We start from the raw sequence: 57,671 nt of genomic DNA, 5'->3' as shown, positions 1-57,671 counted from the left end.
GTGCCGATACCGCCATTCCACAGCAGATCGACCGGTGCGCGCAGGATCGCCGACATCAGCTCGTTCGGGCTGATCGACGTCGCGTCGCCTTCGATGCCCAGCGCGTAACGTGCTTCGGCCGACAGCGGAATCGACTTCGCGCTGCGCGGCCACACGCCGCCGCCCTTGGCGATCAGCGACGTGTCGTAGTCCTCCCAGCTCGACCGCGGAATCGCGAACATGCGCTCGCGCTCGGCGAACGACCGCGCGGCATCGGGATTCGGATCGATGAAGATGTGGCGGTGATCGAACGCGGCGACCAGGCGGATGTGTTCGCTGAGCAGCATGCCGTTGCCGAACACGTCGCCGGACATGTCGCCGACGCCCACGCAGGTGAAGTCCTCGGTCTGCGAGTTGCGGTTCATCGCGCGGAAGTGGCGCTTGACCGATTCCCACGCGCCGCGCGCGGTGATGCCCATGCCCTTGTGGTCGTAACCGACCGAACCACCGGACGCGAACGCATCGTCGAGCCAGAAGCCGTGCTCGCGGGCGATGCCGTTGGCGATGTCGGAGAACGTCGCCGTGCCCTTGTCGGCAGCGACGACGAGATAGGGATCGTTGTCGTCATGGCGCACGACGTCCACCGGCGGCACGATCTCGCCCTCGACGATGTTGTCGGTGATCTGCAGCAGGCCGTTGATGAAGAGCGTGTAGCAGGCGACGCCTTCGGCGAACTGGGCATCGCGATCGCCGCCGGCCGGTGGCCGCTTGACGATGAATCCGCCCTTCGAGCCGACCGGCACGATGACGGTGTTCTTGACCATCTGCGCCTTGACCAGGCCCAGCACTTCGGTGCGGAAGTCTTCGCGGCGATCCGACCAGCGCAGACCGCCACGCGCGACCGGGCCGAAGCGCAGGTGAATGCCCTCCACGCGCGGTCCGTAGACGAAGATCTCGCGATACGGGCGCGGCTTCGGCAGTTCCGGCACGCGCGACGAGTCGAACTTGAAGCTGATCGTGTCCAGCAGTCCGCCGTCGCGTGACTTCTGGTAGTAGCTGGTGCGCAGCGTCGCGTCGACGACGGCGAGATAGCTGCGCAGGATGCGGTCCTCGTCGAGGCTGGACACGCGGTCGAGCAGCCCCTTGAGCGCGGCACGCGATGCGTCGTACTGCGTGTCGCGGTCGCGGCCGCGTGCCTCGAGCAGCGGCTGCAGCGCGGCCAGGGTCGCCTCGTCGTGCCCGGACAGCGCCTGCAACTGGGCGGTGAAGGCGGCGCGGCCGGCGTCGATCTGCGCACGGCTCTCCGAACCCGTTGCCGGGTCGAAGCGCGACTCGAACACCTCGACCAGCAGGCGCGCGAGCAGCGGATAGCGGACCAGCGTGTCCTCGACGTAGGCCTGCGAGAACGGCACGCCGACCTGCAGCAGGTACTTGCAGTAGCCGCGCAGCATCGCGATCTGGCGCCAGTCGAGATCAGCGCCGAGGACGAGCCGGTTGAAGCCGTCGTTCTCGGCATCGCCACGCCACACGCGATCGAAGGCTTCGGTAAAGGCTTGCGCGCGCGCCTCAACGTCGATCGTGCCGGCAGTGGCCTCGACGTAGAAGTCCTGCAGGAACAGCGCGGTGCCGTCGACCTCGATGCGGGTGGGATGCTCGGCGATCACGCGCAGACCGAGGTTCTCCATCACCGGCAGCACGTCCGACAGCGGAATGTGCGCGTCACGGCGGTAGAGCTTGAAGTGCAGCACCGACTCGCCGGTGGTCGGCAGCGGATGGCGGTAGAAGCTGAGTTGCAGCGCGTCGGTCTCGGCGGTCGCCGCCAGCTTTTCGACGTCGGTCGCGGCCGCAGCCGGCGATGCGAACTCGATGTAGGCGGGCGACAGGGCGCGACCGAAACGGCCGGCCAGACGCAGGCCGTCGGCCTCGCCGTGGCGGCGCACCAGTTCGTCGCGCAGGTCGTCCTGCCAGTTGCGCACGATCGCCTGCAGCGCCTGCTCGAGCGCCGGCTGGTCGATGTCGGCAGCCACGCCCGCACGCGGGCGCACGATCAGATGCAGCTGCGCCAGCGGCGATTCGCCCAGCACGACGCTCGCGTCCACGTGGTCGGCCTGCATCACCTCGCGCAGCAGCTGTTCGATCCGGCGGCGCACGTCGGTGTTGAAGCGGTCGCGCGGGATGTAGACCAGCACCGAGTAGAAGCGGCCGTAACGGTCCTTGCGCAGGAACAGACGGCTGCGTACGCGCTCCTGCAGACCGAGGATGCCGGTGCCGAGACGGAACAGTTCGTCGGGCGTGGACTGGAACAGCTCGTCGCGCGGCAGGGTTTCGAGCAGATGCTTGAGCGCCTTGCCGCTGTGGCCGGTCGGCTTGAGGCCGGACTCGGTCATCACGTGTTCGAAGCGCTCGCGCACCAGCGGGATGTCCCACGGACGGCGCGTATACGCGCTTGAGGTGTACAGGCCGAGGAAACGCTGTTCGCTGACGACATTGCCCGCGTCGTCGTAGCCGAGGATGCCGATGTAATCCATGTAGCCGGGACGGTGCACCGTCGAGCGCGCGCTCGTCTTGGTGAGAATCAGCGCGTCGATCAGCCCTTCGCGGCGCAGCGCATCGGCGCCGAGTTCGCTGACCGGACGCGACTTCACCGCGCCCGGCGTGCGCAGCAGACCCATGCCGCTGCCCTGTACCGCTTCGAGGCGGGCGTCGTCGCCCTTGCGACGGACGCTGTACTCGCGATAGCCGAAGAAGGTGAAGTGGTCGTTCGCGGCCCAGCGCAGGAACTCCTGGGCTTCCTCGCGACTGGACTGGGAGACCGGAATCTTGCGCGTGTCCAGATCGCTGGCCATCTGCAGCATCTTCTCGCGCATCTGCGGCCAGTCGGAGACGATGACCCGCACATCGTCGAGCACGCCGCGTACCAGCGCTTCGATGCGCGCGTTCTCCTCGGGCGTCTGCCGGTCGATCTCCAGGTGCATCACCGACTCTGCGTCGCCTTCGCCCACGGCGGTCAGGCGGCCGCCACGGTCACGCGCGATCGACAGCACCGGATGGCCCAGCACGTGCACGCCGATGCCCTGTTCGGCCAGCGCCATCGTCACCGAATCGACCAGGAACGGCATGTCGTCGTTGACGATCTGCAGCACGGTGTGCGGCGACTCCCAGCCGTGGGTCTTCATCACCGGGTTGAACAGGCGCACGTTGGCGCTGCCCGGCTTGCGCTTGCCGGCGAACTCGAACAGGTCCGCAGCGAGCGCGGCCCAGCCGTCGGCGTTGTGCAGGGGCAGTTCGTCCTCGGTCATGCGCCGGTAGAACGCCTGCGCGAACGCGCTGGCATCAGCGTGCGCGGCCTTGCCGGCGCGGCGGCGCACGGCGTCGAAGATCGGGTCGAGCAGTCCGCTGCCGGCGCGGCGCGGCGGCACCGGCAGCACGCCGGCGGCCTTGCGCTTGGCGGGCGACTTGGATTTCGCAGGCGCGGCGGCCGCGGCGGTTTTACCTGTCTTGCGGGATGAGGTCATGACGACAAACGTTCCGATGCAATGAGGCCCGCGTTCTCACGCGGGCCGACGGGAAGGAATCTCTCAAGCCGACGCGGCCGCACGGGCGACCGGGTCGGGAACCACCGCCGCCGCGCGGCCACGGGGGCGGCGCAGGCGACGGACACACGCGATGCTGGCGTGGCGAAGCGGCATGCGGCTCAGCGCAGGCCGGTCTCGTTGCGGGCGATCACCAGACGCTGGATCTCGCTGGTGCCCTCGTAGATCTCGGTGATCTTGGCGTCGCGGAAATAGCGCTCGATCGGCATTTCCTTCGAGTAGCCCATCCCACCGTGGATCTGCAGCGCCTGGTGGGTGATCCACATCGCGGCTTCCGACGCGGTGAGCTTGGCGATCGCGGCTTCGTTGCTGAATCGCTTGCCTTCGCCCTTGAGCCAGGCCGCGCGCAGCGTGAGCAGCAGCGCCGCATCGAGCTTGCACTTCATGTCCGCGATCTTGGCCTGGGTCATCTGGAATGCGCCGATCGGCTGGCCGAAGGCCTTGCGCTCCTTGACGTAGGCGACCGTCGCCTCGTAGGCGGCGCGGGCGATACCGATCGCCTGCGAAGCGATGCCGATGCGACCCGCGTCGAGCACGCTCATCGCGATCTTGAAGCCCTGGCCTTCCTCGCCGAGCACGTCTTCTGCGCGGGCGACGTAGTCCTGGAACTCGATCTCGCACGTCGCCGAGGCGCGGATACCGAGCTTGGGCTCGGTCTTGCCGCGGTGGAAGCCGTCGCGGCTGCCGTCGACGAGGAAGGCGGTGATGCCCCGCGCGCCCTTGTCCGGCTCGGTCACCGCGAACAGCACGAAATACTTGGCAACCGGCCCGGACGTGATCCAGCTCTTCTTGCCGTTGATCACGTAGCTGCCGTCGGCCTGCTTGACCGCGCGGCACTTCATCGCCGTGGCATCGGAGCCCGACTGCGGCTCGGTCAGCGCGAACGCGCCGATCTCGCGGCCTTCGGCGATCGCACGCACGTACTCCTGCTTTTGCGCCTCGGTGCCGTGGGTCAGGATGCCGTTGCAGAACAGCGAGTTGTTGACCGACATGATGGTCGAGTGCGCGGCATCGGCCGCGGCGACCTCGATCATCGCCAGCACGTAGGAGATCGGGTCCATGCCCGCACCGCCGTAGGTATCGGAGACCTCGATGCCCATCAGGCCGTTCTCGCCGAGCACGCGCATGTTCTCGACGGGGAAGTCACCGGTCCGGTCGTGATGCTCGGCACTGGGTGCGATCTTCTCCTGTGCGATCCGGCGCGCGATGTCCTGGATCATCAACTGCTCTTCGCTGAAACCGAACTCCACGGCGTGCAACTCCTGCATGAAAAACAATCCGGCGATTGTAACGTTCCAGCCCGTCAAAACACCCGCGCAACGCATTCCGCATTGCAGCATGAATCGGCCGGAAACACCGTGCGTGGCGTTCGCACCGGATGACGCGGAAAGCGTGTAGGGGATGCCTCCGGCCACGCCGCGACCCATCGCGGGCGGTGGGAAACCTTGACCCGGGCACCGCGCAGACCGACAATTATCTCTATATCGCGATATGGAGATATTGATGGATCTGGAGGCCTGGTCCGCGCGCCTGAAGGTGCTTGCCGACCCCACGCGTGTCCGCCTGCTCGCCCTGCTCGAAGTCGAAGAGCTCACGGTGGCAGAACTGTCCTCGATCACACGCCTCGCGCAGCCGCGCGTGTCCACCCACCTGGCGCGGCTCAAGGAAGCCAATCTGGTCCGCGACCGCCGCGCCGGCGTATCCGCCTACTACCGCTTCGACGACGCCGCGCTCGACCCGGCCCAACGCGCCCTGTGGCAGGCGCTGTCGACTGGCAGCGACGATCCGCTGCTGCGCCAGGACGCCGAGCGCACGCCTGCGGTACTGGCGACACGCGCCGCCGACCAGAGCTGGGCCGACACCGTGGCCGGCGACATGGAGCGGCACTACTCCCCCGGCCGGACCTGGGAAGCGCTCGCGCGCTCGGCCCTGCCACTGCTGGAAACCGGCGACGTGCTCGACATCGCTTCGGGTGACGGCGTGCTCGCCGAACTGCTGGCGCCGCACGCGCACCGGTATGTCTGCCTGGATGCCAGCCGGCGCGTCGTCGCCGCCTCGGCCGAGCGGCTCAAGCGCTTCACCAACGTCGAAGTGCGCGAGGGCGACATGCATGCCCTGCCCTTCGAGGCCGGCAGCTTCGATCTCGTCGTACTGATGCATGCGCTGACCTACGCGACCAAACCCGCGCAGGCCGTGACCGAAGCGGCGCGCGTGCTGCGCCCGGGCGGCCGGCTGCTGCTGTCGAGCCTCGACCGTCACGGCCACGAAACCGCGGTGCAGGCCTACGGCCATGCAAACCTTGGCTTCCCGGACAAGGAACTGCGCCGCTTCGTGACCAAGGCCGGGCTGGAAATCCACAGCGCCGAAACCGTCACCCGCGAAAAGCGTCCACCGCATTTCCAGGTGATCTCGATCATCGCGAGAAAGCCATGAGCCCCTGGCTGCATCCCGAGCGCGTCGCCGCGCTCGATGCCGCGTTGGCGAGTCGCATCCTCGTGCTCGACGGCGCGATGGGCACGATGATCCAGCGCCACGAACTCACCGAAGCCGACTATCGCGGCGAGCGCTTCGCGCAGGGCTACGACGCGCTGCATGCCGCGGAAGGCCACGCGCATGGCGCGGGCTGTGGCTGCGAGAGCCATGACCAGCGCGGCAACAACGACCTGCTCACGCTCACGCGGCCCGACATCATCGAGGGGATCCACGCCGAGTATCTGGCGGCCGGCGCGGACATCGTCGAGACCAACACCTTCAATTCGACCGCGGTCACGCTGGCCGACTACCGCCTGCAGCACCTGGTCCACGAACTCAACGAAGCCGGCGCAGCGCTCGCGCGCGCAGCCTGCGATGCCGCCCAGACGCAGACACCGGACCGCCCGCGCTTCGTCGCCGGCATCCTCGGTCCGACCAGCCGCACCGCGTCGATCAGCCCCGATGTCAACGATCCCGGTTACCGCGCGGTGACCTTCGACGAGCTCGTCGCGATCTACCGCGATGCCGCGCACGGGCTGATCGACGGTGGCGCCGACATCCTGATGGTCGAGACCGTGTTCGACACGCTCAACGCCAAGGCCGCGCTGTACGCGATCGAGACCGTGTTCGACGATCGCGGCGGGCGGCTGCCGGTGATGATCTCCGGCACGATCACCGACGCCTCCGGCCGCACACTGTCCGGCCAGACCGCCGAGGCGTTCTGGTATTCGCTGCAGCACGCGCGGCCGCATGCGGTGGGCCTCAACTGCGCGCTCGGTGCGAAGGACCTGCGTCCGCACGTCGAGACGCTGTCGCAGATCGCGCAGACCTGGGTGTCCTGCCATCCCAATGCGGGCCTGCCGAATGCCTTCGGCGGCTACGACGAGACGCCCGAGGACATGGGCGAGATGCTGCGCGAATTCGCGACAGCCGGTCTGCTCAACATCGTCGGTGGCTGCTGCGGCACGTCGCCCGACCACATCCGCGCGATCGCCGAGGCGGTGCGCGATGTCGCGCCGCGCGCGCCTGTATCGGGAAAGGCCGGATGACCCGCCACATGCGCCTGTCCGGCCTCGAGCCACTCGTCGTCACGCCGGAGCTGCTCTTCATCAACGTCGGCGAGCGCACCAACGTCACCGGCTCGGCGGCGTTCCGCAAGCTCATCAAGGAAAACCGCTACCCCGAGGCCGTCGAGGTCGCCCGTCAGCAGGTCGAAGGCGGCGCGCAGATCCTCGACGTCAACATGGACGAAGGCATGCTCGATTCCGAGCATGCGATGACGACCTTCCTCAACCTGATCGCCGCCGAGCCCGACATCGCGCGCATTCCGGTGATGGTCGACTCCTCGAAGTGGACGGTCATCGAGGCCGGCCTGAAATGCCTCCAGGGCAAGGGCGTGGTCAACTCGATCTCGCTCAAGGAAGGCGAAGCCGCGTTTCTCGAACAGGCGCGCCAGGTGCTGCGCTACGGCGCGGCGGTCGTGGTCATGGCCTTCGACGAGGTCGGCCAGGCCGATACGAAGGCCCGCAAGGTCGAGATCTGCACGCGCGCCTACACGCTGCTGACGCAGGTCGTCGGGTTCCCGCCCGAGGACATCATCTTCGACCCCAACATCTTCGCGATCGCGACCGGCATTCCCGAACACGACAACTACGCGGTCGACTTCATCGAGGCCACGCGCGAGATCAGGGCGACGCTGCCGCACTGCCACGTCTCGGGCGGCGTCTCCAACGTGTCGTTCTCCTTCCGCGGCAACGAGGTCGTGCGCCAGGCGATCCATGCGGTGTTCCTGTTCCATGCGATCGAGGCCGGCATGGATTTCGGCATCGTCAACGCCGGCGCGATGCCGATCGTCGACGACCTGGATCCCGAACTGCGCGCATGCGTCGAGGACGTGGTGCTCAACCGCCGCAGTGATTCGACCGAGCGCCTGCTCGATCTCGCCGAGCGCTACAAGGGCAAGAAGGGCGCGGCGCGGGTCGAGAACACCGCCTGGCGCGAAGCACCGGTGCAGCAGCGGCTCACGCATGCGCTGGTACACGGCATCGACCAGTACGTGGTCGAGGACACCGAGGAGGCGCGGCAGTCGTTCACGCGTCCGCTGGACGTCATCGAAGGCCCGTTGATGGCCGGCATGAACGTCGTCGGCGATCTGTTCGGCGCCGGCAAGATGTTCCTGCCGCAGGTGGTCAAGTCGGCGCGCGTGATGAAGAAGGCGGTGGCGTATCTGCTGCCCTACATCGAAGCCGAAAAGCTGCGCACCGGCGACGCCGGCAAGCACAACGGCCGGGTGCTTATGGCGACGGTCAAGGGCGACGTGCACGACATCGGCAAGAACATCGTCGGCGTGGTGCTGGCCTGCAACAACTTCGAAGTCGTCGATCTGGGCGTCATGGTCGCCACCCAGACCATCCTCGACAAGGCACGCGAGGTGCAGGCGGACGTGATCGGCCTGTCGGGCCTGATCACGCCCTCGCTCGAGGAGATGAGCCACGTCGCCCGCGAGATGAAGCGTCAGGGTTTCGAGACGCCGCTGCTGATCGGCGGTGCGACGACCTCACGCGCGCACACCGCGCTGAAGATCGCGCCGCATTACGCGTCGCCGACGGTCTGGGTCAAGGACGCCTCGCGCGCGGTCGGCGTGGTGCAGTCGCTGATCAGTCCCGAGCTGCGTGGCGCGTTCGTCGCCGCCAACGACGCCGACTACGCCGAGATCCGCCAGCGCCATGCCAATCGCGGCGACGCGAAGCGGCTGGTGTCACTGACCAAGGCCCGCGCCCAGCGCTTCGACGGCGATTGGGGCCAGTACACACCGCCCACGCCCAACAAGCCGGGCGTGCATGTGTTCGACGACTGGCCGCTCGACGATCTGGTCCAGATCATCGACTGGACGCCGTTCTTCAACGCCTGGGAACTGTTCGGCAAGTACCCGGCGATCCTCAGCGACGAGGTCGTTGGCCCGCAGGCGACCGAACTGTTCGACGACGCGAAAGCGATGCTGCGCCGGATCGTCGACGAGAAATGGCTGACCGCGAAAGCCGTGTTCGGCCTGTGGCCGGCGCACAGTGTCGGCGACGACGTGGTGCTGCAACACGCGGACGGCGAGGCCACGCTGCACTTCCTGCGTCAGCAGGTCGACAAGCCGGTCGAACGCCCGGATTTCTGCCTCGCCGATTTCATCGCACCCAGGGACAGCGGCGTCGACGACTGGATCGGCGCGTTCGCGGTCACCGCCGGCATCGGCATCGACCCGCACGTCGCCCGCTTCGAAGCCGCGCACGACGACTACAACGCGATCCTGCTGAAAGCGCTGGCCGACCGTCTGGCCGAGGCCCTGGCCGAGCGGCTGCACCAGCGCGTGCGCACCGAGTACTGGGGCTACGCGACCGACGAAGGGCTCGACAACGATGCGCTGATCGCCGAGAAATATCGCGGTATCCGCCCCGCGCCCGGCTATCCGGCGTGCCCGGAACACAGCGAGAAGGGCCGACTGTTCGAACTGCTCGACGCGCCTTCGAATGCCGGCATGTCCCTGACCGAGAGCTTCGCGATGCTGCCGACCGCAGCCGTGTCGGGCTATTACTTCAGCCATCCGAAGAGCCAGTACTTCGTCGTGGGACGCGTGTCCAAGGAGCAGGCGCAGGACTACGCGCGACGCAAGAATGTGCCGCTCACGCAAGTGGAGCGCTGGCTGGCGTCGAATCTCGACTACGACCCGGACTGAGGGGCCCTGCCCGCACTGGCGCAGCGCACGCGCTGCGTCAGTCGTGCCACGGCGCGTGATGCGTCAGTGCAGCAGCACCGATACCCCGAAGCCACCACGCCAGTCGTCCTCGGCGTCCGCGAAGCCGCGCAGCACGGACACATCCAGCTGCACCGCGGTGGCAACGCGCCAGGTGATGCCGCTGCCCAGCGCGCGCGAGCGCTGCGACCCGGTGCCGACGCCCGCTTCCAGGTAGGCCTCCACGGTGGGCGTCGACAGCCACGTCCAGCTCGGCGAAGCGGTCCAGCCGGTGCCGTCCTCGTCGCGCGTGCCATTGACGTAGAACGCGAGATCACCGGTCGCGATGCTGACGCCGAGATCCTGTTGCGCGCGTCCGGCGCGGATGTCGGACGCGCCGGTCAGCACACCCTGCCGCGCGAGCACGGCCCACTGCGTGGTATCGTTGGAACCCGGAAGCACCCACTTCAGCGCGACACTGCTGTCGCCACCGCCGTGCACGCGCTCGCGTGCATTGGCGCTGCGCGTGCGTTCCCACACCCGGCTGTCGCTGCCGATCTGCAGCTCGAGATCTTCGGCAAGGCCCACGCGCAACAGACTCGCAGCGGCGTAGCGCGTGGTGCGCACGCCGTCGCTGTCGTCATGGCCGATGTCGGGAAGACCCTGCTCCCAGGCGACTTGCCCCGGTGCCAGCACCGACGGCGAGAAACCGATGCCGGGCCGGTCGAACGCGACTTCGGACGCGTCCTGGGCCTGCGCGGCCGCGCAGCCGAATGCAAGCAGACCGACTGCGCCTGCAAGCACCGCGACACGCATGGCCGCGGACGTGATCACCAGACGAGATCGTCCGGCACCTGGTACTTCGGATCGCTGTAGGGATCGTCCGCGGCGGGTGCGTCCGGATCGATCCGCAGCGCCACCGACGGCGCGAAGATCGCACCGGCTTCCGCCAGTACCGCAGCGGTCACCAGCAGGTAGCGGCCGTTGAGCTGCACCACGCCCAGTTCGCCGGCGTTGAGCGCCTTGAGCTGCGCCTCGTCGACGTGGATGCGCTTGATCTTGCCGCCGTATTCGAAGTGGCGGGCGATCTCGGCCTCCTTGATGTTGAGCGACTTGTCGGCCAGGAACACGTCGAGCTTGGCACGCGCCTCGCGGCGCAGCCGGGCCTCTTCCTGTTTCAGGCGTTCGGCCTCGATGCGCTCGTCTTTCTCGCGCTGGGCGCGGATGGCGAAGGCCTTGGCCAAGTCGATGTCCTCGCGCGGCGGGCGCTTGCCCTGGGGCGCGCCGCGTCGATCGTTCGGACGCGGCTTGCCGTCATGGCGCGGCGCGCCGCTGTTGCGGGCCTGCGGCCGCGCGGCGGCATCGCCACGTGGCGCGACAGCCTTGCCGTCGGCGGCACGGCCGCCAGGCCGCGGGTCACGACGGTCGTCCGGACGCGGACGGCGCTCGTCGCGACGGGGCTTGGGCGCGGCGGGCGCCGGCGCCTTGAATCCGAGGCCGAGCAGCTGGTCGCGGAGGGAATCGGTCATCGCTCTCGTACTCAGTAATGCGGGGGTGGCGGTTCTTCCGACGCATCGGGGAACTGCACGGTGCGCGCCTGGCGCAGGTCGTCCATCATCCGGCGCAGCAACCCGGTCTGGGCGCTGAGTTCGAGCCGCGCCTGTGCCAGCGCGTCGTTGAGCTCGCCGATGGTCTGTTCCTGGAACGCGAGCCGCGTTTCCAGTTCGGTGACGCGCGATTCCAGCGCGTCATGTCCGGTGTCGTTCATTGCGTTCTCGATCGACCGGCGCGCCGCACGGGGCGGCGCGCCGGCCAGGGTCTTACTTGACGATGTCCTGCAGCTCGACTTCGAACACCAGCGCCTGGTTCGGACCGATCGGACCCGAGCCCATCTCGCCGTAGCCCAGCGCCGCCGGGATCCACAGCTCGTACTTGCTGCCGACCGGCATCAGCTGCAGGCCTTCCTGCCAGCCCGGCACGACCTGGTTGAGCGCGAACTGCGCCGGCTCGCCGCGATCGATCGAGCTGTCGAAGGTCTCGCCGTTGAGCAGCGTGCCCTTGTAGTGCACGCGCACCGTGTCGTCCGGGCCCGGCTTGGCGCCGGTGCCTTCGGTGATCACGCGGTACTGCAGGCCCGACGCCGTGGTCTGCACGCCTTCACGCTTGCCGTTCTCGGCGAGGAACTTCTCGGCCTCGGCGGCATTGGTCTTGGCCTTTTCCTGCATCTCGGCGACCTGCTTGGCCTGCATGCGCTCGCCGAACTTCTGCATGATGCCCATGGCCTGCTCGTCGGAGATCTCGACGGCCTTGTCGTCCAGCGTTTCGCTGATCGCGCGCTGCAGCGTCTTGATGTCGATCTCGTCCTTGATCTGCTTGAGCTGCTCGCCCATCTGGTTGCCGATGATGTAGCTGATCTGCTCACGCTCGCCGTTGAGGCCGGCAATCTCGCCGCCTTCGGCCGGCGTTTGCGCTGCGGCGCCTTCGACCGGCTTGCCGGTGTCCTTGTCGATCGGCTTGCAGGCGATCATCGCCAGCGGCAGGACGGCGACGAGGCCGACGATGGCGAGGCGCTTGGTGTTCTTCATGCGGTCAAAACTCCGGGATGAGGGATCTAGAACGGACGGCCGCATGCGGCGGCCGGCGGGAGGTGGAGATCGGTCAGGCAAAGCGGATCAGAGGATGTCGATCAGTTCGACATCGAAAACGAGCGTCGAGTTCGCCGGAATGTTCGGCGGGCTGCCGCGCATGCCGTAGGCCAGCTCGCCGGGAATCCAGAACCGGTACTTGCCGCCGATCGGCATCAGCTGCAGGCCCTCGGTCCAGCCGGCGATGACCTGCCCCAGACTGAACTCGGCCGGCTCGCCGCGGCTGTAGGAGCTGTCGAACTCGGTGCCGTCGAGCAGCGTGCCGCGGTAGTGCACGCGGACGCGGTCGCTGGCACGCGGACGCGGACCCTGGCCCTGCTTCTCCACGGTGTACTGGATGCCGGACGCGGTCGCGAACACGCCCGGCTTGGCCCGGTTCGCGGTCATGAAGGCGATGCCGGCCTGGCGGTTGTCGTCGGCGGCGCGCGCGGTGCGCAGCTGGCTGCGCGTGATCATGCCCTGGCGCACCCGGGCGACCTCGTCGGCCGACAGCGACGGCGCCTTGCCGTCGATCGTGTCGCGCAGTCCGCGCATCAGGGGCGCGATCGCGATCTCCTCGCGCATCCCGGCCAGCGATCGGCCGACGTCGGCGCCCAGCATCTGCCCGACCCGGGCGCGGTCCACCGCGGGCGGTTCGCTGCCCGGCGGCATGCCCGGTACCGGGCGGCCGCCGCGCGCAGCGACGCGCTGGGCCAGCGCCTGGCCGATGCGCTGGGTCTCGGCCTGGTCCAGCGCGGGCGGCTGGCCGGCGAGCGCGGCCGTGACCGCCGCCTCGAACGCGGCCAGATCGAGATCCGGCGTGACCTGGGCCAGCTGCGCGGCCATGTCCATGCCGACGACGTAGCTGCTCTTGTCGCGATCGGTGCCTTCGGTGGCCACCGCCACCGTGGCGAGCGGGGCCAGCAGCAACGCGAGGACCACGGCACGCATGTGATTCAACATCCGCAGGAATCTCCAGCCCCGGAGGCGGGGCGATGCAGCCGGCTATTGTCGCGGCCGCGCGGCGGCGGAGCAATCACGCCCGCCGCAGGCTTCAGCGCGCGGCCGGCCTCGGCGCGGCGAGTGCCCGCTCGATCGCCGCCAGGATCTCCGGATCGTCGGGCTTGGTGCGGCTGCCCCACTGGCCCAGCACCCGGCCATCCCGGCCGACCAGATACTTGTGGAAATTCCACTGCGGCGCCTGGCCGGTGGCGGCCGCCAGCTGCTTGTACATGGGGGTGGCCTCGGGGCCGGTCACGTGCACCTTCTGGAACATCGGGAACTTCACGCCATAGGTCAGCGTGCAGAACTCCTGGATGGCCGCCTCGTCCTCGAATTCCTGCTCCCGGAAGTCGCCCGACGGAAAGCCCAGCACCGCGAACCCGCGCGGACGCAGGCGCGCGTGCATGGCCTCGAGGGCCTCGTATTGCGGGGTGAAGCCGCACTTGCTGGCGGTGTTGACGATCAGCACCACGTCGCCGCCGTAGGTGGCGCGCAGGTCCACCGTCTCGCGCACCGCGAGCTGCCGGAACTGGTGATCGAGCACGCCACCCGACGCCGCGGGCGCCTGCGCCCAGGCCGCACCGGCCACCAGCGCGAGTCCCGCCATCAGCGCCATGCGCTGGAACCACCGATTGCGACGCATGTTCGGCTCTCCTGCACGGGCGGTCACCCGTGCCATCAGTTGGGTAGAAATATTTGCGTGGCGCGTTGACACCTGCTGCGGTGGTGTTATAGTCACCTACAACACCTACCCACTAGAGCAGGACGGTCTTCATGAACCGCAGGCTCCACACCCCGATCATCGCATGCACCGCCCTCGCCCTGTTGCTCTCGGCGGGCCTGCTGTTCGCCGGACCGGCGCCGTCGGCCGGTGAGGTCGCGACGCCGCCCGCGTCCGTCGCCGCCAAGGCGCGCGCACAGGCCGAGCGGGCCGCGGCCGCGACCGACATCGACGCGGAGACCCCGCGCCCCCGCGCACGCCGTGCGCGCAGCGGTTTCGCCCTGCCGTACTTCTCGTTCGCGCGGGGCGCTGGTGGAAGGAGCTGAGGCCATGGCCAATATCGAATGGAGCGACGGCGCTCCCATCTACCGCCAGCTCAAGGAACGCGTCATCGCCATGATGCTCGACGGCGTCCTGAAGCCCGGCGATGCGCTGCCCTCGGTGCGCCAGGTGGCCGCCGACTACCAGCTCAACCCGATCACCGTCTCGCGCGCCTACCAGGAGCTCGCCGACGAGGCGCTGGTGGAGAAGCGCCGCGGCCTGGGCATGTTCGTCACCGAGGAAGCCTCGAAGAAGCTGCGCAGCAGCGAACGCGAGCGGTTCCTGACCGACGAATGGCCGCAGGTGGTGGAACGGATCGAACGCCTGGGGCTGTCGACCCGGGACCTGCTGCAGTCCATCGGCAATGGAGCCAACGAATGAACGCCGTCCTCGATACGCCCGTGATCACCGCGCGCAACCTCACCAAGACCTACAAGGGCGCGCGGGCGCTGGACGGCACCAGCTTCCAGATTCCCGCCGGCCGGATCGTCGGCCTGATCGGTCCCAATGGCGCCGGCAAGACGACCGCACTGAAGGCGCTGCTCGGACTGATCCGGTTCGACGGCGAGATGTCGGTGCTCGGACGCGACCCGCGCACCGAACGCGATGCGCTGATGAACGATGTCTGCTTCATCGCCGACGTCGCGGTGCTGCCGCGCTGGATGCGGGTGCGCGACGCGATCGATTTCGTCGAGGGCGTGCATCCCCGCTTCGACCGCGCCCGCTGCGAACGCTTCCTCGCTAACACCAAGCTCGGTCCGAAACAGCGCGTGCGGGAAATGTCCAAGGGCATGATCGTGCAGCTGCACCTGGCGCTGGTGATGGCGATCGACGCCAAGCTGCTGGTGCTCGACGAGCCGACGCTGGGCCTCGACATCCTGTACCGCAAGCAGTTCTACCAGCGCCTGCTGGAGGATTACTTCGACGAGCAGAAGACGATCATCGTCACCACGCATCAGGTCGAGGAGATCGAGCACATCCTCACCGACGTGCTGTTCATCCAGAACGGCAGGATCGTGCTGGACGCGCCGATGGACGATGTCGGCGAGCGCTTCGTCGAAGTGCTGGTCAACGCCGAACACCTCGACGCTGCCCGCGCCCATCGCCCGATCGACGAGCGCGCCCTGCCCTTCGGCAAGACCGTGATGCTGTTCGACAACGTGCCCGTTTCCACCCTGTCGACATACGGCGAAACCCGCACCCCGGGCCTGGCCGACCTGTTCGTGGCCACGATGAAAGGAGCCTACGCATGAATGCCGCCGCCGAATCCGTGGACACTCCGGTGCCGTCCCGGACGTTCGCCCCCACCCATCCGACCCGTCGTTTCCGCCTGCTGCTGCGGCGCGAATACTGGGAGCACCGCGGTGGCATCTTCTGGGCGCCGATGATCGCGGGCGGCGTGTCGCTGCTGCTGTCGGTCGGCCTGCTGATCGCCGGCATCGCGTTCGCCCACAAGGCGGTCGCCGAGGGCAACCTGGTCCAGCACAACGGCGTGACCATCAACGGTCTGGATCTGGGCACGCTCGCCCAGCAGCTGACCAGTGACGATCTCTACCAGCTGTCGGAGGGCCTCACCTACACCCTGGCCCTGTCCGCGACCTGGCCGTTCCTGGTGATGATCTTCGTGGCGTTCTTCTACTGTCTCGGCGCGCTCTACGACGATCGGCGCGACCGCAGCGTGCTGTTCTGGAAATCGCTGCCGATTTCCGACACGTCGACGGTGCTGTCGAAGGTCGTGACCGCGACGCTGGTGATCCCGCTGTTCGCCACCGTATTCGCGATTCTCATCATGTTCGCGTTCCTGGTCGCGCTGAGCATCGCCGCGGCCGCCCATGGGGCCAATCCATTCCCGCTGCTCTGGGGCAATGGCGCGGTCTTCCTGCTGGGTGGTCATTTCCTGGCGGCGATTCCGGTCTACGCGGCGTGGATGTTCCCGACCGTCGGCTGGCTGCTGCTGTGCTCGGCCTGGGCCAAGAGCAAGCCCTTCCTGTGGGCACTGCTGATTCCGCTGGCGCTGGGCGTCGCGACGTCGATGACCGGCCTGCTGCAGGTGATCGGTCTGGACCGTCACTGGCTCTGGGGCAACGTGATCTCGCGGATGCTGCTGGGCACTGTGCCCGTGACCCACCGCGATCTGAGCCTGATGCAGTCCGGCGCCCTGCCGACCAGCGAACTCTTCTCGATCTCGGGTCTCTACAGCAACTTCGCCGCGCCCTCGATGTGGATCGGCCTCATCGCCGGCGCCGTGATGATCGTGATCGCCATCCGCCTGCGCCGCTGGCGCGAGGAAGGCTGAGCCCGCCCTTCGCTTCCCGCCATCGCCTGATTCCGGAGACCCTCCATGAACGCTGCAGCCGTCACCGCATTCGCCCTTGCCCTGTGTCTGCCGATGGCTGCATGGCCGGCGCCGCCGGAGTCCGGCGGCGTGCGCGAGGAGATCCGCCGGGATCTGGAAGATGCCAGGCGCGACATCCGCACCGATCTCGCCAGGGCGCGCGCCGAACTCGAAACCGACAATCTCGATGTGACCCACAGCCTGCAGGCCAATGGCGATGCGCGCCGCGACCGCAAGGCGAAGACGGCCCCGGCGCTGCCGAAGGCCGAGATCACCCCGCGCGGCGATTTCCTCATCGACGGCGAGGCCGTCGCCATCGACAGCGCCCAGCGGCGCCAGTTGCTCGCCTACCGCGGCATGGTCATCGAGGTCGCGAAGGCCGGCATCGACATCGGCGAGGTCAGCGCGCTGGCGGCCGTGGATTCGGTCGACCGCGGTGTGTTCTCACTGATGGTCGGCGCGATGACCGGCAGCCTGGAGCGGCGCATCGAGCGGACCGTCCGCGACACCGTCGGCCCCGGCGTGATGCTGATCTGCGACCGCATGCCCGCGCTGCGCGAGGCGCAGCAGCAACTGGCGAGCGACCTGCCGGCATTCCGCCCCTACGCGCGCCTGGAAGCGCAGGACGCGGACAGCTGCCGCAACGAGGTCCGCCGCGAGTTCGCCGGGCGCTGAGGCCGGTCGCGTCCGACGGCTCGCGCAGGAGCCTCGATTCAGGTTAGCGTCAGCCACCACGCACACGCCCGGCCTCTGCAATGCCGCAGACCGGACACCTCGCCAGGGAGTCTCCGCCATGACGCACGCTGTTTCCGCTCGTCCGCTGCTCGCCACGCTCATTGCCGCCACGCTCGCATGGCCGCTCGCGGCGCAGGCCGAAGACGGCCCGCAGTGCCGCCACAGCCAGCCGCGCGATCTGGCCCTGCAGCTCGACGGCGTGCGGACGGTGCGGTTCGAGATCGGCAACAGCCGGTTGCGCATCGAAGGTGCCGAGCGTCCCGACGCGACCCTGCGTGGTCGTGCCTGCGCATCGAGCGACGCCATGCTCGCCTCGCTGGTTCTCGAGCAGGCGCGCGAGGGGGAGACGCTGACCGTCACCCTGCGCCGCACGTCGAATTCGACCGGCTGGATGGGCAACCAGTACGCCTACCTGGACCTTTCCGGCCAGGTGCCCGCGAACGCCCTGGTCCAGACCGTCGTCGGTTCCGGCGATGCCTGGGTGACCGGCGTGTCCGCCGCGAGCGCCGACGTCGGCTCCGGCGATGCCGAACTGCGCCGCATCCAGGGCCGCGCCACCGCCAAGGTCGGCTCGGGCGACATCACGGTCGAAGACGCCGGTGAGCTGAAGGTGCTCTCGATCGGCTCGGGCGACGTCGAGGCCCGCGGCATCCGCGGCCCCGTCGAAGTCGGCAGCATCGGCTCGGGCGACTTCAAGCTCGCCGGCGCCGGCGGCGACGTCCGCATCGGCAGCCTCGGCTCGGGCGACATCGACCTGCGCGACGTGCAGGGCAACGTGCGTGTCGGCTCGATCGGCTCGGGCGATGTCGATGTCCGCGCGATCGGCGGCGATTTCGAAGTGGCCGCCAAGGGCAGCGGCGAGGTCTCGCACCGCGACGTGCGCGGCGCCGTCAGCGTGCCCAGCCGGCGTTGAATCCTCTACAGATCCGGAGTCCGACCATGAAGATCCTGCCCTCCCGTGCCCGCCCCCCGGTCCTGCTGCTCGCCTGCGCCGGGGCGCTGACCGCCTGTGGTCGCGACGATGCGCCGCCTGCGTCCGCAGACCGCGATGCCACGACAGCACCGGCCGAGGAAGGTTTCGTGGCCCGCACCACCCGGCGCGCACTGGAAACCGCGCGCCGGGATCTGGCCGAGAACAACATCAGCATCGGCGGCACCGGTGCCAGCGGCCTGAACATCAACGGGTTCCGCTTCGGCGGCGACGACAGCCGCACGTCCGGGCTACCGAAGGCCGAGATCAGCCCGGCGGGCGATTTACTGGTCGATGGCAAGACGATCGAGATCGACGGCGCGCAACGCGAGCTGCTGCTGGCGCATCGCAGCAACATCATTGCGATCGCGGACGCCGGCATCACGATCGGCATCCAAGGCGCACAGCTCGGCGCGGAAGCCGCCAAGGGTGCGATCGCCAGCGCGCTGTCGGGCAAGTCCGCGGAGTTCGAGCAGCGCATGGAAGCCGAGGGCGCGAAGATCGAAGCCGAGGCAGACAAGCTGTGCGACCGCCTGCCGGCCCTGCTCGCCTCGCAACAGGCGCTCGCGGCTGCGCTGCCCGCCTTCGAACCCTACGCAAGGATGGACGCGACCGACGTCGAGAACTGCCGCAAGGACACCGTCGTCCATCGCGACGATGCAGCTGCGGAAGCGGATGCGGCAGCGGCGCCGGCCTCGAACTGACGCTGGCACTCGACGCCCGCTGCATCGAAACAGAAAAGACCGGCCATTGGCCGGTCTTTTCTGTTGGAACACTCGAAGACTCAGCCGCCGCCGCTGGCGCTTGCGTGGATGCCGCCCTTGGTCAGTTCCGCGGGATCGAGCAGGGTCGCGAGTTCCGCATCCGACAGGCCGCTGTCCTCGCGCGCGATGTCGAGCACGGGGCGCTGTTCCTTGTAGGCGCGCTTGGCGATCGCGGCCGCCTTCTCGTAACCGATGATCGGGTTGAGCGCGGTGACCAGGATCGGGTTGCGCGCGAGCGCGGCATCCACGTTGTCCTTGCGGACCTTGAGCCCTGCGATCGCGTCGTCGGCGAGCAGCCGCATCACGTTGGACAGCAGCTGGATCGACTCGAGCAGATTTGCCGCGATCAGCGGCAGCGCGACGTTGAGCTGGAAATTGCCGGTCTGCCCGGCGATGGTGATCGCCGCGTGGTGGCCGATGACCTGCGCGCACACCATCACCGTCGCTTCGGGAATCACCGGATTGACCTTGCCCGGCATGATCGAGCTGCCCGGCTGCAGCGCCGGCAGTTCGATTTCGCCGAGCCCGCCGAGCGGCCCGGAGTTCATCCAGCGCAGGTCGTTGGAAATCTTGATCAGCGCGACCGCGAGCGCATTGAGCTGGCCGGACAGTTCGACCGCGTCGTCCTGGCTGGCGATGCCCTCGAACTTGTCGTCGGCCGCATCGAAACTGGTGCGGGTCAACGCCGAGAGCGCACGCGTGACCTTCCTGCCGAACTGCGGATGCGCATTGATGCCGGTGCCGATCGCGGTGCCGCCGATCGGCAGGCGGCGCAGGCGCTTGAGCGTATCGCTCAGACGCGCTTCCGCCGATGCCAGCTGCGACGACCATGCGCCGAACTCCTGCGCGAAGGTCAGCGGCATCGCATCCATCAGATGCGTGCGGCCCGTCTTGACCACCTTGCCGAGCGCGCGGCCGCGCTTGTCGATCGTGCGGCGCAGATGCTTGATCGCCGGCAACAGGTCCTCGACGACGGCGAGCTGTGCCGACACGCGGATCGCGGTCGGCACCACGTCGTTCGAGCTCTGGCCCAGATTGACGTGATCGTTGGGATGCACCTTGCGCGTCGCGGTCGAGGCCAGCGTCGCGATGACCTCGTTGGCATTCATGTTCGACGAGGTGCCGGAGCCGGTCTGGTAGATGTCGACCGGAAACTGGGCGTCGTGCGCCCCGTCGGCGACTTCGAGCGCCGCGGCGCGGATCGCCTTGCCGGACTTCTCCGGCAACAGCCCGAGGCCCGCATTGACCTCGGCGGCGGCCGCCTTGACCAGACCCAGCGCACGGATGAAGCCACGCGGCATCGGACGGCCCGAGATCGGGAAGTTCTGGACTGCGCGCTGGGTCTGTGCGCCCCACAGGGCGTCGGCGGGCACCTGCAGCTCGCCCATGCTGTCGTGTTCGGTACGGAACGCTTTCGCGTCGCGGGTCTTGCGCATCGATTCGGCTCCAGGAGGGGACTGACTCGGCTGGCACGGTCGCTGGCGTCGTGACCGCAGGATACGCGAGGGCCGTACAGGCTAAAATGACGGCTTCGCCCGCTGCGCCCCACGCCCGCCATGTCCGACACCCAGAAGACCGAAGCCGCCCTGCTCGCCCTGTCGCCGCTCGACGGCCGCTACGCCACGAAGGTCGATGCGCTGCGTCCGATCTTTTCGGAATACGGCCTGATCCGGGCCCGCGTACGGGTGGAGATCGAATGGCTGCTGGCGTTGGGCGACGAGCCGGGCATCGTCGAACTGCCCGCGTTCGGCGACGCGCATCGCGCGACACTGCAGGCGCTCGCGGACGATTTCTCGCCGGCCGACGCCGCGCGGGTCAAGGCGATCGAGCGCACCACCAACCACGACGTCAAGGCGGTCGAGTACTTCATCAAGGAACGGCTGCAGGGCGATGCGGCGCTCGCGCCGGCGCTGGAGTTCGTGCATTTCGCCTGCACCAGCGAGGACATCAACAACCTCGCCTACGCGCTGATGCTCAGCAAGGCGCGCCAGCAGGTGCTGCTGCCGACGCTCGACACCGTCATCGCCACGCTGCAGACGATGGCCCACGATCACGCCGCGCTGCCGCTGCTCTCGCGCACCCATGGCCAGACCGCATCGCCGTCGACCGTGGGCAAGGAGATCGCCAACGTGGTGGCGCGCCTGCGCCGCCAGGCCGAGCAGCTGGCCGCGGTGCCGTTGACCGGCAAGATCAACGGCGCGGTGGGCAACTACAACGCGCACGTGGTCGCCTATCCCGACGTCGACTGGCCGGCCTTCGCGCAGCGCTTCGTCGAATCGCTGGGCATCGAGTTCAATCCCTACACGACCCAGATCGAGCCGCACGACTGCGTGGCCGAGATCAGCGACGTGCACAAGCGCATCAATACGATCGGCGTCGATCTGTGCCGCGACATCTGGGGCTACATCTCGCTGGGCTACTTCAAGCAGGCCTTGAAGGAAGGCGAAGTCGGCAGCTCGACGATGCCGCACAAGGTCAACCCGATCGACTTCGAGAACGCCGAAGGCAACTTCGGCATCGCCAACGCGCTGTTCGAGCATTTCGCCGCGAAGCTGCCGATCAGCCGCTGGCAGCGCGACCTGACCGATTCGACCGTGCTGCGCGCGCTGGGCACCGCGTTCGGCCACACCCTGATCGCACTCGATGCACTGCAGCGCGGCCTGGGCAAGCTCAGCGTCAATCCCGAGCGTCTCGCTGCCGATCTCGACGCTTCGTGGGAAGTGCTGGCCGAAGCCGTGCAGACGGTGATGCGCCGCCACGGCCTGCCCAACCCCTACGAACAGCTCAAGGCGCTGACCCGCGGCCAGGGCATCACCGCCGAGTCGATGCGCCGCTTCGTCGACGGCCTCGACCTGCCGGCCGACGACAAGGCGCGCCTGCGCGATCTGGTGCCCGGCGGCTACACCGGCCTGGCCGAACAGCTCGCGCGCACGATCTGACCCACGGCACCGGGACCCGACATGGACCTGCTGGTCAATCTCGATGTCCCGGATCTGCAGCGCGCCGAGCGCGTGTACCGCGAGGCCTTCGGTCTCCAGACCGGCAGACGGTTCGGCGCGTCCGTCGTCGAACTGACGGGGCTGTCGGTGCGGCTGTATCTGCTGCACAAGGCCGCCGGCAGCATCGGCGCCGGTCACATGCCGCGCGACTACACGCGTCACTGGTGCCCGGTGCATCTGGATGTCGTGGTCGAGGATGTCGACGCCGCACTGGCGCGCGCCGAGCACGCCGGATTCGTGCGCGAGGGCCCGGTGCGGGACGAGGCCTTCGGTCGCATCGTCCAGCTCGCCGATCCGTTCGGACATGGCTGGTGCCTGCTCGCCTTCAGTGCGCGCGGCTATGACGCGGTAGCGACGTCCGGCTAGCTCGCTTCCGGCCTGATCGTCTTGTCGGTGCGCCTCGACATGATGCGCATCGCACCTGCATCACGCGGTGCCGGCCGGTCGCGTTGCCAACGCCCGTCCCGTCGAGCCCGATCCGGTTTTCGCGTAGGCTCCCCGCCCATGAGCAAAGCCCCCCTCCCCTTCGAAATCGACGCCCGCGCATCCGCCGGCGATGGCCCGCTGGGCATGCCGGCCGCGCGGTTCCTGCGCGACTACTGGCAGAAGCGCCCGCTGCTGATCCGCAACGCGTTCCCGGATTTCGAGACGCCGCTGCAGCCTGAGGACCTGGCGGGCCTGGCCTGCGAGGAAGTGGCGCTGTCGCGACTGATCCGCCACGACCGCAGCCGCGACGGCTGGCAGGTCGAGACCGGCCCGTTCGACGAAGCGCTGTTCCCCGGACTCGGCGACCGCGACTGGACACTGCTGGTGCAGGACGTCGACAAGTGGGATGCCGATGTCGCCGCGCTGCTGCCGCATTTCGCGTTCCTGCCGCGCTGGCGCATCGACGACATCATGGTCAGCTTCGCCGCGACCGGCGGCTCGGTCGGCGCGCACGTCGACCAGTACGACGTCTTCCTGCTGCAGGGTCAGGGCCATCGGCGCTGGCAGATCGACGCCTCGGACGCGATGGGCCGTGGCGTGCCGCCGCAGGATTTCCGCGACGATGTCGAGCTCCGGTTGCTGCGCGAGTTCACGCCGACCCACGAGTGGGTGCTCGGCCCCGGCGACATGCTGTATCTGCCGCCGACGGTGCCGCACCACGGCGTGGCCGAAGATCCCTGCCTGACGTTCTCGGTGGGCATGCGCGCGCCGTCGGTCAGCGAGCTGATGGGCGACTACATCGACACGCTGGCCGCCGACGCCGACGAATCGATGCGCTACCACGACGAGACCCTGCAGCCGCCCGCCGATCCGAACGAGATCGACGCCGCCGCGATGGCGCGCGTGGTCGAAGCGCTCAACGTGATGCGCATGCAGGACCCGGATCGTCTCGGCGACTGGTTCGGCAGCTTCATCACCGGCTACCGCAATGCGCAGCAGGTGGTGTCCGCAGGTGACGCGCCGCCGCGCATCGAACTCGAATGGCTGCTCGCGCAGGGCCAGGCGGTGCTGCACCGCAATCCCTTCACCCGGATGGCCTGGCGCCGGGCGGCGAGCGGCGCGCGCCTGTTCGTGTCGGGCACCGCGTGGCCGCTGTCGCCGCGGGATGCGCGCACGCTGGCTGCCGAGCCGCGTCTCGATGGACGCGCGTACGCGGCCCTGTCGGGCGCGGGTCGCGACACGGTGCTCGATCTGCTGGCCGAGGGCCATTACACCCTGCTGGACGCAGACGACGCATGAGCGCGGCGGCGCCGTACCGGGTCGCCATCGTCACCGATGCCGGTGACCTGGCAGCGGCGCACGCCGTCCGCACCGCCGTGTTCGTCGACGAACAGGGCGTCCCGCCCGAGCTCGAACGCGATGCGCTCGATACGCTCAGCCGGCACGTGCTGGCGACTGCCAGCGACGGCAGCCCGATCGGCGCCGGACGCATCGCCCCGGATGGCCGCATCGGCCGGCTCGCGGTCCGCAGCGACTGGCGCGGTCGCGGCGTCGGCGAGGCCATGCTGCGGACGCTGCTCGACGCCGCCCGCGACGCCGGCCTGCGCGAGACCTATCTGCACGCCCAGCTCCAGGCGATGGCGCTCTACGCCCGCGCCGGCTTCGTCGCCGAAGGCCCGCGCTACGAGGAAGCCGGCATCGCCCATCGCACGATGCGTCGTGTCGCCGGCGCGACGTTCCCAGTCGAGGACCTCGAGACCGCGATCGATGCAACGGTGACCCTGGTCGCCGCCGCGCGGCGTTCGGTCTGGCTGCGGACGCGCGATCTCGATCCCGGTCTCTACGACCATCCCGATGTCCTGGCCGCACTGCGTGGGCTGGCGACCGCGCGGCGCGGGGTCCAGATCCAGGTGCTGCTGCAGGATCCGGCGACCCTGCAGCGGCGGGGTTCCGCGTTGCTGGCACTGGCGCAGCGACTGAGCAGCGCCTTCGTGTTCCGCGCGGTGGACGATCCGGTGGACCGCGAGTTCGCCGGCGCGTTCCTGGTCAACGACGCCGGCGGCTTCCACGTCCGTCCGCTCGGCCACCGCGTCGACGGCGAGGTGGCCACCGACCTGCCCGGGCGCGCGCGCCAGCTGGCGCAGCAGTTCGCGCCGGTGTGGGAACGTTCACGCATCTGCGGCGAGTTTCGCGCGCTGGGCATCTGAGCCGTTTGCGCGGTCCCGCGTGCGCGGGGCGCGGCCGGAACGCCCCCGTTGTGCCCGTCGCGGCGCGCCTCGATGGTGCACCGCGGCGAACGACCCGCGTATACTCTCCGGCGTCGTTTCGCGCCAGATCCCGCCTGTTTTCCGGAGATCGCTCCGGGTCCGGCCCTGCCTCCCTCCAAACGAGCCCGAATTCCCCGACGTGGACAGTCTCCTGAAGCAGTTTGCGCAGTCCTCCCAGTTCGGCGCCAATGCCGCCTTTATCGAAGACCTGTACGAGCAGTACCTCGTCGATCCCGACAGTGTCGGTTCGGACTGGAAGCGCTGGTTCGATGCTTTCAAGGGTCGTGAAGCCGGTGATGTTCCCCATTCCGCCGTGGTGTCGGCCGTGGCCGAAGCCGGTCGCAAGGCGCTCCGCGGCGTGGTCGAGTCGACGTCCGGCGGTACCGGCGACGAACGCGAGCGCCATGTCGGTCGCCTGATCACGGCCTACCGCTCGCGCGGCCATCTGGGCGCCAAGCTCGATCCGCTGGATCTGGCCCCGCCGCTCAATCCGCCGGATCTGGGCCTGCCCTTCCACCAGCTCACCGATGCCGACCTCGACGACGAGTTCAGCACCGGCGGCGTGGCCGGTCAGCCGCGGATGAAGCTGCGCGACCTGCTCGCGCTGCTCAAGACCACCTACTCCAGCCAGATCGGCGCGGAGTTCATGCACATCCCGGACTTCGAACAGCGCAGCTGGCTCTACCAGCGCCTCGAAGCCGCGGGTGGCCGTTTCGCGCGCAGCGAGACGGAGAAGAAGCGCATCCTCGAACGGCTGACCGCGGCCGAGGGTCTCGAGCGCTACCTGCACACCAAGTACGTCGGCCAGAAGCGCTTCTCGCTCGAAGGCGGCGACGCGCTGATTCCGCTGCTCGACAGCGTGATCCAGCGCGCCGGCAAGGAAGGCGTCAAGGACATCGTGATCGGCATGGCCCATCGCGGCCGTCTCAACGTGCTGGTCAACACGCTCGGCAAGAACCCGCGCAAGCTGTTCGACGAGTTCGAAGGCAAGTTCGACCACCACGACACCGATCGCGCGCACACCGGCGACGTGAAGTACCACATGGGTTTCTCGGCCGATCTGGCGACGCCCGGCGGCCCGGTCCATCTGGCGCTGGCGTTCAATCCGTCGCACCTGGAAATCGTCAACCCGGTGGTCGCCGGCAGCGTGCGTTCGCGCCAGCACCGTCGACGCGACACCGAGCGCAAGGTCGTGCTGCCGGTGCTGCTGCACGGCGACGCGGCGTTCGCCGGCCAGGGCGTCAACATGGAGCTGTTCCAGATGTCGCAGGCCCGCGGGTTCGCGGTCGGCGGCACGGTCCACGTGGTCATCAACAACCAGGTCGGCTTCACCACCAGCGATCTGCAGGACGCGCGTTCCACGCTCTACTGCACCGACGTCGCCAAGATGGTCGGCGCGCCGATCCTGCACGTGAACGCGGACGATCCCGAAGCCGTGGTCTATTGCGCCGAGCTGGCCTACGACTTCCGCCAGCAGTTCGGCAAGGACGTCGTGATCGATCTCGTGTGCTACCGCCGCCACGGCCACAACGAGGCCGACGAGCCGGCGGCGACGCAGCCGCTGATGTACCAGATCATCCGCAAGCACCAGACCCCGCGCGAACTCTACACCGCGAAGCTCGTGGCCGATGGCGTGCTGGGCGAAGCGGACGCCAAGGCGATCGTCGACGGCTACCGCAACAAGCTCGACGCCGGTGAAGTGACGGTCGAGCTGGCCGATGCCAAGCCGAGCGACTACGAGCTGACGATCGACTGGGATCCCTATCTCGCCGGCCGCCTGACCGACACGCTCGATACGACCGTGTCCGTCGACAAGCTCAAGGCGCTGGCGACGCAGATCACCACCCTGCCCGAGTCCCTGACCCTGCAGGCGCGCGTCGCCAAGATCTACGACGACCGCCGCAAGATGGCGCGCGGCGAACAGGCCGGCGACTGGGGCTTTGCCGAAAACCTCGCCTACGCCACCCTGCTCGATGCCGGCCATCGCCTGCGCCTGGTGGGCCAGGACAGCGGTCGCGGCACGTTCTTCCATCGCCATGCGGTGCTGCACGACCAGAAGAGCGGCGAGAACTACATGCCGCTGCGCGAACTGGTGCAGAACCCGGAAGACGCCACGATCATCGACTCGCTCCTCAGCGAGGAAGCGGTCATGGCGTTTGAGTACGGGTACGCCTCTTCGGAGCCGGGCACGCTGTGCATCTGGGAGGGCCAGTTCGGCGACTTCGCCAACGGCGCCCAGGTGGTGATCGACCAGTTCCTGTCGTCGGGCGAAGCCAAGTGGGATCGTCTCTGCGGCCTGGCGCTGTTCCTGCCGCACGGTTACGAGGGCCAGGGCCCCGAGCACAGTTCGGCGCGCCTCGAGCGCTTCCTGCAGCTGTGCGCGATGGAGAACATGATGGTCTGCGTGCCGACCACACCGGCGCAGGCGTTCCACATGATCCGTCGCCAGCTGTGCATGACCACGCGCAAGCCGCTGGTGGTCATGACGCCGAAGTCGCTGCTGCGCCACAAGCTGGCCGTGTCCTCGCTCGAGGAACTGGCCGACGGCGAATTCCAGCACCTGATCCCCGACCACGAGGCCGACCCGAAGAAGGTGACCCGCGTGGTCGCGTGTTCGGGCAAGGTCTACTACGACCTGCTGGAGGAAGCCCGCAAGCAGGCGCTCGACAACGTCGCCCTGCTCCGCGTGGAACAGCTGTACCCGTTCCCGCGCGCATTGCTGGCCGCCGAGCTCAAGCGCTTCCCGAAGGCCACCGAGGTGGTCTGGTGCCAGGAAGAGCCGCAGAACCAGGGCGCTTGGTACCAGATCAAGCACCACCTCGAGTTCTGTTCCGGGCCCAAGCAGTCGGTGCACTACGCCGGTCGCGCACGCTCGCCCTCGCCCGCGGTCGGTCATTTCAACGACCACGTCGCCGAGCAGCAGCAGCTGATCGCCGATGCGCTGGTCAACGATCTCGCCGGCAAGGTGCTCGCCGAGTAATCCGGCGCGCACTCCGCTCACCCATTTCCCACATTCAACGCTTTTCCAGGAAGCCACATGGCCACTGAAATCAAAGTCCCGGTCCTGCCCGAATCCGTTTCCGACGCGACCATCGCCACCTGGCACAAGAAGGCCGGCGATGCGGTCAAGCGCGACGAGAACCTCGTCGATCTGGAAACCGACAAGGTCGTCCTCGAAGTGCCGTCGACCGTCGACGGCGTGCTGAAGGAGATCAAGTTCGAGGAAGGCGCGACGGTCAACAGCGCGCAGGTCATCGCGATCATCGAGGAAGGGGCCGCCGCCGAAGCGCCGCCCGCCGAATCGGGCGCCAAGGACAAGGAGGCGCCGGCCGCCGGTGCCGAGGAAGTGCAGCCGAAGTCGCAGGCCAAGCAGGCCGACGACAAGGCGCCGTCCTCGACCAAGCCGCAGACGTCGTCGGGCAAGAACGACGGCCTGCCGCCGGGCGCGCGCTTCACTGCCGAGAGCAAGGGCATCGACGCCTCGCAGGTCGAAGGCACCGGCCGTCGCGGCGCGGTGACCAAGGAAGACCTGCTGAACTACGCCTCGGGCAAGACCCCCGGCGTGTCCGGCGGCGCGCGTCCGGAAGAGCGCGTGCCGATGACCCGCATCCGCAAGACCATCGCGGCGCGCCTGATGCAGTCGAAAGAATCGATCGCGATGCTGACCTCGTTCAACGAGGTCAACCTGGGCAAGGTGATGGCGCTGCGCAAGGAACTGGGCGAACAGTTCCAGAAGGACCACGGCATCAAGCTCGGCTTCATGAGCTTCTTCGCCAAGGCCGCCGCCAACGCGCTGGCCAAGTATCCGGTGGTCAATGCCTCGGTCGACGGCAACGACATCATCTATCACGGCTACGCCGACATCTCGGTCGCCATCTCGACCGATCGCGGTCTGGTGACGCCGGTGCTGCGCAACGTCGAGCGTCAGGGCTTCGCCGAGATCGAGCAGGGCATCGCCGACTACGCCAAGAAGGCGCGCGACGGCAAGCTGGGCCTGGACGATCTGCAGGGCGGCACGTTCACGATCACCAACGGCGGCACCTTCGGCTCGCTGATGTCGACGCCGATCGTCAATCCGCCGCAGTCGGCGATCCTCGGCATGCACGCCATCAAGGAGCGCGCCATCGTCGAGAACGGCCAGGTCATCGCCGCGCCGATGATGTACCTGGCGCTGTCCTACGACCACCGCATCATCGACGGCAAGGACGCGGTGCTGTTCCTGGTCGACATCAAGAACCAGCTGGAAAACCCGCACCGCATGCTGCTCGGCATGTGATGCGCCGCGACCCCCTCCACGGAGGGGGTTCGCACTTGTGGCGCCCGCGCCGCACCCCCACATTCGCCGCATCGGCACCCTGCCCGTCCCGGCAGGCATCGAAAGAAGGAATTCCCCCATGGCTGAACAATTCGACGTCGTCGTCATCGGTGCCGGCCCGGCCGGTTACCACGCTGCCATTCGCGCTGCGCAGCTCGGCAAGACCGTCGCCTGCATCGACGCCGCGCTGGGCAAGGACGGCAAGCCGGCGCTGGGCGGTACCTGCCTGCGCGTGGGCTGCATCCCGTCGAAGGCGCTGCTCGATTCCTCGCGCCAGTTCTGGAACATGGGCCACATCTTTGGCGACCATGGCATCAGCTTCAAGGACGCGAAGATCGACGTCGAAGCGATGATCGGCCGCAAGGACAAGATCGTGAAGCAGTTCACCGGCGGCATCGCGATGCTGTTCAAGGCGAACAAGGTGACGCCGTACTACGGCTTCGCCACGCTGCACGCCGACCGTGTGGTCAAGGTCGCGCAGCACGATGGCACGCAGGTCGAACTGACCGGCGCCAACGTCATCATCGCGGCCGGTTCGGATTCGATCGAACTGCCGTTCGCGAAGTTCGACGGCGACACCATCGTCGACAACGTCGGCGGTCTGGACTTCACCGAGGTACCGAAGCGCCTGGCCGTCATCGGCGCCGGCGTGATCGGTCTCGAGCTCGGCAGCGTGTGGAAGCGTCTCGGCGCCGAGGTCACGATCCTCGAAGCCCTGCCCGACTTCCTCGCGCTTGCGGACGCCGAAGTGGGCAAGGTCGCGTTGAAGGAATTCCGGAAGCAGGGCCTCGACATCAAGCTGGGCGCCAAGGTCTCGAAGACCGAAATCACCGGCAAGGGCAAGAAGAAGGAAGTCGTCGTCAGCTATACCGACAAGGACGGCGAGCAGACCCTGACGGTGGACAAGCTGCTGGTCGCCGTGGGCCGCAAGGCCGCGAGCAAGGGCCTGCTGGCCGACGATTCGGGCGTGAAGCTGACCGACCGTGGCCAGATCGAAGTCGACGCGCACTGCCACACTGGTGTGGATGGCGTGTGGGCGGTCGGTGACTGCGTGCGCGGGCCCATGCTGGCGCACAAGGGTTTCGAGGAAGGCATCGCGGTCGCCGAACTCATTGCCGGTCTGCCGGGCCACGTCAATTTCGACACGATTCCGTGGGTCATCTACACCGAGCCGGAACTGGCCTGGGTCGGCAAGACCGAGCAGCAGCTCAAGGACGAAGGCATCCCGTACAAGGCAGGCAGCTTCCCGTTCGCCGCCAACGGCCGCGCGGTCGCGATGATCGAGGCGACCGGCTTCGTGAAGGTGCTCGCGCACGCCGAGACCGATCGCGTGCTGGGCATGCATCTCGTCGGCGCCAATGTCTCCGAGCTCGTGCACGAAGGCGTGCTGACGATGGAGTTCAGCGGCTCGGCCGACGACCTCGCCCGCATCTGCCATGCGCATCCCTCGCTGTCGGAAGTGGTGCACGACGCGGCGATGGCGGTCGACAAGCGGTCGATCCATAAAGCCAATTGATCGAACGATGGGATCGGGGATGCGGGATCGGCGCTGACAGAGCGCCATCCCGCGATCCGACCGATCCCGAAAGTGGACGCCGGGCATCGCCCGGCGTTCGCATTTCCAAATCCCCAATCCCGAGTGTCGAATCCCGATGAAAAGCGTCTGCGTCTATTGCGGCTCCAATGCCGGCAGCAAGCCCGTCTACGCCGAGCGCGCGATGGCGCTGGGCGACCGCCTCGCCAGGGACGGGCTGCGCCTGGTCTACGGCGGCGGCAACGTCGGGTTGATGGGCACCGTGGCCAACGCCGTGCTCGATGCCGGCGGCCAGGTCACGGGTGTGATCCCCAAGCAGCTCGCCGACTGGGAGGTCGCGCACCGCGGCCTGACCGAACTCGAAATCGTCGATTCCATGCACGCCCGCAAGATGCGCATGTTCGAACTCGCCGACGGCTTCGTGACCCTGCCCGGCGGCTTCGGCACCATGGAAGAGATCTTCGAGATGCTGACCTGGCGCCAGCTCGGCATCGGCAACAAGCCCTGCGCCTTCCTCGATGTCGATGGCTTCTATGCACCGTTGATCGGCATGATCGACCGGATGGTCGAGGAGCGCTTCCTGCACCCCGACCAGCGTGCGGACCTTTGGTACGGCAGCGACATCGGCGAGATGCTCGCGTGGATGCAGGCCTACGAGCCCGCGCAGGCGAGCAAGTGGATCGACGAGAAGCGGCGCAGTGTCCTGAAGTGAGGGCGTGCGCGGCGGAGTGAGCGCGTGCGGTGTGTGCCATCGGGCATCCGGGACTGCGTCATTCCATTCTTCGAGTATCTCGTCTGGTTCGTAACGCACTACCTGATGGCGGCCGCAATCGTCCACGGGAAGCGCATGAAGGCGTTGCGGCGCGTGTGGAAGCCCCAGCTGATCGAGTCGACCAGTCCCGACGCGCACGACCTGTATCCTGACCTCGTCTGAGACCACCGAGGTTCCAAGGATGTCCCTGCCCGCCCAGTTCGACGCCTTCCGTATCCACAACGACGACGCCGGTTACCGCAGCGGCATCGAGCAGATCGCGCTCGACGATCTGGCCGACGGCGAGATCGACATCGCGGTCGCGCATTCGTCGGTGAACTTCAAGGACGCGCTCGCGGGCACCGGCAAGGGCAAGATCCTGCGGCGCTTTCCGCTGGTCGGCGGCATCGACGTGGCCGGCCATGTCGTCGCCTCGCGCGATCCCGCGTTCAAGGAAGGCGATGCGGTGCTCGTCACCGGCAGCGGCCTGTCGGAAACGCGCGACGGTGGCTACGCGCAGTACGCGCGCATCGAATCGCAGTGGGCGATTCCGCTGCCGCAGGGCCTGAGCCTGCGCGAGAGCATGATCCTCGGGACCGCCGGGTTCACCGCCGCGCTCGCCCTGCTGCGCATGCACGAGAACCGGCAGACGCCGGCGCTCGGTCCGCTCGCCGTCACGGGCGCGACGGGCGGCGTCGGGTCGCTCGCGGTCGACATCTTCAGCAGCGCGGGCTTCGAGGTGCACGCGGTCAGCGGCAAACCCGAGCACGTGGACTATCTGAAGTCGATCGGCGCATCCGACGTGCTGGGTCGCGATGCACTCGGCACCACACGCCCGATGGAATCCGCGCGCTTCGGTGGCGGCCTCGACAACGTCGGCGGCCCGATGCTGGTCAGCCTGCTCGCGCAGACCGTGCCCTACGGCAACGTGGCGAGTGCGGGGCTCGCGGCCAGCGCCGATCTCGGGGCGACGGTGATGCCTTTCATCATCCGCGGCGTCTCGCTGTTGGGCGTCGCGTCGGCGGGCACCCTGCGCGATGTGCGCGACGCGGTCTGGCAGCATCTGGCCAGCGACTGGAAGCCGCGCCATCTCGATACGATCTGCACGCGCGAAGTCGGCCTGTCGGAATTGCCGGCCGTGTTCGACACGATGCTCGCCGGCGGCGCGTTCGGGCGGACGCTCGTCACGCTTTGATATCGCCTGCGCACGCGCGCGCTGAATGCGCGGCTAGAATCGCAGACGTCTTATCAGGGGGAATCCATGGCACGTATTTTGATCGTCGACGACTCGCCGTCGCAGTTGATGGGCATCCGGCGGATCGTGGAAAAGCTGGGCCATGAGGCGCTGACCGCAGAGGATGGACAGGCCGGCGTCGACGCGGCCAAGCGCGAGCTGCCGGATCTGATCCTGATGGACGTGGTGATGCCGAACCTCAACGGCTTCCAGGCCACGCGTTCGATCACCCGCGAACCGACGACCGCGCACATTCCGGTCATCCTGGTCACCACGAAAGACCAGGACACCGACCGCGTCTGGGGCATGCGCCAGGGCGCCAAGGCCTATCTCACCAAGCCCTTCAGCGAAGTCGAGCTGCTCGAGGCGATCCGCAAGACCATCGGCGGCGACGCGACGCCTGCTGCCTGAGCCGCGGCGCCGGAGCCCCGGCGCCACGTGCGTCCTGGCGGGTCTGCGTGCACTGCCGTCCGCGCATCAGACGCGCCGCGACGGCGTCGCGAGCGGTTTCATCCCGTCGCCACGCGCCGCAGACGCCTACGACCGGATTACGCCTTCCTGGCGAGAAACGCGTCGCGCAACGCCTCGTAGGCCGCGACCTGCTGCATGTCCTGCGCCACCGGCGCCTGGATCTCGAGCTCCACGATCTGGTCACCGTCCGGCGCGCCGCCGGTGCCCGGCAGCCCCCGCCCGCGCAGTCGCAACTTGCGACCGGCTTCGGAGCTCGCCGGAATCTTCAGGTCCACGTGGCCGCCGAGCGTGGCCACGCTGATCGTCGCACCGAGTGCGGCATCCCACGGCGCGATCGGCAGCGTGTGGATGATGTTGCGACCGTCGACCTCGAAGTCGGGATGCGCGGCGTATTCGATCTCCAGTAGCAGATCGCCTCCCTGCTGGCCCTGTCGCGGCAGACGCACGACCTGCCCCGGCCGGATGCCGCGCGGAATCTTCACCTCGAAGGTCTTGCCCATCACCGGCACCCGCACGCTGTCGCCGCGGTGGATTGTTTCCAGCGTGACCGCCAGGCGCGCGCGCGTGTCACCGCGCGGCGGCGGACCGCCTCGACCGGGCTGCTGGGGACCGGCATAGCCGCCCGCGCGCCGGCCGAACATCTGCTCGAAGAAATCGCTGAAGCCGCCGCCCGCACCACCGCCGGCGAAGATCTCGTCGAAATCCACGCCGCCCGGGCCGCCGCCGAATCCGCCCGGCGGCGGCTGCACGTCGTCGCCCGGCCGGTAACCGCGCGCGCGGAGCTGGTCGTAGGCCTTGCGCTTCTCCGGGTCGCGCAACGCCTCGTAGGCCTCGTTGACCGACTTGAACGTGTCTTCCGCACCCGGTTCCTTGCTGACGTCCGGGTGGTACTTGCGCGCGAGCCGGCGGTAGGCGGTCTTGATCTCCGCATCGCCCGCGTTCGCGTCGACGCCGAGAATCTCGTAGTAATCCTTAAACTGCATGTGCTTCAGGTCCAGTGCGGGCGCACGCCCGTCTTGCATTCAACGCCACGACGGCGACGGCCCGCAGGATACCCGCAGGCCGTCGCCGCGTCGTGGATGCAGCGGCCGTACACACGACTGCTGCAGACCCAAGGTTACTGGCGCGTGCCGCCTTCGGACGCCGCGCCGACCTGGATGCGACGCGGCGTGGATTCCGCGCGCTTGGGAATGCTGATCTCGAGCACGCCGTGGTGGCCGCTGGCCGTGATCGCATCGGCGTCGGCGCTGTCGGGCAGCGTGAAGCGGCGATGGAACCGACCCGTGGTGCGCTCGAGGCGCGAGAACCGCACGTCGCCGGGCTGACCGTCGCTCGCGTCCTGGCTGGAAGGCGCACGCTCGCCCTTGAGGCTCAGCACGCCCTTGTCCATCCAGATCTCCACCTGCGCCGGATCGATACCCGGCAGGTCGGCGAGGATCACGAACCGCGAGCGTTCTTCGCGGATGTCGACCCGGGGCGTCCATTCGCTGGTGACGACGGACGATGCGTCGGCATCGCTCTGGACGAACTGCTGCAGGAACTGGCGCATCTCGTCGTGCAGACGCGTCGAGGCGCCCTGGTTCGCCTGGCGGGCGGTGGCGCGGAATGCTTCATGGCGCATGGGAGTGACTCCGATCTTGGGGCGGCACCGAAGGCCGCGATGGCCCCGATCTGGGATCGCGCGCGGGGCTTTCAAGCATTGCCCTGCGCTCACATCCCGAGCGGCTAGACTTCCGTTCACCCTCCCCGGAACACCCCCATGACGATCCAGATCGGCGACACGATTCCCGAAGTCACGCTCAAGCTCATGCACGACGGCGTGCGCGTCGTCGACACGCCGACCCTGTTCGCCGGCAAGCAGGTCGTGCTGTTCGCCGTGCCGGGCGCGTTCACGCCCACCTGTTCCGAGCATCACCTGCCGGGCTTCGTCGAACACTTCGATGCCTTCCGCCAGCGCGGCATCGACGTGATCTGCATCGCCGTCAACGACCCGTTCGTGATGCAGGCGTGGGGCGAAAGCGCCGGCGTGCCCGACGGCCTGCAGATGGTCTCCGACGGCAACGGCGATCTGGTCAAGGCCATGGGTCTGGAGATGGACGCCAGCGCCTACGGCATGGGCCTGCGCGCGAAGCGCTTCGCGCTGTATGCCGACGACGCGGTGGTGAAGCAGCTGTTCGTCGAAGCGCCGGGCGAGTTCAAGGTCTCGTCGGCCGCGCACGTGCTCGCGCATCTGGACTGAGGCTGCAGCGCGGCGCTGACCTGAAAACCTCGATCGTCCGGTCGGGCACGCGCCGGCACATAGCTCACTGCGCCACCCGGAACGCCACGCGCCGCCACGCGCCGTCATCCGCCAGCGCGGTCAACGCATGCGCGCCCGGCGTGTCGAATTCGTGCCGCAGCCACTGCGCGCCGCGCGTCTCGCCGATCCAGCGGCCGTCGAGCAGCCATTGCACGCGCCCCTCGCTGCCGAGCGCGCGGAGTTGCAAACGCACCCCGTGCGCGCTGTTCGGCGGACGCGCCAGCACGGTGCCGGGGGTAAGGCCTTCGATGTGCAATGCCTCGGCCGCGTCGCGTCCGTCGTCCGCGCAATCGGGTGACAGGGCAGGCAGTCGCGACGCCTGCCGTGCCGAAGCCGGCAGCCAGGGCGCGACGAGGGCCGGCCAGCGGGCGACCTCCGCGCTGCGACGCACGTGCGACGCGCTGCAGGCCGCCGACAGCCGCAGCCCGCTGCCTGCATCGACATCGAAACGCACGACGCCCGCGCCCCAGCGACGCGCATCGCGCTCGGGCAACGTCGGCGGCACGTTGCCGTCGAGCGTCCAGGCATCGCGGCGACGCTGGCACAAGCCCGCCGACTGGGTGTCTGCGGCGGTGCCCAGCGGCCAGCAGATGCCGACTTCGCGCACATTGGCAGGCGGCGGCGTGCGCACCGCGTCGGCGCGATCGCGCGGCAGGCTGTCGATCGTTTCGAACAGCAGCGGCAATGCGGTGACCGCACCGTACTGGCCGGGCAACGGTGTGCCGTCGGGGCGTCCGACCCACACGCCGACCGTGTAACGATGCGTGCCGCCGATCGCCCAGGCATCGCGGTAGCCGTAGCTGGTGCCGGTTTTCCACGACACGCGGGGACGGCCGCCGGTGTCGAAGGTGTCCACGCGCTCGCCCGGCCGCGGGTTGGACTCGAGGATCTCGCGCACGATCCAGGCCGCGCCCGGTGACATCAACCGGCGTTCGACCCGCGGCGCCTCCGGCGTCAGGCGAACGCGGCCCGCGATGCCGTCGCGATGCAGCGCGGCGTGCGCGCCGACCAGCTGTTCCAGCGTCGCGCCGGTGCCGCCCAGGATCAGCGACAGGTTCGGCGCCGCGCCACGCGGAAAGCGCAGGGTCACGCCGGCATTGTCGAGTCGCGCGGCGAAGCGCGCGGGCCCCACGCGATCGAGCAGATCGACCGCAGGCACGTTGAGCGACAGGCGCAACGCATCGTCGGCGGCCACCGGTCCGTTGAACGCGGCATCGAAGTTGCCGGGACGGTACCCGTCGAAGGACTGCGGCGCATCGCTCATCAGGCTGCCGGCATGGATCAGGCCATCGTCGAGGGCCATGCCGTAGAGGAACGGTTTCAGCGTGGAGCCGGGGGACCGCCAGGCGCGCACCATGTCCACGTGCCCGAGCCGCGCGCGGTCTCCGAAGGCGACCGAACCGACGTAGGCCTGGACCGCCAGCGTGCGGTTGTCGACCACCAGCAAGGCCGCCGACGTGCGCTCGGGCAGTTGCGAGAAATAACTCGACACGCGCTGCTCCAGCACGCGCTGCAGGCCGATGTCGATCGTCGATGCGATGCGTGCCTGCCGCGGCGCGGATTCGCGCAGCCGCTGCGCGAGCAGCGCCGCGTGCATCGGCTGCCGCAGGCTGCGCGCGACCACCGCTTCGACCCGGGCGTCGTCGACATCCGCACGCGACCACGCGCCCAGCGTCGCCATGCGTTCGAGCACCTTGTCGCGCGCCACGCGTGCGGCGCCGGGGTCGCGGTCCGGACGCAGCCGGCTCGGCGCCTGCGGCAGCACCGCGAGCAGCGCCGCCTCGGCATGCGAGAGCTGCGCGGCCGGCTTGCCGAGATAGGCCCAGCTCGCCGCCTCGACGCCTTCGATCGTCCCGCCGAACGGGGCGCGCGTCAGATACAGCGCGAGAATCTCGTCCTTGGACAGATGCACTTCCAGTTGCACCGCGCGCAGCAGCTGGACGAGCTTGCCGCGCACCGTGCGGCCACGTGGCACGGGATCGAGGATGCGCGCGACCTGCATCGTCAGTGTGGAACCGCCGGAGACGATGCGGCCGCCACGCAGCCACTGCGCGCCCGCACGCGCGAGCGCCCAGGGATTGATGCCCGGGTGGCGACGGAACCACCGGTCCTCGTAACCGAGCAACGCCTGCAGGTACAGCGGCGACACGGTGGCGGGCGTGGCCGGCTGCCGCCACACGCCGTCGGCGTCGGCGAACGCGCGCAGCGGCGTGCCGTCACGTGCGACAACGACGACACCCGTATCGGCGCGCGTCGGGACTTGCGGCGGGAATGCGAGATCGAGCAGCAACAGCGTCGACAACAACGCCGCGATGCCATAGCGCAGACACTGCGCCGCACGACGCCACCCCGGCGGCGCCCGGCCACGCCCGCGGGAGCGCACGGCGCTCAGGACCCTGGAGACGCGCTTACGCGTGGCGTTCATCCGGCAGTCGTCGGGTCACGAGGCCGGCGACGGAACATGCCCTGTCCGTAGCCGGATGCGCCCACGGCGTCGCATCCCGGTCGACGGCACACCTCACGGCTGCACCACCGTGATCCGCGCCGGCACGGAAGTCCCCACGCCCCGCAGCTGCGGCCGGTACATGTCCTCGACCAGCGGCGGTGGCGCGGTGTAGGTGCCGGGGCTGACCGCGCGCACGAGGTAGAACACGCGCGCGGTGCGTCCGCTGTCGAGCTTGAGCGCGGCGACGTAGCGGTCGTCGCGGTACTCCTCGTGCTGCACCGTCGCCGCGCTGCCGCGCTCGGTGATCTGGATGCCGTCGACGACGACATCCGCCCATTGCTTCGCGTCGCCCAGGTTGAAGTTCTCGACTTCCAGGCCCGCCGGCAGCAGATCGGTCAGCAGTGCATCGGGCATGTCGCGGTCGGCGACGACCGAGACGGCGACGATCAAAGCCTCGCCTTCCTTCAGCGGTCCCGGGGTCCACGGCTTGCCGTCGGTGCCGTAGAGCCGGCGCTCGACCTTGAGGACACCGGCATCGGCGGCAGGTGCCTGGCGCGGCACGCCGGCGACGTCGATGTTCGCGTACATCGGCGGTTCGCCCGTCGGCGTGAAGCGCACGCCGCGGCGCAGGCCGGCCTCGTCGTAGGCGCGGCCGACGATCGTCGCAGCCGCCACGGCTTCGTCGACATCGCCTTCGCGCAGCGTGCCACCGACGCGTTTGCGCTGGTCGGACGAGAGCGCACGCCCGAGGCGCGCGAGTGCGATCTGCTCCTGCGTGCTGAGGTACATCCAGCCGCGGTTGCGACGCACGTCGACCTCGCGACCGATGTCGACTGCGCGCGCGTCGAACGCGGGCTTGGCGACGCCGCGTTCGTGGGTCAGCGCGATCATCAGCGAGGCGTCGCGCAACGGCGTGCCGTAGTCCCACAAGTAGCCTGGACGATCGCCCTTGAAGTCGAACCCGGCCTGTACCGCACGCTCACCGCGCGCCTTGTCGCCCTGCAGCGACAGCGCGAGGCCCAGGTGCACCAGCGGCAGGCCGCTGAGGGTGCGGCCGCGGTCGTTGTCGTAGAGCGCGCGCAGTGTGCCCAGCGGCGCCCGGTTCACGCGCGCGAGCACGTAGCCTGCGTAGGCGCGATACGCGAAACGCAGATGCTCGCGGTGGTCCTGGCCGTAGAACTCGTTGCCGCCCGACAGCAGATCCTCGCCGAGCCGCTCGAGCGCCTTCTGCAGCACCGCGTCGGGCACGGCAAAACCGGCCTCGCGCGCGTCGAGCAGGAACTCGACGATGTACGGGGTCAGCATCGGATTGACGTAGCCGTCGCTGCCCCACATCGAGAAGTGGCCGGTGCCGACCTGCATCGAGGCGAGGCGTCCGAATGCGGCCTCGACGAACTGGCGGCGCTTGGCTGCGTCCACGCCCTGGATGCCGAGCATCGACACCGTGGCATCGTCGAGCTGCAGCGCTGCGTAGCCGCGGCTGGTGGTCTGTTCGGCGCAGCCGTAGGGATAGCCCAGCGCGCCGGTGATCGCCGCGGCGAACGGAATCGGCGGCAGCGCGCTGACGGTGAAGCGGGCATTGACCGAACCCGCCATCAGCCCGTCCATCAGACCGGTGTCGAGCGTGACCGGCATCGTGCCGTCGAGCACGCGCGTGTTCGACCGCAACACCGCCGGCCAGGCCGGCCGCACCGGCAGATCGTAGCTGCGGTCGACCCGGACGCCGCTGCCGTTCACGCGTACGCGGACCTTGGTGACCGTGTAGCCCTCCTGCGCGGTCAGCGGAAAACGCAGCGTGGTCTTGCCGTCGACGCCCAGTTCCACCCGGCGAGTGCCCTCGCCCACCGTGAGCGGCCCGACGCCGTCGACGCGGACATCGAAGCTGCCGGCACGCCCGCTGAAATTGCCCAGATCCACCGTCACCATGCTGGTGTCACCCGGCGCCAGAACCCGCGGCATGCTGGCCTCGGCGACCAGGGGCGCGCGCACGACGGTCTCGACATCGCGGCTGCCGTAACGGTCCGCCGACCAGACCACCGCGGAGACCCGCAACGTCCCATTGAAATCAGGCACCTGCAGCGGGACGCGCGCGTTGCCGCGCGCATCGAGCTTCACCGGCCCTGCGAACAGGTCGACCGTCTGCACGCGCGCGGTCGGGCGCCGCGCCTGCGGCAACGCGGCCAGTGGCGCATCGCCGCCGAAGCGCAGCCGCGCGGTGCCGCCCTCGAAACTCTCGATCACCCGGCCGTAGAGATCGAAGGCGTCCACGCCGAACCGGCGCTGCGCGAAGAAGTGCGTCCACGCATCGGGCACCGGGAACCGGGTGGTGTTGAGGATGCCGACATCGACCGCCGAGACCGTGACCCAGGCGTCCTGTCCGGCCAGCTGCGGCGCGCTGACGGTGACCTGCATCGGGCCTTCGGGCCGGATGAGCGCCGGCGCCTTCAGGCCGACGGCGACGCGCCGCTCGCGCCGTTCCATCGGCACGTGCGCCACGCCGACCGCGCGCGCCGGCGTGACCGTGCTGGTCGCGCTGCCGCCGCGGAACACCAGCGCGGTCACGTAGACGTCGTGGCGCTCCCAGTCCTCGGTGACCGGAATATCGAAGGTGCTGCCCGGCTGTGCGTCGATCTCGTGCAGATAGAGCATGCGGTCGCTTTCGACCATCAGCAGGCCCTTGCCCGGATGCGGCGGCGTCACCGTCACGCGCATCGTGTCGCCGGCGCGGTACCCGGCCTTGTCGAGCGCGACCTTGACCTTGTCCGGGCGCGCATCGAGACCGCGGTTGCCGTCGTCCCAGCTCCAGCCGGCGCGGAAGGGATAGCGCGACACCAGTTTCGTCGCCGGGTCCTCGACATCGATGCGGTACTCGCCCCACTCGACCGGAAAATCGAAGCGCGTGGCATCGGTGCCGGCATCGAGCGTGCGCGTCTCGACGGTTTCGAAGCGACGGGTGAATTCGTAGCGCCAGCCGGCATCGTCGTTGCGCCAGTGGTAATCGCGGTGTTCGCGGATCAGCGAGACCTTGAGCCCCGCCTGCGGGCGCGGCTTGCCGTCGGCGCCGACGCGGGTCAGTTCGAAGCGCGCGTTGGTATTGGGGTCCGCGCCGTCGTCGGGTTCGAACAGCGGACGCACGCCGACCAGCGCATCGGCCGGCCACAGCACGCGCTTGAGCGTGCGGTTGACGCTGCGGCCACCGGTTTCGTACAGGCTGCCGGAGACGATCGCGGCGATCGGCGTCGTCGGCCTGGCGTCCTCCGGCAGCGGGATGTCCGCGCTCACACGCCCCTGCGCATCGAACGTGCCCTCGAAGACATCCTTCGCCTCGCGCGGCAGGTCGACGGTCGCATCGCCGAACACGAAACCGGGCAGACCTTCGACCGGCGAACGCTCCACGGCGAGCGCGAGGCGCGCAGTGAACCGGTTGCCGCTCGCAGGCGCGCCGTAGAGATACGCGCCGGTCGCCTGCAGCTTCAGCGGCTCGCCCGGACGCAGCACTGCCTGCGCGTCGAGATCGAGTTTCATGCGCTCGGGCAGGAACTCCTCGATCCGCAGCGTCATGCCCTGCACCGCTTCGCGCGCGGCGGGATCGGTGCGGAACTCGACGCGCCAGCTGCCGGTGGGCGCATCGACCGGAATCTCGCGCTCGAAGCGGAAGTAGCCGCCCTCGCCCGGCTCGACGCGCGTCTCGAAGAACGTCTTGCCGTCGGGCTGGCGCAGGCGCGCGAACAGCGACTGCGAACGACCGTCCTTGGCCGCGACCGGTCGTCCGTCCTGGTCACGCAGCAGCGCCGACACGCGCACGGTCTCGCCGGGGCGATACAGATCGCGACCCGACCACGCGAACACGTCGAACCAGGCCTGCTCGCGGCCGCTGACCGCGAACTCCGACAGATCCAGCGCCGGCTGGTTGAACGGCAGCAGCGACACATCGCTGCCGCGGCTGGCGACCAGCACGTGGCCGGTATCCAGCGTGTAGTCGAGCATCGCGTTGCCCTTGGCATCGGTGCTGGTGCGGTAGACCGTCGCGCCCTTGGCGTCGAGCACCTTCAGTTCCGCGCTGCCGACCGGCGCGCCGCTGTGCAGTGAGGCGGTGTGCACGAACAACGCCTCGCCGTAGGCACGCGCGTGCAGACCGATGTCGCTGACGGTGAAGAACGCGGTTTCGTACTGGTCCTCGAACGCGCCCGCGCGCTTCATCACCGCGAAATACAGACCCGGTTGCTGCAGCTCACGGATCTCCTGCAGCGGCAGATAGGTCAGCACGCGTTCGTTGCGCGCGCCATCAATCGCGAAACGGTTGACGTAGACCGGCGTCGCGAGTTTCGACAGGGGCGTCTTTTCGCCCCAGCGGTTGTCGAGCTCCCAGCTGCCCCGGCGGCCACCGCGCTGGTATTGGGTGAGGAACGCGGGCAGCGCATCGTCGTCGACGCGCAGGAATTCGACATCGACCTCGGCGACGTTGATCGACACGATCGGCAGGCCGCGCGATTCCTTGGCCGGCAGCACGCTGCCCTGGGAGGCGAAGCCGACGACCGGGTCGAGTTCACCGGTGAAGACCTTGCGTTCGATGTCCGCGCCGAGCGTGTCGCCCGCGGCCGACGCGAGGCTGCCGGACAGGCGCACCGTGTAGTCGCGGTTCGCTTCGACGTGCGGGAAGCGCAGGATCCTGGCGTCGTCGTCCAGCGTCCAGCTCCCCTCGCGGGCGCTCCCGTCGGTGAAGGTCACCAGCGCGTCGAAATCCTGGGTGCCGACCAGCGGTTCGGAGAATTCCAGCGCCAGCGCGAGCGCACCCTCGCGCTGGTCGGGAAAGGCCCGCACCAGGCCGAAACCCTCGATCGTCTCGCGATCGGTGCGGATGGCTTCGCCGCTGATGCCGGGCGTCTGCCCGGAGGTCTCGCGTTTGCACGCCGCCAGGCCGAAGGCGAGCAGCAGGATCGTCAGGCCTGCCAGCAGATGACGCATGCGCAGCGACGCGCGTTGGGGACCGAAGGACATCCGCTGTGCTCCGTGAGGCGTTGGCCGCGAGTATAGGCCGCCGGTCCGGCGCGCCGGAGGCGCTCGGGCACCGGCGCGCGTGTCGGTTCCACGCGGTGGCGCGTCAGGGTTCGGACGCTGCCGGGTGACCCGCGCTGCGCGGCCGCCGGCAGCGATCGGCGTCCCACGCGCGCCTCGCCCATATCCGCCGCCGGCGGCGCAAAAAAAAGGGCCGGCAATGCCGGCCCTTTCCGATGACGCCAGGCGGATCAGGCGTCTGGCGACGCCGCCGGGGCATCCGTCGCCGGCGCGTCCCCGGGCGGCACTGCGTCGAGATCGTCTTCGCTGTCGACGATCGCGCCGTCCACGCGCTCGATGCCCTGCAGGCGCTCGTCCTTGGACACGCGCATCAGGGTCACGCCCTGGGTGTTGCGACCGACCCGGGCGATCTCCGAGGCACGCGTGCGCACCAGGGTGCCGCCGTTGGAGATCAGCAGCACTTCGTCGTGGTTGTGCAGCAGCACCGCGCTGACCAGCGGACCATTGCGCTCGGTGGTCTGGATGCCGATGACGCCCTGCGTGCCACGCCCCTTGCGCGGGTACTCCGACAGCGGCGTGCGCTTGCCGTAGCCGTTCTCGGTGGCGGTGAGGATGTAGGGGATGTCGTCGCCCGCACCCGTTTCGACCGCGGCTTCGCCAGCCTCGATGCTCGCGTCGTCGACGGTGTCCTCGGACTCGTCCTCGATGCCGCCCGCGCTCTCGGCGACGATCAGGCTCACCACCTGCTCGCCCTGCGTCAGGCGGATACCGCGCACGCCGCCGGCGGTGCGGCCCATCGAGCGCACGCGGTCCTCACCGAAGCGCACCGTCTTGCCGTTCGAGGCGAACAGCAGCACGTCCTTCTCGCCATCGGTCAGGGCGACGCCGATGAGGGCGTCGCCCTCGTCGAGACGGATCGCGATCTTGCCGCGCGCCAGGCGATAGGCGAACTCGGTCAGCGGCGTCTTCTTGACCGTGCCGGCGCGGGTGGCGAAGAACACAAACTGGTCGGCTGCGTATTCGCGCACCGGCACGACGGCCTGCACCTTCTCGTTCGCTTCCAGCGGAATCCAGTTGATGATCGGACGGCCGCGTGCATTCGGGCCGGCGTCGGGCAACTGGTGCACCGGCAGCCAGAACACGCGGCCGGCGCTGGTGAACGTCAGCAGCGTGTCGTGCGTGTTGACCAGCCACAGCTGCTCGATGAAATCCTCGTCCTTCGTCGCCGCCGCGTTGCGGCCACGGCCGCCGCGCTTCTGCGCGCGGTAGGCGCTGACCGGCTGGCGCTTGGCGTAGCCGGAGTGCGAAAGCGTGACCACAACGTCCTCGGGCGCGATGAGGTCCAGGATGTCGAGATCCTCTTCGCTGGCGCGGATCTCGCTGCGACGTGCGTCGCCGAATTCTTCCTTGACGTTGCGCAGTTCGGTGCGGATCACCTCCAGCAGCACGTCGGGATTCTCGAGGATCTCGATCAGGCCGCGGATCGTCTCCAGCAGCAGCTTGTATTCGTCGGTCAGGCGGTCCTGCTCCAGCCCGGTCAGGCGATGCAGGCGCATCTCGAGGATCTGCTGCGCCTGGACGTCGGTCAGCTGGTAGCGGCCGTCGATGAGGCCGACGCCATCGGGCAGGTCTTCCGGACGCGACGCTTCGGCGCCGGCAGCGCCGAGCAACGCGCCGACCAGCCCCGCTTCCCAGCGGCGCGCGAGCATCCGCTCCTTGGCGACCTGTGGATTCTCCGACGTCTTGATCAGCTCGATCATCTCGTCGATGTTCGCCAGCGCGACCGTCAGGCCTTCGAGGATGTGCGCGCGTGCGCGGGCCTTGCGCAGCTCGAAGATCGTCCGGCGCGTGACCACTTCACGACGATGACGGACGAAGGCCTCGAGGATCTGCTTGAGGTTCAACAGCTGCGGGCGGCCGTCGACCAGCGCCACCATGTTGATGCCGAACACCGACTCCATCTGCGTCTGCGAATAGAGATTGTTGAGCACCACGTCGGCCGAATCGCCGCGCTTGACCTCGATGTAGATGCGCATGCCGTCCTTGTCGGACTCGTCGCGCAGCTCGCTGATGCCTTCGAGCTTCTTTTCCTTCACCAGCTCGGCGATCTTCTCGATCAGCCGCGCCTTGTTCACCTGGTAGGGAATCTCGGTGACCGCGATGGCCTCGCGGCCGTTGTCGGCCACTTCGATCTCGGCCCGCGCGCGCATGCGCACGCGGCCACGGCCGGTGCGGTACGCCAGATGGATGCCACCCACGCCGTTGATGATGCCCGCGGTCGGGAAATCCGGGCCGGGGATGTATTCCATCAACCCGTCGATGTCGATTTCGGGATTGTCGATCAATGCCACCAGCGCATCGATGACCTCGCCCAGGTTGTGCGGCGGAATATTGGTCGCCATGCCGACCGCGATACCGGCCGAGCCGTTGACCAGCAGGTTCGGGAACCGGGTCGGCATGACCGTCGGCTCGCTTTCCTTCTCGTCGTAGTTGGGCTGGAAATCGACCGTCTCCTTGTCGATGTCGGCCATCAGCTCGTGGCTGAGGCGCGCCATGCGCGATTCGGTGTATCGCATCGCCGCGGCGGAGTCGCCGTCGACCGAACCGAAGTTGCCCTGGCCGTCGACCAGCATGTAGCGCAGCGAGAACGGCTGGGCCATGCGCACCAGCGTGTCGTACACCGACTGGTCGCCATGCGGGTGGTATTTGCCGATCACGTCACCGACGATACGCGCCGACTTGAAGTAGGCCTTGTTGCTGTGCGCGCCGAGCTCGTGCATCGCGAACAGCACGCGACGGTGCACCGGCTTGAGGCCATCGCGGACATCGGGGAGTGCGCGTCCCACGATCACGCTCATGGCGTAATCGAGGTAGCTGCGGCGCATCTCGTCTTCGAGGTTGACGGGGATGATTTCTTTCGCGGAATCGACCATCTAGAGGGTTTGCATCCTGTCTACGCGGTCCGGATTTCCGGCGCTGGGCGCAAGGCACCAACGCGGCGCGTACCGGCCGCCGGCAACGCGATCAAAACGACAGGAAATGCTAGCACAAAAGCGACCCTCACAGGCCGCCTTTCCGACGCAAAAACAACCACTTAAGCGGCTTTCAGCGCTGGAATTCGGGCGAATGCCGCGCCGGCCTCGCACGATGCGCGCACGGACGCATCGCGATGCACCGCGCTCAGGCCCGGAACAACGCCTGCATGGAAGTCGTGGACGGCCGCTCGACGACGCCCTGTTCGGTCACGATCGCATCGATCAGTTCCCCCGGCGTCACGTCGAACACCGGATTCCAGGCCTGGATGCCGGCGGCCACGGTGCGCGTGCCACCGATGCCGAACAGTTCGCCGGGATCGCGCTGCTCGATCTCGATCAGATCGCCCGACGCGGTGTCCATGTCGACGGTGGACGACGGCGCGACGACCATGAACTTCACGCCGTGGTGGCGCGCGGCGATCGCGAGCTGGTAGGTGCCGATCTTGTTGGCGGTATCGCCGTTCGCGCAGATGCGGTCGGCGCCGACGACGATCCACTGCACCGCGCCGGTCTTCATCAGATGCGCGGCCGCGGAATCGGCGATCAGCGTCGCGTCGATGCCGTCCTGCTGCAGCTCCCACACCGTCAGGCGCGCGCCCTGCAGCCACGGTCGCGTCTCGCCCGCGAACACCTTGCCGATGCGCCCCTGCGCCATGCCTGCGCGGATCACGCCCAGCGCGGTGCCGAACCCCGCGGTCGCCAGCGACCCGGTGTTGCAATGGGTCATGACGCCACTGCCCGGCGCGATCAGCTCGGCGCCCAGCGCGCCCATATGGCGATTCGCGGCGAGGTCTTCTTCCGCGATCGCCTGCGCTTCGCGCGCCAGGATCTCGCGCCAGTCGGCGCCCGACGTCGCCAGCACGCGACGCATCCGCGCGAGCGCCCAGGCCAGATTCACTGCCGTCGGCCGTGCGGCGTTGAGTCGCTGCAGCGCAGGCTCGAGCTTCATCAGCGCTGCCTCGCCGTCATCGGCCTCGATCTCGCGCGCGCCCAGCACCGCGCCCCACGCGGCCGCGATCCCGATCGCCGGCGCCCCGCGCACGGTCAGGTCATGGATCGCCTGCGCGACGTCGTCACTGCTGGTGCAGGACACGTGCTCGACCACGAACGGCAACTTGCGCTGGTCGAGCAGATCCAGCGTGTCGCCGGTCCACAGGATCGGGCGGATGTGGTCGTAGCGGTCGAAATCGAGGGGGGATGTGTTCATGGGGGCATTGTAAATCGGGGAGGTTGGATTGCTGTTGGTGGGGTTGATTCGGTGTGGAGTTGGCTTGTTAAGGGACGTTGCCAAGCGCCGAGTTGCCGTCATCCCCGCGAAGGCGGGACACGCCCTTCAACAGTGCGTAGCGCTGGTCATCCATTTTGACGTTGGCTTTGGTTTCAGATTTGGCTTTAGCTCTAGCGCCCGCTTTGGTTTTGGTCTTTCCGCTTTGGCTTCCAGCTCTTGATCTGAATCGAGCCGTAAAGCGAGCCGAGCATCGCAGGGCGACGGGGTCAAAGAGCAGCCCATGTCTGAGCGCAGCGAGTTTGGGCTGCGTGCCCCGCCGTCCGAGAAGCGCAGGGGACCGCCGCGGCTGTATCGCGGCGGATCGCGTCCGGCGAAGACGTTTTTGCTTACTTTTGCCAAGACAAAAGTAAGCCGCGCGATAGCGCGGAAGCCCTGTCTTTGATCTTCGCTCTTGCTACTGATCTTTTGCTTCGAACATCAAGGTCGCAAAGCGACAAGCGAAGAAGCGCGAGCAAGTGCACGGCTTTCGCCCGCTGCGCGTGCGAGTCCCTTTTGGATGGACCCAAAAGGAACCAAAAGGTCCATTCGCCGGACGCGAGCCGATGCGATACAGCCGCATCGGTGCCCTCCGCTCCTCGCCTGACGCGGCACGCAGCCCAAACTCGCTGCGCTCAGACATGGGCTGCTCTTCGGCCACGCCAGACTCCGGTGCTCGGCTCGCTTTACGGCTCGATTCAAGTCAAAAGCTTGGAGCAGAGCCAGCGCCAAGCCTGAAGCCAGATCAAAACGGATGCACGCGTTACCAGACCTGCGTCTGTTGAGAGCCGCGGCCATGACGACAATGAGTTCGGGTGAAGCACCGAAACCGCGCGAGCGATCACGCTCGCGCAAAATCAAAAGCGATCACATCGGCTATGCGCCCCGTCCCGAGCATCGCCATCATCAGGCGATCGACCCCCAAGGCCACGCCCGCGCAATCCGGAAATCCGGCATCCAGCGCATCCAGCAGCGCCTCATCGATCGCGGGCAGTGCAGTACCGCGCGATCCGCGCACTGCGTGATCCCGTTCGAAGCGCGCGCGTTGTTCCGCGCCGTCCGCAAGCTCGTGATAGCCGTTGGCGAGTTCCAGCGCGCCGAGATACAGCTCGAAACGCTCGGCCACTTGCACGCCGTCACGCTCGGCAATCCTCGCGAGCATGCATTGCGAGGCCGGGTAATCGTGGACGACGAGGATCCGGTCGGCCGGATTCGCCGGCTGGATGCGATGCGTCATCAGCAGGTCCAGCCAGTCGTCGCGGGTCAGGCCGTCGGGATCGATCCGCACATCGCCCAGCGCCGCCCGCAGCTCGGTGTCCGCCGCCGTCATCGGATCGAGTCCAAGCGTGTCGCGATACAGCTCGCGATAGGTGGTCTGCACCACCGCGGCGCGCCCGTCGACGAGCGCCAGCGCGCCCTGCACCAACGCGATGGTCTCATCGGCCAACTGGCGCTGGTCCCAGCCGACGCGGTACCACTCCAGCATCGTGAACTCGGGATTGTGACGGCCGCCCGCCTCGCCGTCGCGGAACACGCGGCCGAGTTCGTAGCAATCGCCGAAGCCGGCGGCGAGCAGACGCTTGAGCGGAAATTCCGGCGAGGTGCGCAGCCAGCGCGTGCGCACGCCGGCGGAGACGTGACCGCTGAATCCGGTCTCGAAGCTGGCGACATTCGGATCGGTATTGCCGGCCTGCGACAGCATCGGCGTTTCGACTTCCGGCACGCCGCGCTCGGCGAAGAACCTGCGCAGCGTCGCGTTGAGCCGCGCACGCAGGCGCAGGGAGTCGAAGTGCGCAGAAGGCAGCATCGAAGGCCTCACGTCTGCGACGCGAGGAATGCGAGCAACGCCGCCTCGTCCCAGATCTCGATGCCGAGTTCCTGCGCCTTCGCCAGCTTCGAGCCGGCGGCGTCACCGGCAACGACCAGCGAGGTCTTCTTCGACACGCTGCCGGCGATCTTCGCGCCCAACGCCTCCAGCTTCTCGCCTGCTTCATCGCGGGTCATCGCTTCGAGGCTGCCGGTCAGCACGACGGTCTTGCCGTCAAGCGGACCGCTGGTCCTCACTGCCTTGGCCGGCGCTGCATCCAGCAAGCGGCGCATCGCGGCGTCGCTCGCGCGGAGCGCTGCAAGTGCCTCCGCATCGGCGAGAAATGCCGACAGATTGTCCGCGCCCGCCGACGACAGGCCCGCGCCGGTCCAGCCGCTCGCGTTCGCACGCAGCAGTGCGTCGAGCGTGCCGTAGGTCTCGGCGAGACGCTCCGCGCTCTTGCCGCCGAGCTTGTCGACAGGCAGCGTCGCCAGCAGATGGGCAAGCCCGAGGCGCTCGCGTAGCGCGGCCGAGGGCGCGGTCTCGTCGCTGAAGGTGATGCCCGCCGTCAGCAACGCGTCGACGACCTCGACGTTGCCGGGCTGCTCGAAGAACGTCGCGATCGAACGCGCGACTTCGCCGCCGATGTCGGGCAGCGCCTGCAGCAGCACGGCCGGCATCGTACGCACGAAGTCGAGCGTGCCCAGCCACTGCGCGAGCGATTTGGCGGTCGTCTCACCCAGATGCGGAATGCCGAGTGCAAACAGGAACCGCGGCAGCGTGGTGCTGCGGCTGGCGGCGATGCCGGTGACGAGATTCTCGGCCCATTTCGTCGCGAGCTTGCCGCCGGTCTCGACGGTCAGATGCGCGCGCAGGAACGTCGCGTCCTTCCACGCAGGCGTTTCTTGGGCGAGTACAGTTTCGCCTTCAGCATCAAGGGCCAGGGCGCCCTTGCTGTCGGTGATCGCCTGGGCGAAATCCGCCGCCGTCGCGGCATCGAGCGCGGTCTTCATCCGCACCAGATCCTCGACCGTCAGCGCGAACAGGTCCGCAGGCGAGTGCACGAAACCAAACTCGACCAGCGCTTCGGCCTGCTTGTCGCCGAGGCCTTCGATATCCATCGCGCGCCGCGAGGCGAAATGCCGCACGGCTTCCTTGCGCTGCGCGGAGCATGTGAGGCCGCCGGTGCAGCGCCAGGCCGACGCGCCCTCCTCGCGCACCAGCTCCGAGCCGCAGACCGGGCACGTGGCCGGCATCGACCATTCGATGGTGCCCGCAGGCCGCCGCGCTTCGATCACGCGCACGATTTCGGGAATGACGTCCCCGGCGCGGCGCACGATCACGGTGTCGCCCTCGCGCACGTCGAGCCGGCGGATCTGGTCCTCGTTGTGCAGCGTGGCGTTGGTGACGGTGACGCCTGCGACCTGCACCGGCTCGAGCCGCGCGACCGGCGTGATCGCACCGGTGCGGCCCACCTGCACCTCGATCGCGCGCAGCACCGTCGACTGCTCCTGCGCCGGAAACTTGTGCGCCAGCGCCCAGCGCGGCGCGCGCGAGACGAAGCCCATCGTCGCCTGCTGGTCGTAGTCGTCGAGCTTGTACACGACGCCGTCGATGTCGTACGGCAGCGTGTCGCGCGCTTCACCGATGCGGCGGAAATAGGCGATCAGGCCCTCGAAACCGGTCGCGGTATCCGCTTCTGGCGCCACGGGGAATCCGAATCCGCGCAGCAGCGCCAGGGTCTCGGAGTGCGTCTCCGGCAGCTCGAGTCCACGCACCTCGCCGATCGAATAGGCGAAGAACGCCAACGGCCGGCGGCGGGTGACCGCGGGGTCGAGCTGGCGCAGCGAACCCGCTGCGCCGTTGCGCGGATTGGCCAGCAGCTTGTCGTTGCTGTCGAGCGCCTTCGCATTCCAGTCCGCGAAGGCCTTGCGCGGCATGTAGATCTCGCCGCGCACTTCCAGCACCGCCGGCGCCGGCGTCCCGTTGTCGCGAAGCCGCAGCGGCACTGCGCGCACCTGGCGCAGGTTCGCGGTGACGTTCTCGCCGGTGCTGCCGTCGCCGCGCGTCGCGCCCTGCACGAACAGGCCATGCTCGTAGCGCAGGCTGATCGCGAGACCATCCAGCTTGGGCTCGACCGAGAACACCGGGGCCTCGATCTCGAGCTTCTGCTCGATGCGGCGTTCGAAATCGGCGACTTCGGCATAGCGTGCGCGGTCGTCGGCGTCTTCGGCGACGCCCGCGGTCTCGAAGGCATTGGCCAGCGACAGCATCGGGATGGCGTGGGTGACTTCCGGGAAACCGCCGTCAGGTCGCACGCCGACGGTGCGGGTCGGCGAGTCGTCGCTGGCGAGCTCGGGATGCGCGGTTTCCAGCGCTTCGAGCTCGCGCAGCAGCGCGTCGTACTCGGCATCGGGGATCGACGGATCGTCGAGCACGTAATAGCGATGATTGGCGTCTTCGATCAGCGCGCGCAGTTCGGCGACGCGCCCGGCGGGAGATGGCTTCGACATGGGGGAATTGTAGGACGGTGGGGCTCGCGCGGGCGTCTGCCCTTAACCCTCTTCCCCTGGAAGAGGAGTTGGCGTGAGGGCCGCGCGATACGCCTGCAAGCGCGCGGCCAGCGTCCCGGCATGCAGTTCGAACAGGTGGTTGTCGAAATCGTGGAAATACAGCGACTCGCCCTCGCCTTCGATCCGCGGCCGGGGCGGGCGGATATCCACACCCAGCGCGTCCAGCCGCGCGCGATACGCCGGCAAAGCGGCCACTTCGACCGCAAAGGCGACATGGCGGTACGAGCGTTGTGGCAGCGGTTCGCCCTCCATCACCGCGACCCACACGCCGCCGAGTTCGAAGAATTTCTCGCGCGACAGCGAATGCGGGCGATCGCCGCTGTCGTACACCTCACGCGCACCCAGGCCGTCGACCCACAGACGGGCCGTGCGGTCGAGGTCGTGGACGACGAAGGTCAGGTGGCTGATGCCGGAGATCGACATCGCGCCGGACTCACCAGCGCGGGCTGCGCGTCACCGGCGGAACTTCGTGCTCGCGGTCCCAGCTGCGCAGTTCGTCGCGCAGGCCGGCGATGCGCTGGCGGCCGAGCGCGTTGCGCTGCTCGTCCAGCAGCACGCCATCGAGCAGTTCCGCCATGCGTTCGGCGGTGGGCAGCATCGCGTCCCACGCATCCAGCGCGCGGACCGGTGCCGGCAGGGTCAGGAAGAACGCGATCGCCGGGGTTTCGAGCCCCTGGATCTCGCTCATGTCGAAGCTGCCGGGGCTGCGGATGTTGGCGACGCTGAAGATCGGACCGCGCTCGGGATGGCCGTCGACCAGCCGGTGGAACACGCTCATGTGCCCGTAGGTCAGGCCGGCCTTCTCGGCGGCGACCACGATGTCCGGGCCGCGCAGCACGTTGCCGGCGCGCGCGGCGATGTAGAGCGTCACGATCTTGTCGAAGTCGTCGCTGGTGCGTTTGCCCAGTTCACTGTTGGGCGACACGGCGCCGACGGTCTGGTCCAGCAGGTCCATCTCCGCCTGCACGGCATCGGTCTCGCCCTCGGCGCGCGGCACGCCGGCTTCGCCGAGATCCTGTTCCAGCTGCGCGCCGAGCGTGGGCTCCAGGCGCTGCTCGCGATCGTCCGTACTGGCGACACGGCGACCCTGCCCGCTGCGCGGGCGGGTGCCGAAATACCACATGGCCCCCATCAGCAGCAGGCCTGCGACCAGGATCCCGATACGCATCATCCAGTCGTCGGTCATTCGCGGAGTTCTCCTTCGGGGGCGCACATTATGCGCAGGCGCCGGGCACGTGGGGCATGACAGCACATGATGACAGTCTCTAGGCGGCGCCGGCCAGCCGCGCGGCTTCGGCCAGATCGACCGACACCAGACGGCTCACGCCAGGCTCGCGCATGGTCACGCCGCTGAGCTGGGAGGCCGCTTCCATCGTCGCCTTGTTGTGGCTGACGAACAGGAACTGCACCTGCTCGCTCATCTCGCGGACCATCGCCGTGAAGCGGCCGACATTGGCTTCGTCGAGCGGCGCGTCCACCTCGTCGAGCAGGCAGAACGGCGCGGGATTGAGCTGGAAGATCGAGAACACCAGCGCGACCGCGGTCATCGCCTTCTCGCCGCCGGACAGCAGCGAGATGTTGGACACGCGCTTGCCGGGCGGCCGCGCCATGATCGCCACGCCGGTGTCGAGCAGGTCCTCGCCGGTCAGTTCCAGATACGCATGGCCGCCACCGAACAGGCGCGGATACAGCGCCTGCACGCCGGCGTTGACCTTGTCGAAGGTGTCCTTGAAGCGGCCGCGGGTCTCGCGGTCGATCTTGCGGATCGCCTCTTCCAGGGTCTCCAGGGCGGAGTTGAGATCGGCGTCCTGCGCGTCGAGATAGTCCTTGCGCTGCGCGGCTTCGGCGTGTTCCGCGATCGCGGCGAGGTTCACTGGCTCCAGACGGCGCAGGCGCGCATCGAAGTCGGTGACGATCTTTTCCCAGTCCCTGGCATTCGCCGATGCCTCGAGACCGTTCAACACGTCGTCGACGACGAATCCGCCTTCGACCACCTGGGCGGCCAACTGGTCGGCCGCGATCACCAGCGCCTGCTGGTCGAGCCGGCGCTGTCCGATCGCCTCGCGCTGGGTCAGCGCCTGCGCATCGCGCTGCTGGCGCACCTGCTCGAACGTGCGCAGTTCGTTGTCCACGCCTTCCAGCGCGGAGCGTGCTTCGGCCAGCGCGCGTTCGGTGCGCACGCGCGCTTCGAGTGCGACCTGACGCTGCTGCTCCAGCGTGTCGACCGGCGCATCGCCGGTCGCCAGCTGCGCCGACAGCTCGCCGAGACGATTGTCGATCTGGCCCCGCTGGCCGCCCATGCGCGCGAGCGCCTGGGTCAGCGAGCCGATCTGGGCGCGTTGCGACTCGAGCGTCAGCGCGAGTGCGTGCGCGGTGTCGCGCGATTCGCGCGCGGCCGCTCGCAGCTGGTCGCGGGCGTCCACCAGGCCGCGCCGCTCGGCGTCGAGCGCGGCGCGCGCGGCTTCGAACTCGCCCATGCGCTCGACCGCGTCTTCCAGTCGGCCGCGGGCATCGCGCGCCTGCTGGGCGGCGGTATCGAGCGTCTCGTGCAGCTGGGCGAGATCGGTATCGATGCGCTCGATCCGCGTGCGCGCCGCCTCCACACGACCCTGCTGGCTCTGGACCTGGCCGGCGAGTTCGGAGACGCCGCGGTGCGCGACGTACAGCGCACGCTGCGCTTCCTCGCGCTGCTGCTCGACGCCGAGCAGCTGTTCGCGGCCCTGCGCAATGCGCGCTTCGAGTGACTGTTCCTGTTCCTGCAGTGCGGCGATCGACTCGCGCAGCGACTGGATCTCGCGCTCGCGCAGCAGCGCGCCCTGCTTCGCCGCGCCCGAGCGCGACACGCGCACCCAGCCGGCGCCCAGCCGCTCGCCGCTGCGGGTGATCACCGAGTCACCATCGCCCAGGCCCGCCTGCAGCGCGCGCGCCTCGGCCAGGGTCTCGGCCACGTGCAGGCGCGCGAGCAGCCGGCGGATCGCCAGCGGCCCCTGCACCTTGGCCGCCAGCGAGGTCGGCGCGAAGGCTTCATCACCGGTCTCGCTCGACACCAGTGCCAGCCGGCTTTCACCCAGTTCGCCCAGCGCATCGACCAGTTCGGCCGGCACGCCCTCGCCTTCGACCAGCACGCCTTCGATCAGCTGGCCGAGCGCGCTTTCGACGGCGAATTCCCAGCCCGAGTCCACGCGCAGGCGCTCGCCGACGCGCGCCGACGCATCCAGGCCCCGCTGGCGCAGCCATTCGACCGCCGCGCCCTGCTCCTGGCCGAGCGCCGCGTTCTGCAGGGTTTCCAGCGACGACAGCCGACCGCGTGCTTCCTGCGCCTGCTTGCGGACGACCGAGAGTTCTTCCTGGGCGCCGCGCTGCGCGTCCTGCAGATCGACCGCCGCGGCCTTGCGCGTTTCCAAATCGTCGCCGAGCGTCTCCAGCGCCGCTTTCTGCTCGTCGTGACGGATCTGCAGGTCGGCGAATGCCTCGCTCAGCGCCTCGAGATCGATGCCGCCGCGTTCGGCCTGCAACTGCTCGCGGCGACGGTCGGCTTCCAGCGACTGCTTGTCCAGGTAGTCGACGCGGGTACGTTCGACATCGCCGGCGCGGGCCGCCTCGCCCTGCTCACGGTTGTGGGTCTCCCAGCGCGTCTGCCAGTCGGCCAGCGCGGTTTCGGCATCGCGCAGCGTGTCCTGGCGCAGGGCATCCTCGTCCTGCAGCTGGGCCAGACGCGGCTCGGCGTCGGCGATGCTCTCGTGCAGGGTGTCGAGCCGGAGCTGGTCCTGGTCGATGTGTGCGCCGATCTCCGCCAGCTGCGCCTGGGCCTCGTCGCGGGCCTTGAGCAGGCGCGCCGACAACTCGCGCTGGTGCTGGATCTGCTGCTCGACGCGGGCCAGCGCGCCACTGACTTCGTAGCTTTCGGCCTGCGCGCGGTTGAGCCCCTCGCTGGCCTCGTGGCGACGCTCGCGGCCGGTTTCCAGCTCGCGTTCGGCCTCGCGCTGCTCGGCGACGATCTGCTCGAGCTTCGTTTCCTCCTGCGCCAGCCCCTCGCGCAGCGCACGCAGGCGCGCGTCGAGCGTGCGCCATTCCAGCGCCTTCCATTCGGCGTCGCGGACCCGGCGCTCGGCCTGGATCGCGGTGTACTGCTCGGCCTGCTTGGCCTGCCGCGCGAGATGCTGCAGCTGCTTGCCGACTTCCTCACGCAGGTCGCTCAGGCGATCGAGGTTCTCGCGGGTGTGGCGGATGCGGGTCTCGGTCTCCTTGCGACGCTCCTTGTACTTGGAGATGCCCGCCGCCTCTTCCAGGTAGACGCGCAGTTCTTCGGGCTTGGCGTCGATGACCTGGCTGATCATGCCCTGCTCGATGATCGAGTAGCTGCGCGGGCCCAGACCGGTGCCGAGGAACAGATCGGTGATGTCGCGGCGGCGGCACTTGGTGCCGTTGAGGTAATAGCCGCTCTGTCCGTCGCGGCTGACGGTGCGCTTGACCGAGATCTCGTTGAACGCGGCGAACTCGCCGGCGATCGTGTGATCGGAGTTGTCGAACACCAGCTCGACCATCGCCTGCGACACCGGCTTGCGCGCGGTCGACCCGGCGAAGATCACGTCGGTCAGCGAGTCGCCACGCAGGCGGCTGGCAGACGACTCGCCCATGACCCAGCGCACCGCGTCGATGATGTTCGACTTGCCGCAACCGTTCGGACCCACCACGCCGGTCATGTTGGTCGGCAGGTGCAGCGCGGTCGGATCGACGAAGGATTTGAAACCGGCGAGCTTGATCGTGGACAGGCGCATGCGGGCTTTGGTGGCCTCTTGGCGCCCGTCAGGGCGCGATGGATGACGGATAGCGTGTCATGCGATACGCGATATTTCCATCGCAAGTGGTTGATTCCACAAGCACGGAGCGCCGCTCGCGCGCGCAAGCGGTCAGTATAGCGAGAGTTCCGGCGCGGCGATTCCCGGCCGGTGTGCCGTTGTCGGACGCACAGGGAGAGCGCTTCCGCGAAGACGCAGGCCTGGCGTCGCGCGGCTCAACCGGTCTGCTGCAGCAGCCGCTCGCCGGTCTCGACATCGAATGCGTGCACGCGGCCGGCCGGAATCGTCAGCGCCAGGGTCTCGCCCGGGACCGGCACACGGTCGGGCGGCAGACGGGCGATCAGGGCGTGTGTGCCCAGGCGCAGGTTGACGAAGACCTCGCTGCCGACCGGCTCCACCACCTCGACCACCGGCGACAGCGATGCCTCGGCGTCCGTCGCGGGCAGCAGATGTTCGGGGCGGATGCCCAGATCGACCGTCCGGCCGTTCCACTCGGCCGGGAAGCCGGCGTCGCCGAGGGCGAGCGTGATGCCCGCGCCTGCGTCGAAGGTCCAGCCGCCCGCAGCCCGGGCCAGTGACCCGCGCAGCACGTTCATCGCCGGGCTGCCCAGGAAGGTCGCGACGAACAGGTTCGCCGGCCGCTCGTACAGCGCCATCGGCGTGTCGATCTGCTGGATGTGGCCGTCCTTGAGCACCACGATGCGCTGGCCCAGCGTCATCGCCTCGATCTGGTCGTGGGTGACGTAGATCATCGTCGTGCCGAGCTTGCGGTGCAGCCGGGCGATCTCGACGCGCATGCCGCTGCGCAGTTTGGCGTCGAGATTCGACAGCGGTTCGTCGAGCAGGAACACCTGCGGCTGCCGGACCAGCGCACGGCCCAGGGCCACGCGCTGGCGCTGGCCGCCGGAGAGCTGGCCGGGTTTGCGGTCGAGCACCTGGTCGAGTTCGAGCACCTGGGCGGCTTCATCGACGCGCGCGGCGATCTCGGTCTTCGACTGGCCGCGCAGCTTCAGGCCGAACGCGAGGTTCTCGGCCACGCTCATGTGCGGGTACAGCGCATAGCTCTGGAACACCATCGCGATGTCACGGTCCTTCGGCGCGACGTCGTTGACCACCCGCTCGCCGATGGTCAGCGTGCCGTCGCTGATCGCCTCCAGCCCCGCGACCATGCGCAGCAGCGTGGATTTGCCGCAGCCCG

Annotated in this window: 43 protein-coding genes (2 of these 43 running past the window's edge); 22 read left to right on the top strand and 21 right to left on the bottom strand. The window is 68.6% G+C overall.

The annotated features are described in order from the left end of the window. Both CURTO8I2_RS04060 and CURTO8I2_RS04055 read right to left on the bottom strand, forming a co-directional pair. On the bottom strand, positions 1 to 3,494 hold the 5' portion of the coding sequence (locus CURTO8I2_RS04060) for an NAD-glutamate dehydrogenase domain-containing protein (protein ID WP_159678876.1). 1,522 nt of this gene lie to the left of the window's left edge; only the first 3,494 of its 5,016 coding nucleotides appear in the window; the start codon lies at positions 3,492 to 3,494; its stop codon lies beyond the left edge, outside the window. A gap of 179 nt (positions 3,495 to 3,673) precedes the next feature. Continuing rightward, positions 3,674 to 4,822 (bottom strand): acyl-CoA dehydrogenase family protein, encoded by a 1,149-nt coding sequence (locus tag CURTO8I2_RS04055; RefSeq protein WP_159681544.1) that lies wholly within the window; start codon positions 4,820 to 4,822, stop codon positions 3,674 to 3,676. A 253-nt stretch (positions 4,823 to 5,075) separates the two neighbouring features. On the opposite strand from CURTO8I2_RS04055, the gene CURTO8I2_RS04050 reads away from it, so the two are divergent. From CURTO8I2_RS04050 to metH, 3 genes are read left to right on the top strand one after another with little or no spacing between them, the layout of a single operon-like run. Beyond that, on the top strand, positions 5,076 to 6,005 hold the full coding sequence (locus CURTO8I2_RS04050; protein ID WP_159678874.1) for a metalloregulator ArsR/SmtB family transcription factor: 930 nt from the start codon (positions 5,076 to 5,078) through the stop codon (positions 6,003 to 6,005). Then, positions 6,002 to 7,093: a homocysteine S-methyltransferase family protein gene (locus CURTO8I2_RS04045; RefSeq protein WP_159678872.1), complete on the top strand. Its 1,092-nt coding sequence runs from the start codon at positions 6,002 to 6,004 to the stop codon at positions 7,091 to 7,093. Before CURTO8I2_RS04050 ends, CURTO8I2_RS04045 begins: the two co-directional genes overlap by 4 nt. Further along, positions 7,090 to 9,768: a methionine synthase gene (gene metH / locus CURTO8I2_RS04040; RefSeq protein WP_159678870.1), complete on the top strand. Its 2,679-nt coding sequence runs from the start codon at positions 7,090 to 7,092 to the stop codon at positions 9,766 to 9,768. The genes CURTO8I2_RS04045 and metH overlap by 4 nt, the downstream gene beginning before the upstream one ends. Positions 9,769 to 9,831: 63 nt before the next feature. On the opposite strand, the gene CURTO8I2_RS04035 is transcribed toward metH, so the two are convergent. The 6 genes from CURTO8I2_RS04035 to CURTO8I2_RS04010 form a co-directional block, all read right to left on the bottom strand. Continuing rightward, positions 9,832 to 10,599 (bottom strand): transporter, encoded by a 768-nt coding sequence (locus CURTO8I2_RS04035; protein ID WP_236550996.1) that lies wholly within the window; start codon positions 10,597 to 10,599, stop codon positions 9,832 to 9,834. After that, positions 10,596 to 11,294: a DUF2058 family protein gene (locus CURTO8I2_RS04030; RefSeq protein ID WP_159678868.1), complete on the bottom strand. Its 699-nt coding sequence runs from the start codon at positions 11,292 to 11,294 to the stop codon at positions 10,596 to 10,598. The genes CURTO8I2_RS04035 and CURTO8I2_RS04030 overlap by 4 nt, the downstream gene beginning before the upstream one ends. Before the next feature lie 11 nt (positions 11,295 to 11,305). Further along, entirely contained in the window at positions 11,306 to 11,533 is a 228-nt protein-coding gene (locus CURTO8I2_RS04025) for a SlyX family protein (protein ID WP_159678866.1), read from the bottom strand. A gap of 52 nt (positions 11,534 to 11,585) precedes the next feature. Then, positions 11,586 to 12,350 carry an FKBP-type peptidyl-prolyl cis-trans isomerase gene (locus tag CURTO8I2_RS04020; RefSeq protein ID WP_159678864.1) on the bottom strand — a complete coding sequence of 255 codons (765 nt, stop codon included), beginning with the start codon at positions 12,348 to 12,350 and terminating at the stop codon, positions 11,586 to 11,588. Positions 12,351 to 12,437: 87 nt separating this feature from the next. Next, positions 12,438 to 13,340 (bottom strand): FKBP-type peptidyl-prolyl cis-trans isomerase, encoded by a 903-nt coding sequence (locus tag CURTO8I2_RS04015; RefSeq protein ID WP_159678862.1) that lies wholly within the window; start codon positions 13,338 to 13,340, stop codon positions 12,438 to 12,440. A gap of 103 nt (positions 13,341 to 13,443) precedes the next feature. Then, positions 13,444 to 14,007 (bottom strand): glutathione peroxidase, encoded by a 564-nt coding sequence (locus CURTO8I2_RS04010; RefSeq protein ID WP_159681542.1) that lies wholly within the window; start codon positions 14,005 to 14,007, stop codon positions 13,444 to 13,446. A 158-nt stretch (positions 14,008 to 14,165) separates the two neighbouring features. On the opposite strand from CURTO8I2_RS04010, the gene CURTO8I2_RS04005 reads away from it, so the two are divergent. The 7 genes from CURTO8I2_RS04005 to CURTO8I2_RS03975 all read left to right on the top strand — a co-directional run bounded on the left by CURTO8I2_RS04005 (position 14,166) and on the right by CURTO8I2_RS03975 (position 19,177). Further along, a complete protein-coding gene (locus CURTO8I2_RS04005; protein WP_159678860.1) occupies positions 14,166 to 14,438 on the top strand; it encodes a hypothetical protein in 273 nt (90 codons plus the stop codon). A 4-nt stretch (positions 14,439 to 14,442) separates the two neighbouring features. Then, positions 14,443 to 14,814, top strand: coding sequence for a GntR family transcriptional regulator (locus CURTO8I2_RS04000; protein WP_159678859.1), 372 nt, complete (start codon positions 14,443 to 14,445; stop codon positions 14,812 to 14,814). Beyond that, the gene (locus tag CURTO8I2_RS03995; RefSeq protein WP_159678857.1) at positions 14,811 to 15,686 is read left to right on the top strand and encodes an ABC transporter ATP-binding protein; all 876 of its coding nucleotides are present in this window, start codon (positions 14,811 to 14,813) and stop codon (positions 15,684 to 15,686) included. Before CURTO8I2_RS04000 ends, CURTO8I2_RS03995 begins: the two co-directional genes overlap by 4 nt. Next, on the top strand, positions 15,683 to 16,729 hold the full coding sequence (locus tag CURTO8I2_RS03990; protein ID WP_236550995.1) for a hypothetical protein: 1,047 nt from the start codon (positions 15,683 to 15,685) through the stop codon (positions 16,727 to 16,729). The genes CURTO8I2_RS03995 and CURTO8I2_RS03990 overlap by 4 nt, the downstream gene beginning before the upstream one ends. Before the next feature lie 45 nt (positions 16,730 to 16,774). Then, positions 16,775 to 17,443 (top strand): hypothetical protein, encoded by a 669-nt coding sequence (locus CURTO8I2_RS03985; protein WP_159678855.1) that lies wholly within the window; start codon positions 16,775 to 16,777, stop codon positions 17,441 to 17,443. 118 nt (positions 17,444 to 17,561) lie between these two features. Next, complete coding sequence (locus CURTO8I2_RS03980) at positions 17,562 to 18,416, top strand: DUF2807 domain-containing protein (protein ID WP_159678854.1); 855 nt, start codon at positions 17,562 to 17,564, stop codon at positions 18,414 to 18,416. Between the two features lie 26 nt (positions 18,417 to 18,442). After that, positions 18,443 to 19,177, top strand: coding sequence for a hypothetical protein (locus CURTO8I2_RS03975; protein ID WP_159678852.1), 735 nt, complete (start codon positions 18,443 to 18,445; stop codon positions 19,175 to 19,177). Positions 19,178 to 19,257: 80 nt separating this feature from the next. Here CURTO8I2_RS03975 and CURTO8I2_RS03970 read toward each other — a convergent pair whose 3' ends face one another. After that, positions 19,258 to 20,673 carry a class II fumarate hydratase gene (locus tag CURTO8I2_RS03970; protein ID WP_159678851.1) on the bottom strand — a complete coding sequence of 472 codons (1,416 nt, stop codon included), beginning with the start codon at positions 20,671 to 20,673 and terminating at the stop codon, positions 19,258 to 19,260. Positions 20,674 to 20,793: 120 nt separating this feature from the next. On the opposite strand from CURTO8I2_RS03970, the gene purB reads away from it, so the two are divergent. From purB to pilH, 11 genes are all read left to right on the top strand, one after another. Next, a complete protein-coding gene (gene purB / locus CURTO8I2_RS03965) occupies positions 20,794 to 22,176 on the top strand; it encodes an adenylosuccinate lyase (protein WP_159678849.1) in 1,383 nt (460 codons plus the stop codon). 21 nt (positions 22,177 to 22,197) lie between these two features. Next, positions 22,198 to 22,602, top strand: a complete 405-nt coding sequence (locus CURTO8I2_RS03960; RefSeq protein WP_159678848.1) for a VOC family protein — start codon at positions 22,198 to 22,200, stop codon at positions 22,600 to 22,602. 138 nt (positions 22,603 to 22,740) lie between these two features. Continuing rightward, the gene (locus CURTO8I2_RS03955) at positions 22,741 to 23,961 is read left to right on the top strand and encodes a cupin domain-containing protein (protein ID WP_159678846.1); all 1,221 of its coding nucleotides are present in this window, start codon (positions 22,741 to 22,743) and stop codon (positions 23,959 to 23,961) included. Next, the gene (locus CURTO8I2_RS03950) at positions 23,958 to 24,869 is read left to right on the top strand and encodes a GNAT family N-acetyltransferase (protein ID WP_159678845.1); all 912 of its coding nucleotides are present in this window, start codon (positions 23,958 to 23,960) and stop codon (positions 24,867 to 24,869) included. Before CURTO8I2_RS03955 ends, CURTO8I2_RS03950 begins: the two co-directional genes overlap by 4 nt. 199 nt (positions 24,870 to 25,068) lie before the next feature. Beyond that, on the top strand, positions 25,069 to 27,909 hold the full coding sequence (locus CURTO8I2_RS03945; protein WP_159678843.1) for a 2-oxoglutarate dehydrogenase E1 component: 2,841 nt from the start codon (positions 25,069 to 25,071) through the stop codon (positions 27,907 to 27,909). 57 nt (positions 27,910 to 27,966) lie between these two features. Beyond that, positions 27,967 to 29,205: a dihydrolipoyllysine-residue succinyltransferase gene (gene sucB, locus CURTO8I2_RS03940; RefSeq protein WP_159678842.1), complete on the top strand. Its 1,239-nt coding sequence runs from the start codon at positions 27,967 to 27,969 to the stop codon at positions 29,203 to 29,205. Positions 29,206 to 29,323: 118 nt separating this feature from the next. Beyond that, positions 29,324 to 30,760: a dihydrolipoyl dehydrogenase gene (gene lpdA / locus CURTO8I2_RS03935; RefSeq protein ID WP_159678840.1), complete on the top strand. Its 1,437-nt coding sequence runs from the start codon at positions 29,324 to 29,326 to the stop codon at positions 30,758 to 30,760. Between the two features lie 136 nt (positions 30,761 to 30,896). After that, complete coding sequence (locus CURTO8I2_RS03930) at positions 30,897 to 31,490, top strand: TIGR00730 family Rossman fold protein (protein WP_159678839.1); 594 nt, start codon at positions 30,897 to 30,899, stop codon at positions 31,488 to 31,490. 24 nt (positions 31,491 to 31,514) lie between these two features. Beyond that, positions 31,515 to 31,712 (top strand): hypothetical protein, encoded by a 198-nt coding sequence (locus CURTO8I2_RS03925; RefSeq protein WP_159678837.1) that lies wholly within the window; start codon positions 31,515 to 31,517, stop codon positions 31,710 to 31,712. A gap of 19 nt (positions 31,713 to 31,731) precedes the next feature. Beyond that, positions 31,732 to 32,724 carry a YhdH/YhfP family quinone oxidoreductase gene (locus CURTO8I2_RS03920; protein ID WP_159678836.1) on the top strand — a complete coding sequence of 331 codons (993 nt, stop codon included), beginning with the start codon at positions 31,732 to 31,734 and terminating at the stop codon, positions 32,722 to 32,724. A gap of 66 nt (positions 32,725 to 32,790) precedes the next feature. After that, on the top strand, positions 32,791 to 33,174 hold the full coding sequence (pilH, locus tag CURTO8I2_RS03915) for a twitching motility response regulator PilH (protein WP_159678835.1): 384 nt from the start codon (positions 32,791 to 32,793) through the stop codon (positions 33,172 to 33,174). Between the two features lie 137 nt (positions 33,175 to 33,311). Here pilH and CURTO8I2_RS03910 read toward each other — a convergent pair whose 3' ends face one another. After that, entirely contained in the window at positions 33,312 to 34,217 is a 906-nt protein-coding gene (locus tag CURTO8I2_RS03910) for a DnaJ C-terminal domain-containing protein (protein ID WP_159678833.1), read from the bottom strand. A gap of 134 nt (positions 34,218 to 34,351) precedes the next feature. After that, entirely contained in the window at positions 34,352 to 34,783 is a 432-nt protein-coding gene (locus CURTO8I2_RS03905) for an Hsp20/alpha crystallin family protein (RefSeq protein WP_201295526.1), read from the bottom strand. A gap of 210 nt (positions 34,784 to 34,993) precedes the next feature. Between CURTO8I2_RS03905 and CURTO8I2_RS03900 the strand changes: the two genes are divergently transcribed. Beyond that, positions 34,994 to 35,473 (top strand): peroxiredoxin, encoded by a 480-nt coding sequence (locus tag CURTO8I2_RS03900; RefSeq protein ID WP_159678830.1) that lies wholly within the window; start codon positions 34,994 to 34,996, stop codon positions 35,471 to 35,473. A 64-nt stretch (positions 35,474 to 35,537) separates the two neighbouring features. On the opposite strand, the gene pbpC is transcribed toward CURTO8I2_RS03900, so the two are convergent. The 10 genes from pbpC to ugpC all read right to left on the bottom strand — a co-directional run. After that, positions 35,538 to 37,958: a penicillin-binding protein 1C gene (pbpC, locus tag CURTO8I2_RS03895; RefSeq protein ID WP_159678829.1), complete on the bottom strand. Its 2,421-nt coding sequence runs from the start codon at positions 37,956 to 37,958 to the stop codon at positions 35,538 to 35,540. 93 nt (positions 37,959 to 38,051) lie between these two features. Beyond that, a complete protein-coding gene (locus CURTO8I2_RS03890; RefSeq protein WP_159678828.1) occupies positions 38,052 to 42,977 on the bottom strand; it encodes an alpha-2-macroglobulin in 4,926 nt (1,641 codons plus the stop codon). A gap of 248 nt (positions 42,978 to 43,225) precedes the next feature. Next, a complete protein-coding gene (gyrA, locus tag CURTO8I2_RS03885) occupies positions 43,226 to 45,928 on the bottom strand; it encodes a DNA gyrase subunit A (protein ID WP_159678826.1) in 2,703 nt (900 codons plus the stop codon). A 247-nt stretch (positions 45,929 to 46,175) separates the two neighbouring features. Beyond that, positions 46,176 to 47,237, bottom strand: a complete 1,062-nt coding sequence (gene mtnA, locus CURTO8I2_RS03880; RefSeq protein ID WP_159678825.1) for an S-methyl-5-thioribose-1-phosphate isomerase — start codon at positions 47,235 to 47,237, stop codon at positions 46,176 to 46,178. A gap of 898 nt (positions 47,238 to 48,135) precedes the next feature. After that, positions 48,136 to 49,101, bottom strand: a complete 966-nt coding sequence (gene epmA, locus CURTO8I2_RS03875) for an EF-P lysine aminoacylase EpmA (protein WP_159678823.1) — start codon at positions 49,099 to 49,101, stop codon at positions 48,136 to 48,138. Between the two features lie 8 nt (positions 49,102 to 49,109). Then, positions 49,110 to 51,614, bottom strand: a complete 2,505-nt coding sequence (ligA, locus tag CURTO8I2_RS03870) for an NAD-dependent DNA ligase LigA (protein WP_159678822.1) — start codon at positions 51,612 to 51,614, stop codon at positions 49,110 to 49,112. 42 nt (positions 51,615 to 51,656) lie between these two features. Further along, positions 51,657 to 52,097 carry a FosX/FosE/FosI family fosfomycin resistance hydrolase gene (gene fosX / locus CURTO8I2_RS03865; RefSeq protein WP_305067728.1) on the bottom strand — a complete coding sequence of 147 codons (441 nt, stop codon included), beginning with the start codon at positions 52,095 to 52,097 and terminating at the stop codon, positions 51,657 to 51,659. A gap of 10 nt (positions 52,098 to 52,107) precedes the next feature. Continuing rightward, entirely contained in the window at positions 52,108 to 52,860 is a 753-nt protein-coding gene (gene zipA, locus CURTO8I2_RS03860; RefSeq protein ID WP_159678820.1) for a cell division protein ZipA, read from the bottom strand. Between the two features lie 79 nt (positions 52,861 to 52,939). Continuing rightward, positions 52,940 to 56,452, bottom strand: a complete 3,513-nt coding sequence (gene smc, locus CURTO8I2_RS03855) for a chromosome segregation protein SMC (protein WP_159678819.1) — start codon at positions 56,450 to 56,452, stop codon at positions 52,940 to 52,942. 236 nt (positions 56,453 to 56,688) lie between these two features. Further along, positions 56,689 to 57,671 carry the 3' portion of a sn-glycerol-3-phosphate ABC transporter ATP-binding protein UgpC gene (gene ugpC, locus CURTO8I2_RS03850; protein ID WP_159678817.1) on the bottom strand. The gene runs 115 nt beyond the window's last position, so only the last 983 of its 1,098 coding nucleotides appear in the window; the start codon falls outside the window, past its right edge — the gene reads right to left on this strand; the stop codon is at positions 56,689 to 56,691.

Source organism: Luteimonas sp. 9C, from assembly GCF_902506295.1.
Lineage (GTDB): Bacteria > Pseudomonadota > Gammaproteobacteria > Xanthomonadales > Xanthomonadaceae > Luteimonas.
The sequence above is the reverse complement of the archived record's forward strand: the minus strand, read 5'-3'. Positions and strand labels throughout refer to the sequence as shown.

Coding starts and splice junctions, on each gene's coding strand:
- CURTO8I2_RS04050 (WP_159678874.1), top strand. CDS start 5,076: ATGGATCTGGAGGCCTGGTCCGCGCGCCTGAAGGTGCTTGCCGACCCC.
- CURTO8I2_RS04045 (WP_159678872.1), top strand. CDS start 6,002: ATGAGCCCCTGGCTGCATCCCGAGCGCGTCGCCGCGCTCGATGCCGCG.
- metH (WP_159678870.1), top strand. CDS start 7,090: ATGACCCGCCACATGCGCCTGTCCGGCCTCGAGCCACTCGTCGTCACG.
- CURTO8I2_RS04030 (WP_159678868.1), bottom strand. CDS start 11,294: ATGACCGATTCCCTCCGCGACCAGCTGCTCGGCCTCGGATTCAAGGCG.
- CURTO8I2_RS04025 (WP_159678866.1), bottom strand. CDS start 11,533: ATGAACGACACCGGACATGACGCGCTGGAATCGCGCGTCACCGAACTG.
- CURTO8I2_RS04020 (WP_159678864.1), bottom strand. CDS start 12,350: ATGAAGAACACCAAGCGCCTCGCCATCGTCGGCCTCGTCGCCGTCCTG.
- CURTO8I2_RS04015 (WP_159678862.1), bottom strand. CDS start 13,340: ATGCGTGCCGTGGTCCTCGCGTTGCTGCTGGCCCCGCTCGCCACGGTG.
- CURTO8I2_RS04010 (WP_159681542.1), bottom strand. CDS start 14,007: ATGGCGCTGATGGCGGGACTCGCGCTGGTGGCCGGTGCGGCCTGGGCG.
- CURTO8I2_RS04005 (WP_159678860.1), top strand. CDS start 14,166: ATGAACCGCAGGCTCCACACCCCGATCATCGCATGCACCGCCCTCGCC.
- CURTO8I2_RS04000 (WP_159678859.1), top strand. CDS start 14,443: ATGGCCAATATCGAATGGAGCGACGGCGCTCCCATCTACCGCCAGCTC.
- CURTO8I2_RS03995 (WP_159678857.1), top strand. CDS start 14,811: ATGAACGCCGTCCTCGATACGCCCGTGATCACCGCGCGCAACCTCACC.
- CURTO8I2_RS03990 (WP_236550995.1), top strand. CDS start 15,683: ATGAATGCCGCCGCCGAATCCGTGGACACTCCGGTGCCGTCCCGGACG.
- CURTO8I2_RS03985 (WP_159678855.1), top strand. CDS start 16,775: ATGAACGCTGCAGCCGTCACCGCATTCGCCCTTGCCCTGTGTCTGCCG.
- CURTO8I2_RS03980 (WP_159678854.1), top strand. CDS start 17,562: ATGACGCACGCTGTTTCCGCTCGTCCGCTGCTCGCCACGCTCATTGCC.
- CURTO8I2_RS03975 (WP_159678852.1), top strand. CDS start 18,443: ATGAAGATCCTGCCCTCCCGTGCCCGCCCCCCGGTCCTGCTGCTCGCC.
- CURTO8I2_RS03970 (WP_159678851.1), bottom strand. CDS start 20,673: ATGCGCAAGACCCGCGACGCGAAAGCGTTCCGTACCGAACACGACAGC.
- purB (WP_159678849.1), top strand. CDS start 20,794: ATGTCCGACACCCAGAAGACCGAAGCCGCCCTGCTCGCCCTGTCGCCG.
- CURTO8I2_RS03960 (WP_159678848.1), top strand. CDS start 22,198: ATGGACCTGCTGGTCAATCTCGATGTCCCGGATCTGCAGCGCGCCGAG.
- CURTO8I2_RS03955 (WP_159678846.1), top strand. CDS start 22,741: ATGAGCAAAGCCCCCCTCCCCTTCGAAATCGACGCCCGCGCATCCGCC.
- CURTO8I2_RS03950 (WP_159678845.1), top strand. CDS start 23,958: ATGAGCGCGGCGGCGCCGTACCGGGTCGCCATCGTCACCGATGCCGGT.
- sucB (WP_159678842.1), top strand. CDS start 27,967: ATGGCCACTGAAATCAAAGTCCCGGTCCTGCCCGAATCCGTTTCCGAC.
- lpdA (WP_159678840.1), top strand. CDS start 29,324: ATGGCTGAACAATTCGACGTCGTCGTCATCGGTGCCGGCCCGGCCGGT.
- CURTO8I2_RS03930 (WP_159678839.1), top strand. CDS start 30,897: ATGAAAAGCGTCTGCGTCTATTGCGGCTCCAATGCCGGCAGCAAGCCC.
- CURTO8I2_RS03920 (WP_159678836.1), top strand. CDS start 31,732: ATGTCCCTGCCCGCCCAGTTCGACGCCTTCCGTATCCACAACGACGAC.
- pilH (WP_159678835.1), top strand. CDS start 32,791: ATGGCACGTATTTTGATCGTCGACGACTCGCCGTCGCAGTTGATGGGC.
- CURTO8I2_RS03910 (WP_159678833.1), bottom strand. CDS start 34,217: ATGCAGTTTAAGGATTACTACGAGATTCTCGGCGTCGACGCGAACGCG.
- CURTO8I2_RS03905 (WP_201295526.1), bottom strand. CDS start 34,783: ATGCGCCAGTTCCTGCAGCAGTTCGTCCAGAGCGATGCCGACGCATCG.
- CURTO8I2_RS03900 (WP_159678830.1), top strand. CDS start 34,994: ATGACGATCCAGATCGGCGACACGATTCCCGAAGTCACGCTCAAGCTC.
- pbpC (WP_159678829.1), bottom strand. CDS start 37,958: ATGAACGCCACGCGTAAGCGCGTCTCCAGGGTCCTGAGCGCCGTGCGC.
- CURTO8I2_RS03890 (WP_159678828.1), bottom strand. CDS start 42,977: ATGTCCTTCGGTCCCCAACGCGCGTCGCTGCGCATGCGTCATCTGCTG.
- gyrA (WP_159678826.1), bottom strand. CDS start 45,928: ATGGTCGATTCCGCGAAAGAAATCATCCCCGTCAACCTCGAAGACGAG.
- mtnA (WP_159678825.1), bottom strand. CDS start 47,237: ATGAACACATCCCCCCTCGATTTCGACCGCTACGACCACATCCGCCCG.
- epmA (WP_159678823.1), bottom strand. CDS start 49,101: ATGCTGCCTTCTGCGCACTTCGACTCCCTGCGCCTGCGTGCGCGGCTC.
- ligA (WP_159678822.1), bottom strand. CDS start 51,614: ATGTCGAAGCCATCTCCCGCCGGGCGCGTCGCCGAACTGCGCGCGCTG.
- fosX (WP_305067728.1), bottom strand. CDS start 52,097: ATGTCGATCTCCGGCATCAGCCACCTGACCTTCGTCGTCCACGACCTC.
- zipA (WP_159678820.1), bottom strand. CDS start 52,860: ATGACCGACGACTGGATGATGCGTATCGGGATCCTGGTCGCAGGCCTG.
- smc (WP_159678819.1), bottom strand. CDS start 56,452: ATGCGCCTGTCCACGATCAAGCTCGCCGGTTTCAAATCCTTCGTCGAT.